The organism is Nocardia sp. NPDC059180, from assembly GCF_042754945.1.
In the GTDB taxonomy this organism is placed as follows: domain Bacteria; phylum Actinomycetota; class Actinomycetes; order Mycobacteriales; family Mycobacteriaceae; genus Nocardia.
This window is the reverse complement of the sequence record NZ_JBHZBU010000002.1, coordinates 586481-644151: the sequence shown is the minus strand read 5'-3', so window position 1 is coordinate 644151 and position 57671 is coordinate 586481. Positions and strand designations below refer to the sequence as shown.

At 67.4% G+C, this 57671-nt stretch carries 52 protein-coding genes (1 of these 52 cut by a window edge); 27 read left to right on the top strand and 25 right to left on the bottom strand.

Annotation, left to right across the window (positions count from 1 at the left end):
* Positions 1–1756, top strand: the 3' portion of a protein-coding gene (locus ACFXNW_RS08970) for a WD40 repeat domain-containing serine/threonine protein kinase (RefSeq protein ID WP_379417067.1). The gene continues 1589 nt to the left of window position 1, outside the view; only the last 1756 of its 3345 coding nucleotides appear in the window; its start codon lies beyond the left edge, outside the window; it ends in the stop codon at positions 1754–1756.
* 23 nt (positions 1757–1779) lie between these two features.
* Here ACFXNW_RS08970 and ACFXNW_RS08965 read toward each other — a convergent pair whose 3' ends face one another.
* A complete protein-coding gene (locus ACFXNW_RS08965) occupies positions 1780–2823 on the bottom strand; it encodes a LuxR C-terminal-related transcriptional regulator (RefSeq protein ID WP_379417358.1) in 1044 nt (347 codons plus the stop codon).
* 110 nt (positions 2824–2933) lie between these two features.
* Between ACFXNW_RS08965 and ACFXNW_RS08960 the strand changes: the two genes are divergently transcribed.
* A complete protein-coding gene (locus ACFXNW_RS08960; RefSeq protein ID WP_379417066.1) occupies positions 2934–3362 on the top strand; it encodes an ester cyclase in 429 nt (142 codons plus the stop codon).
* A gap of 74 nt (positions 3363–3436) precedes the next feature.
* Here the strand turns inward: ACFXNW_RS08960 and ACFXNW_RS08955 are convergent, their stop codons facing one another.
* Entirely contained in the window at positions 3437–3787 is a 351-nt protein-coding gene (locus ACFXNW_RS08955) for a DoxX family protein (RefSeq protein ID WP_379417065.1), read from the bottom strand.
* A gap of 102 nt (positions 3788–3889) precedes the next feature.
* Positions 3890–4477, bottom strand: a complete 588-nt coding sequence (locus ACFXNW_RS08950; RefSeq protein WP_379417064.1) for a TetR/AcrR family transcriptional regulator — start codon at positions 4475–4477, stop codon at positions 3890–3892.
* Positions 4478–4547: 70 nt separating this feature from the next.
* Between ACFXNW_RS08950 and ACFXNW_RS08945 the strand changes: the two genes are divergently transcribed.
* Complete coding sequence (locus tag ACFXNW_RS08945) at positions 4548–5441, top strand: NADP-dependent oxidoreductase (protein ID WP_379417063.1); 894 nt, start codon at positions 4548–4550, stop codon at positions 5439–5441.
* A 297-nt stretch (positions 5442–5738) separates the two neighbouring features.
* Here the strand turns inward: ACFXNW_RS08945 and ACFXNW_RS08940 are convergent, their stop codons facing one another.
* The 3 genes from ACFXNW_RS08940 to ACFXNW_RS08930 all read right to left on the bottom strand — a co-directional run bounded on the left by ACFXNW_RS08940 (position 5739) and on the right by ACFXNW_RS08930 (position 9221).
* Entirely contained in the window at positions 5739–6212 is a 474-nt protein-coding gene (locus tag ACFXNW_RS08940; RefSeq protein ID WP_379417062.1) for a hypothetical protein, read from the bottom strand.
* Between the two features lie 134 nt (positions 6213–6346).
* Positions 6347–6889: a dihydrofolate reductase family protein gene (locus ACFXNW_RS08935; RefSeq protein WP_379417061.1), complete on the bottom strand. Its 543-nt coding sequence runs from the start codon at positions 6887–6889 to the stop codon at positions 6347–6349.
* Positions 6890–7013: 124 nt separating this feature from the next.
* Positions 7014–9221, bottom strand: a complete 2208-nt coding sequence (locus tag ACFXNW_RS08930) for a thiamine pyrophosphate-dependent enzyme (protein ID WP_379417060.1) — start codon at positions 9219–9221, stop codon at positions 7014–7016.
* Positions 9222–9537: 316 nt separating this feature from the next.
* Between ACFXNW_RS08930 and ACFXNW_RS08925 the strand changes: the two genes are divergently transcribed.
* Entirely contained in the window at positions 9538–10002 is a 465-nt protein-coding gene (locus ACFXNW_RS08925) for an aminoacyl-tRNA deacylase (protein ID WP_163825137.1), read from the top strand.
* Between the two features lie 113 nt (positions 10003–10115).
* On the opposite strand, the gene ACFXNW_RS08920 is transcribed toward ACFXNW_RS08925, so the two are convergent.
* The 6 genes from ACFXNW_RS08920 to tkt form a co-directional block, all read right to left on the bottom strand.
* Complete coding sequence (locus ACFXNW_RS08920; RefSeq protein ID WP_379417059.1) at positions 10116–10661, bottom strand: hypothetical protein; 546 nt, start codon at positions 10659–10661, stop codon at positions 10116–10118.
* A 151-nt stretch (positions 10662–10812) separates the two neighbouring features.
* Positions 10813–11568 (bottom strand): 6-phosphogluconolactonase, encoded by a 756-nt coding sequence (gene pgl / locus ACFXNW_RS08915; RefSeq protein WP_379417058.1) that lies wholly within the window; start codon positions 11566–11568, stop codon positions 10813–10815.
* The gene (gene opcA, locus ACFXNW_RS08910; RefSeq protein ID WP_379417357.1) at positions 11561–12469 is read right to left on the bottom strand and encodes a glucose-6-phosphate dehydrogenase assembly protein OpcA; all 909 of its coding nucleotides are present in this window, start codon (positions 12467–12469) and stop codon (positions 11561–11563) included. The genes pgl and opcA overlap by 8 nt, the downstream gene beginning before the upstream one ends.
* A complete protein-coding gene (zwf, locus tag ACFXNW_RS08905) occupies positions 12466–14031 on the bottom strand; it encodes a glucose-6-phosphate dehydrogenase (protein ID WP_379417057.1) in 1566 nt (521 codons plus the stop codon). The genes opcA and zwf overlap by 4 nt, the downstream gene beginning before the upstream one ends.
* 5 nt (positions 14032–14036) lie before the next feature.
* On the bottom strand, positions 14037–15167 hold the full coding sequence (gene tal / locus ACFXNW_RS08900; RefSeq protein ID WP_379417056.1) for a transaldolase: 1131 nt from the start codon (positions 15165–15167) through the stop codon (positions 14037–14039).
* Positions 15168–15173: 6 nt separating this feature from the next.
* Positions 15174–17315, bottom strand: coding sequence for a transketolase (gene tkt / locus ACFXNW_RS08895; RefSeq protein ID WP_379417055.1), 2142 nt, complete (start codon positions 17313–17315; stop codon positions 15174–15176).
* A gap of 436 nt (positions 17316–17751) precedes the next feature.
* On the opposite strand from tkt, the gene ACFXNW_RS08890 reads away from it, so the two are divergent.
* Positions 17752–18741, top strand: coding sequence for a heme o synthase (locus ACFXNW_RS08890; protein WP_379417054.1), 990 nt, complete (start codon positions 17752–17754; stop codon positions 18739–18741).
* 16 nt (positions 18742–18757) lie between these two features.
* On the opposite strand, the gene ACFXNW_RS08885 is transcribed toward ACFXNW_RS08890, so the two are convergent.
* The gene (locus ACFXNW_RS08885) at positions 18758–20203 is read right to left on the bottom strand and encodes an FAD-dependent monooxygenase (protein ID WP_379417053.1); all 1446 of its coding nucleotides are present in this window, start codon (positions 20201–20203) and stop codon (positions 18758–18760) included.
* Positions 20204–20305: 102 nt separating this feature from the next.
* Between ACFXNW_RS08885 and ACFXNW_RS08880 the strand changes: the two genes are divergently transcribed.
* Entirely contained in the window at positions 20306–20905 is a 600-nt protein-coding gene (locus ACFXNW_RS08880) for a TetR/AcrR family transcriptional regulator (protein ID WP_379417052.1), read from the top strand.
* A gap of 6 nt (positions 20906–20911) precedes the next feature.
* Here the strand turns inward: ACFXNW_RS08880 and ACFXNW_RS08875 are convergent, their stop codons facing one another.
* Positions 20912–21877, bottom strand: a complete 966-nt coding sequence (locus ACFXNW_RS08875; protein WP_379417051.1) for a quinone oxidoreductase family protein — start codon at positions 21875–21877, stop codon at positions 20912–20914.
* An 82-nt stretch (positions 21878–21959) separates the two neighbouring features.
* Here ACFXNW_RS08875 and ACFXNW_RS08870 point away from each other — a divergent pair, with 82 nt between their 5' ends.
* The 4 genes from ACFXNW_RS08870 to ACFXNW_RS08855 all read left to right on the top strand — a co-directional run bounded on the left by ACFXNW_RS08870 (position 21960) and on the right by ACFXNW_RS08855 (position 24709).
* Entirely contained in the window at positions 21960–22310 is a 351-nt protein-coding gene (locus tag ACFXNW_RS08870) for a hypothetical protein (RefSeq protein ID WP_379417050.1), read from the top strand.
* A 148-nt stretch (positions 22311–22458) separates the two neighbouring features.
* Positions 22459–23694, top strand: coding sequence for a PucR family transcriptional regulator (locus tag ACFXNW_RS08865; protein WP_379417049.1), 1236 nt, complete (start codon positions 22459–22461; stop codon positions 23692–23694).
* Between the two features lie 131 nt (positions 23695–23825).
* Positions 23826–24296 (top strand): MarR family winged helix-turn-helix transcriptional regulator, encoded by a 471-nt coding sequence (locus ACFXNW_RS08860; RefSeq protein ID WP_379417048.1) that lies wholly within the window; start codon positions 23826–23828, stop codon positions 24294–24296.
* Positions 24293–24709 carry an organic hydroperoxide resistance protein gene (locus ACFXNW_RS08855; protein WP_379417047.1) on the top strand — a complete coding sequence of 139 codons (417 nt, stop codon included), beginning with the start codon at positions 24293–24295 and terminating at the stop codon, positions 24707–24709. Before ACFXNW_RS08860 ends, ACFXNW_RS08855 begins: the two co-directional genes overlap by 4 nt.
* Before the next feature lie 7 nt (positions 24710–24716).
* On the opposite strand, the gene ACFXNW_RS08850 is transcribed toward ACFXNW_RS08855, so the two are convergent.
* From ACFXNW_RS08850 to mptB, 4 genes are all read right to left on the bottom strand, one after another.
* A complete protein-coding gene (locus tag ACFXNW_RS08850) occupies positions 24717–25691 on the bottom strand; it encodes a heme A synthase (RefSeq protein WP_379417046.1) in 975 nt (324 codons plus the stop codon).
* A gap of 104 nt (positions 25692–25795) precedes the next feature.
* A complete protein-coding gene (locus ACFXNW_RS08845) occupies positions 25796–26587 on the bottom strand; it encodes an ABC transporter permease (protein WP_379417045.1) in 792 nt (263 codons plus the stop codon).
* Positions 26584–27516, bottom strand: a complete 933-nt coding sequence (locus tag ACFXNW_RS08840; RefSeq protein ID WP_379417044.1) for an ABC transporter ATP-binding protein — start codon at positions 27514–27516, stop codon at positions 26584–26586. Before ACFXNW_RS08840 ends, ACFXNW_RS08845 begins: the two co-directional genes overlap by 4 nt.
* The gene (gene mptB, locus ACFXNW_RS08835; protein ID WP_379417043.1) at positions 27513–29195 is read right to left on the bottom strand and encodes a polyprenol phosphomannose-dependent alpha 1,6 mannosyltransferase MptB; all 1683 of its coding nucleotides are present in this window, start codon (positions 29193–29195) and stop codon (positions 27513–27515) included. Before mptB ends, ACFXNW_RS08840 begins: the two co-directional genes overlap by 4 nt.
* 427 nt (positions 29196–29622) lie before the next feature.
* Between mptB and ACFXNW_RS08830 the strand changes: the two genes are divergently transcribed.
* Genes ACFXNW_RS08830 through ACFXNW_RS08800 form a run of 7 tightly spaced genes read left to right on the top strand, consistent with a single transcriptional unit; the run spans position 29623 to position 36021 of the window.
* Positions 29623–30444 (top strand): helix-turn-helix transcriptional regulator, encoded by an 822-nt coding sequence (locus tag ACFXNW_RS08830; RefSeq protein WP_379417042.1) that lies wholly within the window; start codon positions 29623–29625, stop codon positions 30442–30444.
* Positions 30441–31877 carry a Fe-S cluster assembly protein SufB gene (gene sufB, locus ACFXNW_RS08825; RefSeq protein ID WP_379417041.1) on the top strand — a complete coding sequence of 479 codons (1437 nt, stop codon included), beginning with the start codon at positions 30441–30443 and terminating at the stop codon, positions 31875–31877. Before ACFXNW_RS08830 ends, sufB begins: the two co-directional genes overlap by 4 nt.
* Positions 31877–33088: a Fe-S cluster assembly protein SufD gene (gene sufD / locus ACFXNW_RS08820; RefSeq protein WP_379417040.1), complete on the top strand. Its 1212-nt coding sequence runs from the start codon at positions 31877–31879 to the stop codon at positions 33086–33088. Before sufB ends, sufD begins: the two co-directional genes overlap by 1 nt.
* Before the next feature lie 36 nt (positions 33089–33124).
* Complete coding sequence (gene sufC / locus ACFXNW_RS08815) at positions 33125–33901, top strand: Fe-S cluster assembly ATPase SufC (RefSeq protein ID WP_379417039.1); 777 nt, start codon at positions 33125–33127, stop codon at positions 33899–33901.
* Position 33902: 1 nt separating this feature from the next.
* Positions 33903–35156 carry a cysteine desulfurase gene (locus ACFXNW_RS08810; protein WP_379417038.1) on the top strand — a complete coding sequence of 418 codons (1254 nt, stop codon included), beginning with the start codon at positions 33903–33905 and terminating at the stop codon, positions 35154–35156.
* A gap of 3 nt (positions 35157–35159) precedes the next feature.
* Positions 35160–35657, top strand: a complete 498-nt coding sequence (sufU, locus tag ACFXNW_RS08805; RefSeq protein ID WP_379417037.1) for a Fe-S cluster assembly sulfur transfer protein SufU — start codon at positions 35160–35162, stop codon at positions 35655–35657.
* On the top strand, positions 35650–36021 hold the full coding sequence (locus ACFXNW_RS08800; RefSeq protein ID WP_379417036.1) for a metal-sulfur cluster assembly factor: 372 nt from the start codon (positions 35650–35652) through the stop codon (positions 36019–36021). The genes sufU and ACFXNW_RS08800 overlap by 8 nt, the downstream gene beginning before the upstream one ends.
* Positions 36022–36089: 68 nt before the next feature.
* Here ACFXNW_RS08800 and ACFXNW_RS08795 read toward each other — a convergent pair whose 3' ends face one another.
* Together ACFXNW_RS08795 and ACFXNW_RS08790 are read right to left on the bottom strand one after the other, a co-directional pair.
* Positions 36090–37553, bottom strand: coding sequence for an esterase/lipase family protein (locus tag ACFXNW_RS08795; protein WP_379417035.1), 1464 nt, complete (start codon positions 37551–37553; stop codon positions 36090–36092).
* 6 nt (positions 37554–37559) lie between these two features.
* On the bottom strand, positions 37560–39773 hold the full coding sequence (locus ACFXNW_RS08790; protein WP_379417356.1) for a CHAT domain-containing protein: 2214 nt from the start codon (positions 39771–39773) through the stop codon (positions 37560–37562).
* Positions 39774–40322: 549 nt separating this feature from the next.
* On the opposite strand from ACFXNW_RS08790, the gene ACFXNW_RS08785 reads away from it, so the two are divergent.
* From ACFXNW_RS08785 to ACFXNW_RS08750, 8 genes are all read left to right on the top strand, one after another.
* Entirely contained in the window at positions 40323–41915 is a 1593-nt protein-coding gene (locus tag ACFXNW_RS08785; RefSeq protein ID WP_379417034.1) for an ATP-binding protein, read from the top strand.
* Positions 41915–42349 carry a roadblock/LC7 domain-containing protein gene (locus tag ACFXNW_RS08780; RefSeq protein WP_379417033.1) on the top strand — a complete coding sequence of 145 codons (435 nt, stop codon included), beginning with the start codon at positions 41915–41917 and terminating at the stop codon, positions 42347–42349. Before ACFXNW_RS08785 ends, ACFXNW_RS08780 begins: the two co-directional genes overlap by 1 nt.
* Positions 42346–42693, top strand: a complete 348-nt coding sequence (locus ACFXNW_RS08775) for a DUF742 domain-containing protein (protein ID WP_379417032.1) — start codon at positions 42346–42348, stop codon at positions 42691–42693. The genes ACFXNW_RS08780 and ACFXNW_RS08775 overlap by 4 nt, the downstream gene beginning before the upstream one ends.
* Positions 42668–43273 (top strand): ATP/GTP-binding protein, encoded by a 606-nt coding sequence (locus ACFXNW_RS08770; protein WP_379417031.1) that lies wholly within the window; start codon positions 42668–42670, stop codon positions 43271–43273. Before ACFXNW_RS08775 ends, ACFXNW_RS08770 begins: the two co-directional genes overlap by 26 nt.
* Positions 43270–44538, top strand: coding sequence for a cytochrome P450 (locus tag ACFXNW_RS08765; protein ID WP_379417030.1), 1269 nt, complete (start codon positions 43270–43272; stop codon positions 44536–44538). The genes ACFXNW_RS08770 and ACFXNW_RS08765 overlap by 4 nt, the downstream gene beginning before the upstream one ends.
* Before the next feature lie 10 nt (positions 44539–44548).
* Positions 44549–45781: a cytochrome P450 gene (locus tag ACFXNW_RS08760; RefSeq protein ID WP_379417029.1), complete on the top strand. Its 1233-nt coding sequence runs from the start codon at positions 44549–44551 to the stop codon at positions 45779–45781.
* Positions 45782–45942: 161 nt separating this feature from the next.
* Complete coding sequence (locus ACFXNW_RS08755) at positions 45943–47064, top strand: cytochrome P450 (RefSeq protein WP_379417028.1); 1122 nt, start codon at positions 45943–45945, stop codon at positions 47062–47064.
* 342 nt (positions 47065–47406) lie between these two features.
* Entirely contained in the window at positions 47407–48657 is a 1251-nt protein-coding gene (locus ACFXNW_RS08750; protein ID WP_379417355.1) for a cytochrome P450, read from the top strand.
* A 46-nt stretch (positions 48658–48703) separates the two neighbouring features.
* Here ACFXNW_RS08750 and ACFXNW_RS08745 read toward each other — a convergent pair whose 3' ends face one another.
* Together ACFXNW_RS08745 and ACFXNW_RS08740 are read right to left on the bottom strand one after the other, a co-directional pair.
* Positions 48704–50293 carry an ABC transporter permease gene (locus tag ACFXNW_RS08745; protein WP_379417027.1) on the bottom strand — a complete coding sequence of 530 codons (1590 nt, stop codon included), beginning with the start codon at positions 50291–50293 and terminating at the stop codon, positions 48704–48706.
* Positions 50290–51201: an ATP-binding cassette domain-containing protein gene (locus ACFXNW_RS08740; protein ID WP_379417026.1), complete on the bottom strand. Its 912-nt coding sequence runs from the start codon at positions 51199–51201 to the stop codon at positions 50290–50292. The genes ACFXNW_RS08745 and ACFXNW_RS08740 overlap by 4 nt, the downstream gene beginning before the upstream one ends.
* A gap of 135 nt (positions 51202–51336) precedes the next feature.
* Here ACFXNW_RS08740 and ACFXNW_RS08735 point away from each other — a divergent pair, with 135 nt between their 5' ends.
* Positions 51337–52383, top strand: coding sequence for an alpha/beta fold hydrolase (locus ACFXNW_RS08735; protein ID WP_379417025.1), 1047 nt, complete (start codon positions 51337–51339; stop codon positions 52381–52383).
* Positions 52384–52393: 10 nt separating this feature from the next.
* On the opposite strand, the gene ACFXNW_RS08730 is transcribed toward ACFXNW_RS08735, so the two are convergent.
* Positions 52394–53371, bottom strand: a complete 978-nt coding sequence (locus ACFXNW_RS08730; protein WP_379417024.1) for a helix-turn-helix transcriptional regulator — start codon at positions 53369–53371, stop codon at positions 52394–52396.
* Positions 53372–53431: 60 nt separating this feature from the next.
* On the opposite strand from ACFXNW_RS08730, the gene ACFXNW_RS08725 reads away from it, so the two are divergent.
* On the top strand, positions 53432–55693 hold the full coding sequence (locus ACFXNW_RS08725) for an ATP-binding cassette domain-containing protein (protein ID WP_379417023.1): 2262 nt from the start codon (positions 53432–53434) through the stop codon (positions 55691–55693).
* A gap of 58 nt (positions 55694–55751) precedes the next feature.
* Here ACFXNW_RS08725 and ACFXNW_RS08720 read toward each other — a convergent pair whose 3' ends face one another.
* Positions 55752–56612 carry a universal stress protein gene (locus ACFXNW_RS08720; RefSeq protein ID WP_379417022.1) on the bottom strand — a complete coding sequence of 287 codons (861 nt, stop codon included), beginning with the start codon at positions 56610–56612 and terminating at the stop codon, positions 55752–55754.
* Positions 56613–56622: 10 nt separating this feature from the next.
* Positions 56623–57621: an Acg family FMN-binding oxidoreductase gene (locus ACFXNW_RS08715; RefSeq protein WP_379417021.1), complete on the bottom strand. Its 999-nt coding sequence runs from the start codon at positions 57619–57621 to the stop codon at positions 56623–56625.
* Positions 57622–57671: the final 50 nt, after the last annotated feature.

The window sequence follows — 57671 nt, the reverse complement described above, 5'->3', positions numbered from 1 at the left end:
TCAGGAGAATCTGAGCCAGCCACTGCACTGGCCGAACTCGGTATGCCTCAGCGGTGACGGCCGGGTCGCGTCAGCGGCGTATTGGGACGGAACTGTGCTGATCTGGGACTTTCGCAGCGGCGAACTCCGGCAGACCCTGATCGGATCGCCACAACATGCGACCGCGGCACTCGGTCACGATGGGCGCCTGGCGCTCACCGCGGGACACCGGGATTCCACCGCGCGGCTGTGGGAAGTCGACACCGGCCGCTGTGTCGGCGTACTCGACTGCGCTAAGGGGGGCAACACGACGTGGCTCAGCGCCGATGCGAACACGGCGGTGGTGGCGGGTGAGAAGAAGATCTGGGTCTGGGACGTCGACACGGGACGGATCCGTATCCTGCGCGGGGCGGGCAGGCTGGCCCGCGCGTCCGTGTCCGGCGGATACGTGGTGTCCACCGATGTCGACGATACGGTCCGGCTGTGGGGGCGTGGCAACGGACAATGCCTGCGTACCTTGCGGGGCGACGGAACGCGCCTGCTCGCAGTCCATCTCGACACCGCAGCGGGTGTGCTGCGATCCGCTTGGCAGAACAACCTCATGCGCTGGTGGGCGGTACCCCCGCGATACTGCGCACCTACCCAGCTGAGCAAACCGCGCAAGCACAACGAGCTGAGCCTGCTCGCCGGCACGGTATCCGACCTGATGGAGCGGGCACGGTCGGCCACGGATACGCGTGTTGCCCTGACACTGCTCACCGAGGCGCGGGCGGTACCAGGGTTCGAGCGGGATCCAGGAGTGATCGCGGCCTGGCGAGATCTCGGCGGTTCGATCGCCCGGGTCGGACTCCGCTCCGCCTGGTACACAGGGGCTCTCGAGGCAGGTCGCCTGCAATATGCGTTGGCGGTGAACGGGGATGGGCGGGTCGCGGTGTCCGGCGGGCACGGCGTCCGGGTGTGGGATCTGGACAATCGAACTTGTCTGCGGGAGATCGACACCGGGCACAACCTGGTCCGCTCCGTCGCTGTCAGTGCAGATGGGGCACGCGCGGTCCACAGCGTCGGTGGAGCCATTACCGTCTGGTCGGTCGCTACCGGTGAGCGCATCGCTGTTCTCGACCACCCGCTGACGCTGGGCATGACCACGATCGACCGAGCCCGTCGGACGGTCTTGATTGCCCGGCACGACGCGATCCGGTTGTGGAACCTGGACACCGGCGCATGCGAGTTGGAGCTGCCCGCACATGCGCCGAAGACCCGTGTCGAGGCGCTCGGGCTCGGCTCGGGGCTCGCCGCTTCCGCGGGATCCGATGGTGTGACGCGGATCTGGGATCTGAATACGGGCGAATGCCGGCACACCCTACGCGGCCACACGAATTCGGTGATGTCGGTCTGCCTGAGTCCGGACGACCGCTATGCCCTCACCGCCGGCGGATACACCGACCGCACGATTCGGCTGTGGGACCTGGCGACCGGCGAAAGCCTTCGCGTCTTCGGCGACGAGCCCGACCACGTGCGAGGGATCAATTCGGTCCCCAGCGTCCCGAAGAAGAATGTGCGGTTCAGCCCGGACGGGCGGTTCGCGATCTCCGGCGGCAGCGATACCACCGTACGGATCTGGGACCTCGGCACCGGGAATTGCCTCACGGTACTCGAGGGCCACGGCGGTGCGGTGAACGGCGTCCTGATCAGTGCAGATGCCTCGTTCGCCCTCTCCGCGAGCGGGGACGGGACCATTCGGCGCTGGGAACTCGACTGGGAGCTGGCGGTGCCTTGATGCCGGACGCCTGCCGGGGCTGGTCATCTCTCGTCGGTTCCCGGCGGGCGCAAGAGTTCGCCGATCAGATCGCGCCTGCTGCGTACGCCGACCTTGTCGAAGACGGCTTTGAGGTGGTCTTGGACGGTGTGCCGGGAGATGTGCAACGTGTCGGAGATGGCTTGGGTCGAGGTGCCGCGCAGCACCAATCGTGCCACCTCTGCCTCGCGCGGGCTCAGCCCGTAGGCCGACAGCAGCAGTGGCACGGTGGTGGCGGCCTCGGCGGTTTTGATCACGACACTGATGCGCTGCTCGCCGGGAGGGCCGCGCAGCCGGGACGCATACAAAGTGAGCCACCGTCCATCGAGGGCGTGGATGCGGCTGGTGGGCAGTGTCTGCGGCGGCGCCGTGCCCTGTTCGATCGAGCGCAGCGCCATCGCCACGGCGTAAACAGACGCCGGTAGCGGCAGGTTGCCTTTCTCGACCAGTAACAACAGGTGTGCCGCCTCCGGTGTGACGGCCACCAGGCTGAGGTCTTCGGCGAGCAGGACAACACCCGGCTCACCGGTTCCGCCGCTCGCAGGGGAACCATTCAGCAGTACGGCTCGGCGGAGGGCGTGCGCGAGGTGGGGGCCGATGCTCGCGATCAGCGCGGTCTCGGCATCGGTGAAGCCGAGCGGATGGTCCGCGCGATGCAGACACAGGTAGCCCCAGCAGTGCGACCCGGCGACCAGGGCTGCGCGCAGTTCGTCGCCGAGGCCCAATGGTCGCATGATGTCGCGATACCGGCCGCTGGAGGCGCGGTCGGAGTGCGTCGCGGCGTCGAGCGAGGCGACGTGGGTGGTCGAGGTGGCCAGGGATGCGAACCGGTTCACGTCCGCGCCGCTGAACTCGTTGTCGAGAAACAGCGTTGCTGCCGCTTCCAGTGGCTCCTCGGCGTAGGACCCGGTGAACAGCAAGGTGTCAGGATCGGCGGTGGCGAAGAACGCTGCATCGACTGGCATCAGCCGCCGAACCGAGCGCAGCAGTTGCTGAGGAAGCTCAGGGAGATCCAGTCCGCCATGGCAATGGCGGACCAGGTCATGCACGGCACGGGTCGTGCTCGCTGCCCTGGGCACAGCTCCAGTATCGGCCCGATCGGATCGGATCCCAACTACTTGGGATGGTCGCCGACCCGCACACGTTCGACGATCAGACTATGACCGGCAACCGCACCACGCAGAACAAGCAACTCGTCGAGACGTTCATCCAAGAACTGTTCACCAAGGGTGACCTCGGCGCCGTCGACCGCTATGTCCACCCGAATTTCGTCAACCACGACGCCCCGTTCCCCGGCGCACCGGAAGGCGCCGAGGGTTTGCGGCTCGCCGCCGCGATGATGCGCGAGGCGAGCCCGGACTGGCACAGCCAGATCGACCAGCTCATCGCCGAGGACGACCTCGTCGTCGAACGGTTCACCGCCAGCGGTACCCACCGCGGCGAGCTGATGGGCGCAGCGCCCACCGGCACAACCATCGTGCTCACCGGCATCCAGATATTCCGCATCGACGGCGACCGCATCGTCGAACGGTGGGGTCGGCTCGATGAAGCCGGGCTGTACCGCCAACTCGGATTGGTATCGGGCTGATCCGGGAACATCGGCTGCCCCTTCGGTGGGGCACCACAGCGCGCTGTCGGCGATCTTCTGGTGGGTCGCGGCTGTTAGGCGGATGCCAGCTGCAAGGCAAGCGCCGCCACAGCGAGAAGCTCGACGGCGACGGGGATCGCAACGTGCTGGGCATCGCGAGCATGGATGTGCGCCACGATGGCGAGTGCGAAATAGATGACCACCCCCGCCGCGGCGGCGATGTCGAGTGGGCTCCAGAAGAGCCCGCCGATCAGTCCCGCCGCACCCGCGAGCAGGATGGCCGCGAGGTAGTCCAGGCGCTCTCTCGGCACGCCGACCCGCTCGTACTCTGCAACCACCTCTGGCCTGTGGGACAGCTTCAGCGCAGCGGAGATGATGAGCGCTGCGGCCAGTAGTGATGTGAGGACGATCGATGCGATTCTCATGGCGGCTCCTGGCGGAGCCGTGTGGGTCCAACCCGCACGCGGTGCTCCGCAGTCTGCACTTTCGACATTAGTCGAAGCCGCATATCACGGCATCCTCGTATATCAGCGAGCGCGAGCCAGGCCGGAGACCTCCCAGGCCGCCTCGATCATTCGGAAGATTTCGTCCACCGCGGCCTCCGGGTCGGGCGCCTCGCGGGCCAGTGAAAATGCGTCGATCACGAATCTCGCGATTGTCCGGCAGGCCGTTGTGGTCTGGGAGAGATCGAGGTCGGCGGCGATGGCTGTGGCCAGCGATTCCGCATGGCGCAGCCTCATCGACTTCTCGTACTCGGTCAGGGCGGGTGACTCGTCGATCATGCGCCAGATCGGGGTGGCGCTCTCCGCTGCGCAATGCCGCACCATGGCGTGGATCTCGCGGCGTAGTGCAGGGATGAGCGACTCGTCCGGCGTGCATTCGGTGACCGCCCGAGTGAGGCGTTGTTCGAAGTTGTCGTCCTGGTCGAACACCAGGGCCTCTTTCGAAGCGAAGTGGGAGAAGAGGGTGGTGACGGCCACGTCTGCCTCGGCGGCCACGTCACGGATGCCCACCGCGTCGTACCCGCGTTCCAGGAACAGCCGCAGGGCGCTGTCGGCGATCTTCTGGCGGGTCGCGGCCTTCTTGCGCTCGCGGCGTCCGGGCGGCTCGGTCATCGACTGAGGCTATCAGGTAGAAAACCATAGCTGTTTCAAAAAGCTAACCGTTAGTGTTAACGTCGATCGCATGAAGAAAGTGAGCTTCGCCGAGTTCGGCGGTCCAGATGTACTGCAACTCCTCGACGCCGAGGAGCCCCACGCGGGCCCCGGTCAGGTCCGCGTCGCCGTGCGGGCGGCGGGGGTGAATCCCGTCGACTGGCGGATCCGTGAAGGCCAGTTCCAGCAGGCCGATCCGATCGAGTTGCCTGCCGGGGTCGGGATCGACGCCTCCGGGGTCGTGGATGAGATCGGCGAGGGTGTCGAGGGTGTCGAGGTCGGCGACCACGTATTCGGGGAAGGTTCGAGCACCTATGCCGAGTTCGCTGTGCTGTCGGCCTGGGCCCGCATGCCCGAGGGCTTGAGGTTCGAAGAAGCGGCCGGGTACCCCGCCGTGGTGGAGACCGCGCTGCGCATCATCGGCGAGGTCGGGGTGCAGTCCGGGCAGACGCTGCTGGTCAGCGGTGCGTCCGGGGGAGTCGGCTCGGCGGTACTGCAAATCGCCCGCGAGCGCGGCATCACGGTGATCGGCACGGCTGGGGCCGCGAACCAGGACTACCTGCGCAGCCTGGGTGCACTCGCCACCACCTACGGCGAAGGCTGGGCCGAACGAGTGCGTGAGCTCGGCCATGTCCACGCAGCTCTGGATCTGGCCGGATCAGGCGTGCTCGACGAGCTCGTCGAGTTGACCGGAGATCCGCAGAAGGTCGTCTCCATCGGCGATTTCGGTGCGTTGGAGCGCGGTGTCCGATTCTCGGGCGTGGCCGGGAGCATGCCGGATGCGCTCGCTGAGGCCGTCGACCTCATCTCGCGGGGAAAGCTCCACATCCCGGTCGAGAAGTCGTACACGCTCGCCGACGCCGCGGCGGCGCATATCGACAGCCATGCGGGTCACACGCGTGGGCGACGGGTCGTGATCGTCTGATCCGTTTCTGCGCTGAGCAAACCGCGCGAACGAATCCGTCTGCGCCGTGATTTCCGAGGACGCTCCGTGGGCTCGATCGGCGCGCGGAGCGGCCAGGGCATGCGTTGGGGCGAACGGCTGTCGTGTCGGCTGTGCATGCGGCTGATGCGGCTCAGCTGCGGGTGTGGACGCGGCGGATCCTGACTGCGTCGACGATCGACGAGGTTTTTGCCTGATTCCGGTCGGCTCGTACGCCGGACGGGGCTTGCCTGCTTTGACCCGGCCGCTGGTGGGACCTCGGTTGACCGGCGGTGCCGCTCAGCGGTATTCGACCGCCAGGTCCGCGTAATCGAGCCAATGGGGTGTCGGTTGAACGTCCAAGTATGCGGTGAAACGGTCGAGCAGGTACTGCCAGCGTGGGCCGAGGTTTGCGGCATCGTCGGGGGGAACGTGGCGGCGGACGAGTTCCAGGTTGGTGACCACGCCGACCTGGGTCAGGTGTAGTTCGAGGGCGCCGTCGTCGACTCTGGCGAGCAGCTCGTTCGGGGCCGAGCAGTGGTCGACGTGCACGGTGAGCGGCCCAGGCACCGGGCCCTCGGCGGGTTCGATGATGAGGTCGGTGCCCGTCCCCGAGACCGCACCGAACCAGCGCACGATCTGCCGGGGTTCGGTACATGCCGCCCACACCTCGAGCACCGGATGGCGAAACGAGCGCAGATAGTGCAGAAGTACGAGGTCATCGGGGCAATCGTGTTCCGGCCGCACCTCGCCGAGCATCGACATCGTCGTCATGGGCGTACCTCCCGGAGCGGTTGTCTTGTGCAGAGTATTTCCCATGTGCTGGTCCCGAATCCGGAATCGGCGCAATCGGATGGACAGCGCGATGATCGGGTTCCCGGCGAGAAGCGTGTTGCGACGGATTCAGGTCATGCGGTCTGCGCGGTGTAGGCCAGATTGAGCACGCCGGAACCGAGGGTCTCGGACTTCACCAGCGTCAGCGGCCGAGGCGTGGTGTCCTCGAACAACCGCTGACCGTGACCGACGAGGATCGGGTGGACGAGCAAACGCAGCTCGTCGAGCAGGCCGTTGGCCAGCAGCCAACGTACGGTTGTCGCGCTGCCCGACATCTGGATATCGCCCTCGGTCTGCTCCTTTGCCTCGCGCACGCCGACGGCGATATCTCCGGAGATGATCGTGGTGTTGTTCCACCCGGCCTTCTCCAAGGTGTTCGACACGACGAACTTCGGAATGTTGTTGAAGAATTCGGCGGTCTCGGCGTCCTCGGAGGTCGGCCAGTACTGCGACCATTCCTCATACAGCGTGCGACCCATCAGAAACGCGCCCGCGGCCTGCATACCAGCACCGATCACCGCTCCCATCTCGTCGTCGAAATAGGGAAAGTGCCACTGATCGGGTGCTTCGACGACACCATCGAGCGAGGTGAAGAAATTCGAGACGATCTTGCCCATGTGCTGATCCTTCGCGGTCGGGGACAACGGTGCGCTGGCCGGGCCGACGGGACAGCGTTACATGTAAGGACGCAGCGACACGGCGGAATTCACCGGTTTCCCGCGACCGGCTGTCCGTTGCGGTCTACGGAGCCGAAAAGAGCTCGATCGCGGCGGCCTCGATAGTGGGTTCGCTGAGCAGGACCGCGGCCGCGGCAGGCCCGAGCGGGACGAAGCTGTCCGCGCTGGTGACCCGCGCGAGGCGGCCGGTGAACCCGCCATCGACCAGGGCAGCACACACCGATTCCGAAACACCACCGCTGCGCCGGGTTTCGTCGGCCACCAACACGTTGCCGGTGATGTCGGCGTGGTGGCGCAGGTCGTCGAGGGGGAGTGGGGTGAGCCAACGCAGATCGAGAACGCGGGCGCTGATGCCACGCGCGGCGAGTCGGCGGGCGACGCGCAGGCTCATCGGTACCCCGTTGCCGAAGGTGACGATGGCGAGGTCGGTGCCGTCGCCGTAGATCCTGGACCGGCCGATCGGGACGTGCTCGGCAGTGGTTGCGGGTGCCAGCCAACCATCGTCGTCGGGTTCGTGCAGGTCACGGGTGTGGTAGAGGGCAATCGGCTCGATGATGACGCACACTCGTCCGTCCACCCGCGCGGCGGACACGCAGGTGCGCAACAGGGCGGCGGCGTCGTCGGCACGCGCGGGCACGGCGACCACGAGTCCTGGGATATCGCGCAATGCCGCGAGGGAATTGTCATTGTGGAAATGGCCGCCGAAGCCTTTCTGATAAGCGAGCCCCGCGATCCGCACCACCATCGGATTGCGGTAGCGGCCCTCGGAGAAGAACGACAGGGTGGCGGCCTCACCCCGCAGTTGATCGAGGGCGTTGTGTACGTACGCCAGGTACTGGATCTCGGGAATCGGCACGAATCCCGCCAACCCCGCACCCAGTGCCGTTCCGAGCACACTCTGCTCATCCAGCAGGGTGTCGAATATCCGCCGCGCCCCGAACTCCTTGCGCAATCCCTTCGTGACGCCGTAGACGCCGCCTTTGCGGCTCACGTCCTCCCCGAACACCAGGACGTCGCGATCGCGCGCCAGTAAGTCGCGCAGGGTGTGGTTGATGCTCTGCGCCAGCGTCATTGGAACTTGTTCAGCCGCAACCAGTTCAGTGCCGGCGATGGCAGAGTCTTCGTGCGCGGCGTTCACGCCCCGCAACACATCGGCGCGCACGAGGTCCGGATGCGCCGGAGCGAGCGGCGCCATCACCTCCGCCGCGGACGTGAGCTTCGGAGTGTCCGAGAGTTCCTCCGCCACATCAGCAACATGCTCGGCGATCGCATCGTAGCGAGCGAGGATCTCCTCCAGTGTGCAGACTCCGGTGGTTATCAGCATGCGCGACGTGGCGGCGACCGGGTCGCGGGATAGGTCGGCATCAATCGCAGTGGGATCCCGATAGGCGGTTTCGACATCCGAACCCGCATGGCCGAGAAGGCGGACCGTGCGCAGCCGCAGGAACGCCGGCGTGCGTTGGGCACGAACCCAATTCACGGCTTCGATCGCGGCACCGAAGGCGTCGAGCAGATCACAGCCATCTGCGTCGAAGTAGCGCAACCCGGGCCGTTGGCCGTAGGCGGCAGGGATCCAATCAGGCGGGGTCGGCACGCTGATCCCGATGCCGTTGTCCTCGCATACGAACAGGATCGGCATGCCGACGCCGAGATGGGCGGTGTGGACGGCGGCATTGATCGCGCCGGTCGCGGTGGAGTGGTTGGCGGACGCGTCTCCGAATGTGCAGAGCGCCACCGCATCTTCCGGCCACTCCCGAGGTATTCCGAGCCGAGCGCCCCGATCGAGAGCGAATGCCAGCCCCACCGCCCGCGGCAGATGCGAAGCGATGGTTGACGTCTGCGGAATCACCCCGGCGGCCTTGCTTCCGAACACCTTGTGCCGACCACCGGAAATCGGATCAGCTGCCGCCGCAACAACACCGAGCAACACATCCCGAACCGGATCCAGCCCCGCTATCCGCCGCGCTCGCTGCACGAAGAACGCTCCCGACCGGTAATGCAACAACGCAGGATCACTCACCCGCGTTGCTGCCGCCAGCACCGCGTTCCCCTCATGCCCCGACGACCCGATGCTGTAAAAACCCCGCCCCGCCCGCCCCAACCGCCGCGCCGCCACATCCAACTGCCGACTCGTCACCTGAGACTCGAAGAGCTCGACGCAGAGCGCTCCACTCACCCCGGCAGCCACCAGTTCACCGGGTAGCCGTGCAGATCCCGGCACCGCCGCCGCCACAGCCGCACGGAACCGCCGTTCGAGCTCCTGCTCACTCATCGCGGGACTACGGCGACCGCTCGCGGACCCAGACCATGCCCGCCAGCGTACGGCTGGCAGGCACGCAGTCGGCCACGCCGCGCTGCGGCTCGAGTGCGTATCGGCTTCCACGCCGCTACGAGCCGGGTAGGCCCGCAGCCGGAGTGGTGGCCGCAGGCAGTTTCAGCCTTCGGCACCCGCTCCCGACGAGAGTAAAATTCTCCCTGTTCAAGCCGCCCCACGACGCGGAAGTAGCCTGCTGGACGGCAGGACTGTCCGTTGGCCGGTTCCGTCAGTGGTCGTCGACTCGCCCGCACACCAGTGGAAGGCAACGATCATGGGCATCGCAATGAGCATGCGCGAGTATCTCGACGAGCACCACGTCCACTACGACGTGACCGAGCATGACAAGACCCCCACCTCGGCCAGGACCGCGCAGGTCAGCCATATACGCGGCCGGGAGCTCGCGAAGGGGGTCGTGCTGAAGAAGAACGGGGACTTCATGGTGGCCGTACTTCCGGCCAACCGACTCCTCGACCTGGTCGAGGCCGGGTCGGTCGTCGGTGAATCGGTTCGGCTCGCTTCCGAAGACGAGGCGGCCGCGCTGTTCCCGGACTGCGCGACCGGCGCCATCCCGGTGATGTCCGAGCCGTACCGCGTGCCCTGCGTGGTCGACGACCACCTCGGCAACCGGGACGACATCTACTTCGAAGGCGGCGACCACGGCACCCTCGTCCATATGGCGGGCGCGGAGTTCGATCGGTTGATGTCGCACTTCCCGCACGGCAATCTCACCCTGTAGACCACACCCGCGCAGATGCGGGCGAGGTGAATGCTCAGTGCCGAGAACCGGGCGTGCGAGCACCCGCGCGGCGGGCTGGTGCCGGCGCGGGGTTCGCACGTCCTAGCGCGGAATCAGTCCTCGTCCAGCTCCAGGCGCACGCCGAACTCCTCGATCAGAACACGGGCGTGCTCGTCGGTCGCGAGCACAAAGATGCTTTCTCCCGACTGCTCTTGCTCGACGGCCAGGAAGGTTCTGCCATTGCCAGGGTCGAGTCTGGGCATCTGGTCCCAGATGCCCATGTGGTCCAGGCCGTCCCCATCGTGCCGCATCAACCATTCGAAGACTTCGCCATTGCAGACGAATCGCAGCACATCGAGCTCGTCCGAGTCGGTGATCAAATTGACATCGCCAATGGTCATGGCGCCACCACTGCACCTCGCCGCGTCCTCCAACATGCTGGCGTAGGCGCTTTCCAGATCCTCGACACCTTCGGCGTACACCGAGATCGCCACTCCGAAATCGGTCAGTGCGTAGGACAACTCCTCGTTGTCCAGCTCCTCGTGCTGCCGGTCGACGTCATCGGCGAGAACTTCTTGTGCGGTGTCGGGGGAGATCATGCCGAGCGAGACCAGTCGCTCGGCGAGGTTGGCATAGGTCGGCGCGTGTGTAGCTGTCACACTCGCACTTCTACGGTGGAGATGTAGCGATCGCAAGCAGGGCACTTCCCACGAACGGCCATCCGGCTCTGTGGTACCGACCCGCCGGTGAACCGCACATCGGGTTACGGGGTCGGCCTCCGCGAGCCGTGTCGAAAGCGGGAACCAGCGATCAGCGCAGCGAAGCCGCTGCGGCGCGGTCGAGCAACCAGGTCGTCGACTCCGAACCCGAAGCGCCCGCGGCCGGGACATCGACCGGTTCCGCACCCGCGATGGCAGCCGCCACCGCATCGGCTTTCGCCCCACCACCGACCACCAGCACTACATGGCGGGCGTGGCGGATTGCGGGCAAGGTCAGGGTGACGCGGACCGGGGGCGGTTTGGGGGAGTTGATGACCGCGACGACGAGTTCGTGTTCTTCGCGTACCGCGTCGGTATCGGGGAACAGCGAATTGATGTGCCCTTCGCCGCCCATACCGAGCAGATGCAGGTCGAAGGCTTTGTGCTCGGCCAGGTGCGCGTGCACCGCCGCAGAGTATTCGGCCGCCGCGGCCACCGGGTCGGGGTATTCGCCGTCGGAGGTCGCCACCGGATGCACGCGGTGCGGGTCCACCGGCACATGGTCGAGCAGGGCCTCGCGGGCTTGGAGTTCATTGCGTTCCGGGTCGCCTGCGGGAACGAATCGCTCGTCGCCCCAGAACACGTCCAGTCGTGACCAGTCGATGTCGCCGGGGGTTTCGCGGACCTTTTTCAGCAGGTCGATGCCGGTGCCGCCGCCGGTGAGCACCACCGACGCCGAACCGCGCTCGGCCTGCGCCGCGACGACGATCCCGACGAAGCGTTTGGCCGCCGCGGCGACCAAGGCATCGGCGTCGGGATGCACCTCGACGGTATCGCCGGGGAACTCCGAATCGGTGCTGCTAGTCATAGGTCACCCTTTCGATTCCGGCCAGCGCCTCGGCATAGATGTCGTCGGCGTCGAGCCGGCGCAGCTCTTCGGCGAGGCAGTCCCGAGCTTCCCTGCGCGCCAACGCGATCCGCTGATCCGGTTCCCCGGTGCGGGTGAGTGTGGCGGTGACACCGGTCTGCGGGCGGGTGATACCGATCGACACCGTCGGCCGATGCAGCTCCACCTGCAGTGCGCCCGTGCGTCGATACACCGGGCAGTCCAGACGTCCGGCGAGCCAGCCGGCCAGGATGTCGAGTGCCGGTTCGTCGCGCAGCCCCGACACCGTCACCGATTCGACGGGGTCGAACGGTGGTTCGTCCATCGCGGCCGCCAGCAAGGCTCGCCAATAGGTGATCCGGCTCCACGCCAGATCGGTGTCGCCGGACGCGTAAGAGTCGAGCCGCTTTTTGATGGTGGCCTGCGGGTCGGCGGCGAAGGTGGCATCGGTGATTCGCCGGGTGGCCAGCCTGCCGACCGAGTCCTTGGACGGGAACTCCGGCGCGCCGCGCGGCCACCACGCCACCACAGGTGTGTCCGGCAGCAGGAACGGGATGACGACGCTGCTCTCGTGATTGATGAGCTGGCCCTGCAACCGCAGCACGATCACCTCGGCCGCGCCCGCGTCCCCACCGACGCGGATCTGGGCGTCCAGGCGGGTCTCGGCATCACGGTCGCCGCGTGCCAGCACGACCACCCGGCAGGGATGCTCGCGGCTGGCGTCGTTGGCGGCGTCGATCGCGTCCTCGGCCTCTGAGCTGTCGAGCGTGCACACCACCAGGGTGAGGACCCGGCCCATGGTGATGACGCCATTGCTCTCACGCAGCAGCACCAGCCGTTTGGTGACCTCGCCGGTGGTGGTGTCGGGCATGTCGACGATCACGGGCGCCGCCATTCCCGGCCGGTGCGAGCCAGCATTTCATCGGCGGATTCCGGTCCCCAGGTGCCTGCCTCGTACTGTTCCGGTTTGCCGACCGCCGCCCAATGGTCGAGCACCGGATCGAGGATGCTCCAGGACAATTCGACCTCCGCGTTGACCGGGAACAGGGAAGGAACTCCGAGCAGCACGTCCAGGATCAGTCGTTCGTAGGCCTCGGGGGAGGACTCGGTGAACGCTTCGCCGTAACTGAAATCCATATTGACATCGCGCACCTCCATCCCCGATCCCGGCACCTTGGAGCCGAACCGCATGGTGATGCCCTCATCCGGCTGCACCCGGATGACCAGCGCGTTCTGGCCCAGCTCCTCGGTCATCGTCTGGTCGAAGGGCAGATGCGGCGCCCGCTTGAACACCACGGCGATCTCGGTGACGCGCCGGCCCAGGCGCTTACCGGTGCGCAGATAGAACGGCACACCCGCCCAACGCCGGGTATTGACCTCGAGGGTCAGCGCGGCATAGGTCTCGGTGCGCGAATCCGGATCGAAGCCCTCCTCATCGAGCAGGCCGACGACCTGTTCGCCGCCCTGCCAGCCCGCCGCGTACTGGCCGCGCGCGGTGGTCTCGTCCAGCGGTTCGACCAGTGTGGTCGCGGAGAGGACTTTGATCTTCTCCATCTGCAACTGGTTGGGAGCGAAGCTGATCGGCTCCTCCATCGCGGTGAGCGCGAGCAGTTGCAGCAGATGATTCTGGATGACGTCACGGGCGGCGCCGATGCCGTCGTAGTACCCCGCGCGACCGCCGAGGCCGATGTCCTCGGCCATGGTGATCTGCACATGGTCGACGTAGTTGGCGTTCCAGATCGGATCGAACAACTGGTTGGCGAAGCGCAACGCCAAGATGTTCTGCACCGTCTCCTTGCCGAGATAGTGGTCGATGCGAAACACCGTCTCCTCCGGGAACACCCGGTTGACCAGTGCGTTGAGTTCGCGTGCGCTGGCCAGGTCGTGTCCGAACGGCTTCTCGATCACCACCCGCCGCCACAGCGTACGGCCGTGCACCTGCGCCGGTTTGGCGAGCCCGTGTTCGGAGAGCTGGTCGAGCACCACCGGGAACATGGCAGGCGGAATCGACAGGTAGAAGGCGTGATTGCCGCCGGTGCCGCGTTCGGCGTCCAAACCTGCCAGCGTCGTGGCCAGCTGCGCGAAGGCAGCGTCGTCCTCGAAAGAACCTTGGACGAAACGGATGCCTTCGGCGAGGTGGTCCCACACCTCCTGCCGGAACGGTGTGCGCGAGTGCGCCCGGACCGCCTCCAGCACGATATCGGCGAAATCGGCGTCGCCCATATCGCGGCGGGCGAAACCCACCAGCGCGAAACCCGGGGGCAGCAGCCCCCGGTTCGCCAGGTCGTAGATGGCCGGCATGAGCTTCTTCCGGGACAGATCTCCGGTGACGCCGAAAATCACCATGCTGCACGGTCCCGCGATCCGCGGTACCCGCTTGTCCCGTCCGTCGCGCAGTGGGTTACGCCACCCGGCTGTGGTCGCTGCGTGTCCGGTACCGGCCATCAGGGTCAGTTACCCCCGGCCGCGGACAGTTCCTGTGCGGTGGCCGAAAGCAGTTCCTCCCACGACTTCTCGAATTTGTCGACGCCTTCGCGTTCGAGCACAGCGAACACATCGTCGAGGTCGATGCCGACGGCCGTCAGCTTGTCGAACACCTCCTGCGCCGCGGCAGCGGTACCGGAGACGGCGTCGCCACGGATCTCACCGTGATCGGCCACCGCTTCCAGAGTCTTCTCCGGGAGGGTGTTCACCGTGTTCGGCGCCGCCAGCTCGGTGACGTACATCGTGTCGGAGTAGTCCGGGTTCTTCACCCCGGTCGACGCCCACAACGGCCGCTGACGGTTACCGCCCATGGCCGCGAGGTGGGTGTAGGTCGAGGTGTGCGCCCCGCCGTCGAAGACGTCCTGGTATTCGGCGTAGGCGAGCCGGGCGTTGGCCACACCGGCCTGGCCGCGCAGGGCCAGCGCCTCCGGCGAGCCGATCGCTTCGAGCCGCTTATCGATCTCGGTGTCCACCCGGGACACGAAGAACGAGGCCACCGAATGGATGTAGGCCAGATCGTGGCCCGCGGTGCGTGCCTTGCGGAGGCCGTCGAGGTAGGCGCCCATCACCGAGCGGTACCGGGCGACCGAGAAGATCAGCGTGACATTGACGCTGATGCCCTCCGCGATCACCGCGGTGATCGCGGGCAGGCCCTCTTCGGTGGCCGGGATCTTGATGAACAGGTTGGGCCGGTCGACGATCTTCCACAGCTCGACCGCCTGCGCGGTGGTCTTCTCCGCGTCGAAGGCCAGCCGCGGATCGACCTCGATGGAGACCCGGCCGTCGACCCCGCCGGTCTCCTCGAACACCGTGGCCAGCACATCGCAGGCCGCGCGCACGTCGTCGGTGGTGATGGTGCGGATGGCGGCGTCCGCGTCGGCACCCTGGGCGGCCAGCGCCGCGACCTGGGCATCGTAGGCGTGGCCCTTGCTCAATGCGCCCTGGAAGATGGTCGGGTTGGTGGTCACTCCGACCACGCCGCGGGTCGCGATGAGTTCCGCGAGATTGCCGGAATTGATCCGGTCGCGGGACAGATCGTCGAGCCAGACCGACACTCCGGCCGCACCGAGGGCGGCGACGTTCTCGTTCTGTGCCATGAGCACTTATCCCTTCACGTTGCTGAGCGTGCGCTGGGCGGCGGCCACGACGGCCTCGGTCGTGAAGCCGAACTCGCGGAACAGGGTCTTGTAATCGGCGGAAGCGCCGAAGTGCTCGATGGAGACGATCTCGCCCGCATCACCGGCGAACCGGTGCCACGGCATCGCGATACCGGCCTCGACTGTCACCCTTGCGGCGACCGACGGCGGCAGCACCTCGTCGCGGTAGGCCTTGTCCTGCGCGTCGAACCACTCCACGCACGGCATCGAGACCACGCGGGTGCCGATACCCTGCTCCTCCAGCGTAGTGCGCGCCTCGACGGCGAGCTGGAGTTCCGAACCGGTGGCGATCAAGATCACCTGCGGGGTTCCGGTCGAAGCCTCGGCCAGGATGTAGCCGCCCTTCGACACGCCCTCGTAGCTGGTGCCCTCCTGGACCGGCAGGTTCTGCCGGGTCAGCGCCAGCGCCGACGGGCCGTCCTGATGCGGGAGCTCCGACACCGAGAAGTGCGAGCTGTGCTCGCTGCTGTCGCGCTCGAGGATGGTGCGCCAGGCGTAGGTGGTCTCGTTGGCGTCGCCGGGGCGGACCACGTTCAGGCCGGGGATGGCGCGCAGCGCGGCCAGATGCTCGATCGGCTGGTGGGTGGGGCCGTCTTCACCGAGACCGATGGAGTCGTGGGTCCAGACATAGGTGACCGGGATCCGCATCAGCGCGGCCAAGCGCACCGCCGGACGCATGTAGTCGCTGAACACCAGGAAGGTGCCACCGTAGGGGCGGGTCGGGCCGTGCAGCGCGATGCCGTTGAGGATCGAGCCCATGGCGTGCTCGCGGACACCGAAGTGCAGCGTGCGGCCGTACGGGCTGGTCTTCCACATGCCGGTGGAGATCGACTCGGGACCGAAGCTCGGCACATCGGGCATGGTGGTGTTGTTGGATTCGGCGAGGTCGGCCGAACCGCCCCACAGCTCCGGCAGCACCGGCGCCAGCGCGGCCAGCACCTTGCCCGAGGCCTTACGGGTGGCCACACCGGCCGGATCCGCCGCGTAGGTGGGCAGATTCGCGGCCCAGCCCGCGGGCAGCTCGCGCTTGGCCAGACGATCGAATAGGGCCTTGTTCTCCGGGTTGGCCTGCGCCCACGCGTCGAAGCCCTGCTGCCAGTCCTGATGCGCCTGCTGTCCGCGGTCGACCGCCTTGCGGGTGTGCGCGATGACGGCGTCGTCGACCTGGAAGCTGCGCTCCGGATCGAAACCGAGGATCTTCTTGGTGGCGGCCACCTCGTCGCCGCCGAGCGCGGCACCGTGCGAGGCGCCGGTGTTCATCTTGGTGGGCGCCGGGTAGCCGATGACGGTGCGCAGCACGATGATCGACGGCTTGCCGGTCTCGGCCTTGGCGGCCTCGATGGCGGCCTCGATCGCGACGACGTCCTCGCCGCCCTCGACGGTCTGCACATGCCAGCCGTAGGCGGCGTAGCGGGCGGCGACGTCCTCGGTGAAGGCGATGGTGGTGTCGTCTTCGATGGAGATCTTGTTGTCGTCGTAGATCACGACCAGGTTGCCCAGCTGCTGGGTGCCCGCAAGCGAGGACGCCTCGGAGGTGACGCCCTCTTCCAGGTCACCGTCGGAGGCGACGACGTAGATGAAATGGTCGAACGGACTGGCGCCGGGCGCGGTGTCCGGATCGAACAGGCCGCGCTCACGACGGGCCGCCATCGCCATACCGACCGCGGAGGCCAGGCCCTGGCCGAGCGGGCCGGTGGTGATCTCGACGCCGTCGGTGTGGCGGAACTCCGGGTGGCCCGGGGTCAGCGAGCCCCACTTGCGCAGGTTCTTCAGATCGTCGAGCTCGAGCCCGAAGCCGGCCAAGTACAGCTGGATGTACTGGGTGAGGCTGGAGTGACCACACGAGAGCACGAAGCGGTCGCGGCCCGCCCAGCTCGGATCGCTGGGATCGTGGTTCATGACGCGCTGGTAGAGCACGTAGGCCAGCGGCGCGAGGCTCATCGCGGTACCGGGGTGACCGTTGCCCGCGTTCTGGACCGCGTCGGCGGCCAGCACCCGGATCGTGTCGACCGCCTTGGTGTCCAGGTCCGTCCAGTCGGCCGGGTGGTTCGGCTGGGTGAGGGCGCGGATGTCGTCTGTCACTGACACGACCGAGGTTCTCCTGACATTGGTTTCGTCGACGATGGCGGGGTGGGCGGTGGCATGACGTACGGCAACGCAGAAAAGCGCGTGCCGGATGTACCTACCACCCTAGATGTGCCCGCGACCGGCCGCGCACGAACCCGGGGGAAATCCGCCGCTCGGCGGCGTGGCGTGCCACGCGCCCGTGGCGGGGCTGCGCATCCGGTGCCGGTCGCAGCGAATGTGTCCCTCGCCACGAAAGGGCGCCGGAGTGCGTGAACCGCCGCTGTTCACGCCGGGTGTGGGCGGTAACCCGCGAGTGAACGGGCGGTCGCCGGGGCAGGGGGCGCGGGTCGGTGCGCTGTGGGCGTGGGTCTACCATCGTCTGTAGTAGTGGCCGCGCCGCAGCTGCGCGCTGCTCGTTCCACAGTCGGATGCGATGCACAGCGTGCGAGGAGAGACAGTGCGGATCGGTCAACAGCCGGGGGTCGGCGGTGCGCACGACTCCTCACCGGCCCTGGCGGATCGGGTCACCGGTGACGGCCCGTTGTCGAAAGCCTTGCGTCGTCCGCTGGCGTATATCGCGCTGACCAAGCCGCGCGTCATCGAACTGCTGCTGGTCGCCACCATCCCGACCATGTTGCTCGCCGATCGCGGCGAGGTAGACATCCGCCTGATCCTGGCCACCCTGTTCGGCGGCTGGATGGGCGCCGCGAGCGCGAACACCCTCAATTGTGTCGCCGACGCCGATATCGACAAGGTGATGAAGCGGACCGCCAAGCGTCCGCTGGCGCGCGACGCGGTGCCGACCTCACACGCGTTCGTCTTCGGTGTCGTGCTCGGTATCGGTTCGTTCGCCTGGCTGTGGTGGCAGGCCAACTTGCTCAGCGGCGTGCTGGTGGTCGTGACGATCCTGTTCTACGTCTTCGTCTACACCCTCGGGCTCAAGCGTCGCACCTCGCAGAACGTGGTGTGGGGCGGTGCCGCCGGATGCATGCCCGCGCTGGTCGGTTGGTCGGCGGTCACCGGCACCATCGGCTGGCCCGCGATCGCGCTGTTCGGCGTCATCTTCTTCTGGACGCCGCCGCACACCTGGGCGCTGGCCATGCGCTACAAGGAGGACTACCGCGCGGCCGGTGTGCCGATGCTGCCGGTGGTGGCCACCGAGCAGACCGTCACCAAACAGATCGTCATCTACACCTGGCTGACCGTGCTGACCACGCTGGCGCTCGTCCCGGCCACCGGCGTGATCTACGCGGCCGTCGCGCTCGTCGCAGGTGCCTGGTTCCTGCTGATGGCCCACCAGCTCTACTCGGGTGTGCGTCGCGGTGAATCGGTGAAGCCGCTGCGACTGTTCCTGCAGTCCAACAACTACCTGGCCGTGGTGTTCTGTGGCCTTGCCATCGATTCGGTGCTCGGCTGGACGACCATCGGCGAGGTCCTCTTCGGCTGAGGCCCCCGGCCCGGGATCATCGGGCCGGAGTCATGTGTTGTCTGGTGCCGATGTAGCCGTCCGGCCGTACCAGGATCTGTGTCCCGTCGACGGCGTCGTAGGCGTTGTATGCATGACCCTCCACGTCGATGACGGCACCTTCACCCGCCGGCTCGCCCGGTCTCACCACCACATACGCCCGCACTCCGGGTTCGGCGGGCAGCTCACCGGCCGCCCCGAAGCGCAGCAGCGTCGCGTGCGGGCCGCGGAACAGATCGAACAGGCGCACGGCGTTCCCGGCGGCGTCCTTCAACGGCGCGTCCGGAGCGCGGTCGCCGACCGCGACGCGCCCGGTGTCGGCCGGATTGCGGTAGGTGAGGTCGAGCTGACGGGTCTGTTCGCCGCGTTCCATCGCGTCCTCGGCGCCCTCGACCAGCTTGTCCAGCAGGTCGGTGCTGATGCCGAGTACCCGAGCGGCCACCGCCCGCCGCTCCGGTTCGTAGGTCTGCAGCGGCCCTGGATCACCGTCGATCGCGGCCGCGAGTTTCCAGCCGAGGTTGTAAGCATCCTGGATGCCGGTGTTCATGCCCTGACCGCCGGTCGGCGGATGCACATGGGCGGCATCGCCGGCCAAGAACACCCTTCCGCTACGGAATCGTTGCGCCAGCCGGATATTGGGGCGCCATACGGTGACCCAGGCGAGCTCGGTCAGGTTGAGATCCTCGCGTGCGGAGTACCGGTGTAGGTACTCCTGCAAGGTCGCGAGGGTGGGCTCGGCGTCTCCGTCGAGTGGTGCGGCGAATTGGAAGTGGCGTCCACCGGGCAAGGGGGACAGGGCGATTCCCGCCATGGGGTTGGCCGCGGCGGCGAACCAATGACCGTAGTCGTGGTCGAGCGCGTCGGCGCGGACATCGCCGAGCAGCATGCGCAGGGAATCGTCGGTCGTCCCTTCGAACGCGATGGCGAGAGCCTTGCGGACGGTGCTGGCGCCGCCGTCTGCGCCGACGAGATAGGCGGCGCGCACGGTCTCGGTGGCACCGTCACGCGCTATGACGGCTGTGACGCCGTCCGCGTCCTGATCGAAGGACTCGAGCGCCGTGCCGAGCTCGACCCGGACCCCGAATTCGGCGAGGCGCTCGCGCAGGATCGCCTCGGTCCTGGATTGCCCGAGCATCCGCAGGTTCGGGTACGGGATCGCGGGCGTCGGCTCGACCGGGTCACTCATCCGGTGCTCGCCTGCGAACTGTCCATCCAGGTAGGCGCGCATGACCGGCGCGGACGCCGCGGCAGCGTCGATGGCGTCGAAGACGCCGAGATCGTCGAAGACCTCGAGGGTGCGGGGCTGGATGCCGTCGCCGCGTGAGCCCGCGAAGAACTCCGCGGCCCGATCGATGAGACGTACCGCGATGCCGCGGCGTGCGAGGTCGATGGCCAGGGTGAGGCCGGTGGGGCCTGCGCCTGCGATGAGTACGGGGTGCTGCATGGGAACTCCTGAGCCGGACAGTGATTTTGTTCTGAATCAACATTCAGTGAATACATATTCAGTATTGGAGTTGATAGGTTGCGATGTCAAGGAGGTGATGTGGTGGCCAGCCGCAAAGAGCGATCGGTGGAGACCGAACAGGCACTCAAGGACGCCGCGCAGCGGGTGTTCGCCGAACGCGGATACCTCAACACCAAGATCACCGACATCACGACCGCCGCCGGGCGCGCCGCCGGATCGTTCTACAACCACTTCGCGAGCAAGGAAGAGCTGCTGCAGGCGCTGCTGGCCGATCTGGCCGTGGCAGGCGATGAACAGGCCGAACAGCCCGGCCACAACCCGGATTTCAGCGATCCGGACGCCGTGCGATTCCATATCGCCGGTTACTGGAATTTCGCCAAGAAGAATGCCGTGGTGCTGCGGGCCATGGGTCAGGCTGCGATCGTCAACGAGGACTTCGCCCGTACGCTGAGCCGTTTCGGCGTCGACCAACGCGCCGATATCGCCGACCACCTGGACGGGCTGGCGGCCAAGGGGTTACAGCTGCCCAGCGGCGTGGACGCCAGCTTGGCGATGGTGTTCTACCTCGCCCAGGGCATTCTCACCGGCGTCGAGGACGGCGCGGTGCGGCTGTCCGACGACGAGGCGATCGAGGGGCTGACCCGCTTCATCTATCGCGGGCTCACCGGACGCGACTACTGACCTTCCTCACGGCAGCAGCACGATCGAGCCGGTGGTCTTGCGGCCCTCCAGGTCGCGGTGCGCCTGCGCGGCATCGGCCAGCGGATAGGTGGCGCCGACCCGGATCGCCAACGCTCCCTCGGCGATGGCTTCGAGCACTTCACCGGCCCGCCACAGCAATTCGGCACGATCGCGGGTGTAGTGCGCGAGCGTGGGCCGGGTGACGAACAGCGAGCCGCCGGAATTGAGCCGTTGCAGATCGAACGACGGCACGGGACCGCTCGCGGCACCGAACAGCGCCAGCATTCCGCGGATCCGCAACGATGCGAGGCTCGCGTCGAAGGTCGCGGCGCCGACACCGTCGTACACCGCGGCCACACCGACGCCGTCGGTCAGCGCGCGCACCCGCTCGGCCAGATCGTCGCCGTAGCGCAGGACCTCCTCGGCGCCCGCCGCGCGCGAGAGCGTCTCCTTCTCGTCCGAGGACACCGTGGTGATCACCCGGACGCCGCGCGCGGCCGCCATCTGGGTCAGCAGCAGGCCCACCCCGCCCGCGCCCGCGTGCACGAGCACGGTCTCCCCGGGCTCGGGCCGGTAGATCGACTCGATCAGGTAGTGCGCTGTCATTCCTTGCAGCAGCGCCGATGCCGCGATGGGTGGGTCGACCTCGTCGGGGACCGCGACGGCGACGGCTTCGTCGACGGCCACCAGCGGCGCATAGCTGCCTGGTGCGTTCGCCCACGCGACCCGATCACCAGGGCGGAAATCGGTGACCTCCGCGCCAACTTCGGCGACCACGCCGGTGCCCTCGGCGCCCGGGATGTAGGGGACCGGCTGCTTGTAGGTGCCGGTGCGGATATAGGTGTCGATGAAGTTGACGCCGATCGCGTCGGTGTCTACGAGCAGCTGACCGGGCCCGATCTGCGGGTCCGCCACCTCGGCGTAGGTCAGGACCTCGGGACCACCGTGCTCGGAAACCTGGATGGCGCGCATGGACTCAGTTCTACACCGCGACCACCCCGATCCGGCCGACCGCGGGGGTGGAGCTTTCCCTACCCGTCGGTAAACTGCGGGCATGAGTGCAGATGTCGCCACCGTGACCGCGCAGGTGCCGAGTTCCATCGTGGATTCGGTGAAGAAGTTCGTCGCCGACCACGGCGGTTCCGCGACCGCCGTCCTGCAGCCGATCGGCCGCATGGGCGTGCGGGTCACCCTCGTCGGCTCCGACGGGATCCTCGGTGACCGCGTCGTCGACGATCTCGCCATCGCGAAGGCGCTGGTCGAGCGGGTGGACGGGCTGAGTGAGGCCGACGAATGGGATCGTGAGCTGACCTCGATCGTCACCCCGCGCACCGGCCATTGGGCCAAGATGGCGGGCTGGGTCGCCAAGCAGACACGCTTCCCCAGGGCGCGCAACGAGCAATAGCAAGACCGCACCGGTTTGTGCGCCGTCACAGGCGCACGACCGGATTGCTGGTTGATTTCACAATCCAGCCGCCAACCCCTACTGGCCGGTAACTATCCGGGATACCGTGATCACTCCGAGATCAACCTCCGGGCCAGAAGGAATCGATATGACGGTCGTCGACTCGACTCGCCCGCGCCTGACAGTTTCCGGTCACCCGGTAACGACCCATCTGCGCGATGTCACCTCGCTCTCGCGCCGGATGGTCGGGCACTTCATCGAAAACGTCGCCCCCTGCGGGACATTGCCTGGCGATGCGCTGCAGGGCGATGTCACCGCCGTGACGCGGGTCTGTTTGGAACTCACGCTCAGCCTGCTCGACGGTCGCGGCCTGCCCGAGCAGATCGAGCAGATCGGTGACGCCGCCGCGGAATGGGCGCGCGAGGGCATCCCCATCGACACGATCAACCACGCCATCCACGAGGGCTTCAAACTCGGACTCGACGCGCTGCTCACCAATGCCTCACCGGCCGACTACGCCGACCTGGTGACCACCGCGCGGCGGCTGCTGGAAATCCTGGACACCATCACCACCACGGTCTCGATGGCCTATGTGCGCGAGTATCGCTCCGTGGTCAGCGAACACCACACGGCGGTGCACACCCTGACCTCGGCACTGCTCGGCGGGCACAGCACCTCGACCATGGCCAGGGAATGCGGTATCGAGATCGTCGACTCCTATGCCGTACTGGCACTGGCGATTCCGCCGCACGCGGACGAGACCTCACCCGAGGTCGACGGCAAGATCGTGGCGCGGCGTAAGCTGCGGCGAATCCAGGCCGAGTTGGCGAGGCGCTGCGGCGATCGCGCGTTATCGCTGCTGAGCGTCGACGGCGGCACGGTGCTGCTGCCGTCGGCCGATTTCGATGACGATGCGCTGGACGAGTTGATCTCCCAGTTGTCGGCGGCCGCACGGGTGTCGATCACCGCCACCGTCGTCCCGGCGGCGCCCGCCGATATCCCGGCCGCCTCCGAACAGGCCCACGATCTACTCGATACCGTGCAGCGGATCTCCGGTCTCGGCGGGTTGCACCGCTTCAACGATCTCGCGCTCGAATTCCAGATCACCCGGCCCGGTCCGGCACGCGAATATCTCAGCGGCATCCTCGATCCGCTGGATGAGCATCCGGAGTTGCTGGAGACGCTGCGTCAGCACATTGCCAACAACTTCAACCGTCAGCGCACGGCCCGGTTGATGCATATGCACACCAACACCCTCGACTATCGCCTCAAGCGAGTACGGATGCTGACCGGTTTCGACCCGACGCAACCGTCCGGGCTCTGGTATCTCACCTCGGCGCTGGTGGCGCGCAGCTATCGCGCCTCGTCTGCGCACTCCGCCTGATCTACCGCCTCGGCCCCCTGGAATTCCAGGGGGCCGAGGCATTTCTGTGCCGGGTGAGTCGAGCGTCACGAACAGATTAGTTGTGCAAAACTAAATTGCTCACTACCGTTCTCGGTGGAGGTGGTGATCAGATGACGGACTCGAATGAGCTCGCACTCGACCGACAGGTGTGCTTCGCGCTGTACTCGGCCTCTCGGGCGGTGACCCGGATGTACCGGCCGCTGCTGGACGAGTTGGGCCTGACCTATCCGCAATACCTGGTGCTGCTGGTGCTGTGGGAACGCGGCGAAGTGACCGTCAAGGACCTGGGCGCGGCTCTCGAACTGGATTCGGGGACGTTGTCGCCGCTGCTCAAACGGCTGGAATCGGCCGGGATGGTGCGGCGCAGGCGCGCGGCGGGCGACGAGCGTTCGGTGCTGGTCGAGACCACTGCCCAGGGGCAGGCACTGCGCGAGCGCGCCAAGTCGGTCCCGCGGCAGATCGGCTGCGCGACCGGTTTGGCCGGCGCCGATCTCGACGGATTCCGTGCGCAACTACGCGCGATCACCGCCTTCATCGACAACCAGCATTTGGCGCTGGACGACACCGAGGAGAACGCATGACCACCCTGTACACCGCCGAAGCCACCGCCACCGGAGCCGGACGCGGCGGCCACGTCCGCTCGACCGATACGGCCCTGGATCTGAGCCTGAGCATTCCGAAGGAACTCGGTGGCGCGGGCGGCGCGGGCACGAATCCCGAGCAGCTGTTCGCGGCGGGTTTTGCGGCGTGCTTCCACAGTGCGTTGCAGGTGGTCGCGCGACGGGAGAAGGTCGCGCTGAACGGCACCTCGGTCACCGGCGCGGTCGGCATCGGTCCCAACGGCGCGGGCTACGGGCTGTCGGTAGCGCTGACGGTCGACCTGCCGGGCGTCGAGCGGGAACAGGGCGAGGCGCTCATGGCCGCGGCTCATCAGGTGTGCCCGTACTCGAACGCCACCCGCGGCAATATCGACGTCCAGCTGACCCTGGCCTGAACACGGGTCAGGCTGCCGACACGGCCGGATCTGCGACCGGCGCGGGCACCGGCTCCCTCGTACGCAGTGAGGCCCACAGTGCGGCGGTGGCCGCCGTCGACGCGGCGGCGCCGCCCACATGAATCGCGACGAGCGCGGCGGGCACATCGGTGAAGTACTGCACGACGCCGACCAGCGACTGAGACGCGACGATGCCGAGCAGTACATACATCCGAGTGCGCACGGGCTTGGCGACGCCGACGGCCAGCAGGCCGAAGGCCAATCCGACGAGCAGTGCGAGGTAACCGACCAGCAGCTGCGAATGCAGATGCACCAGCGTCACGATCTCGACCTCGAGACGTTCGACAGGCCGGTCGATGCTCTTGTCGCCGGCATGCGGGCCCGCCGCTGTGACCAGGGTGCCCGCGACCAGCACGCCCGCAAGAGCGACACCGCTGAGCACGGTCAGCCAGCGCAGCGGGGCGGGGGCGCGGACGGTCTCCACGCCGTCGTCCGGTTCGCTGATCTTGGCGTACATGACCACGGCCAGCCACACCATCAGCATCGACGCCAGCAGATGCACGGCGACCGTCCACCAGAGCAGACCGGTGCGCACGGTGATACCGCCGATGATCGCCTGCACGACCGTGCCCGCGGGCATCAACCACGCGTAGACGAGCACCTCGTGCCTGCGTCGCGCCCTGACCACCGCGAGCACAATGAGCGCGGCGAACAGCGTGACGACGAAGGTCAGCAGCCGGTTACCGAACTCGACGGTCTGATGCAGCACCGGCACCTCGGACACACCCACCGGGGTGAAGCTGCCGGGGAAGCACTGCGGCCAGGTAGGGCAGCCGAGGCCGGACGCGGTGACGCGCACGATCGCGCCTGTCACCGAGATGCCGGCCTGCGAGGCGATGACCCCGGCGGCAATCAGGAGCTGGCCGCGCTGGGACAGCAGCGGCAGGCGGTCGACGAGACGCAGGAACGCGCGATACAGCACGTCACGATGGTAGCGGCACCGATTCGGCGGCCCGCAGGCGGACTACTACAAGTTGTCGTTTGAAGTCGTCGCTGGGGTAGCGAATCGGCGACCGTGCTCCGCGCTCAGTGGAAGCGGAAGAACTTGGTGGCTAGGAAACCGCAGATCAGGCCCCATGCCGCGAGCACGGCGACACCGAACCAGTCGATGCTGTTGCGCAAGGCGTCTTCGAGTGCCACGGCCATCGCACCCGAGGGGATCAGTCGCGCGAGCACGCTCACGGCGGTCGGCAGATCGTCGGAGGCGAACACCACCGTGGCCACGCCGAGCATGACGAACCACAGCACGTTCGCCAGCGCCAGCACCACCTCGGCCTTGAGCGTGCCGCCCAGCAGCAGACCCATCGTGGCGAAGGTGGCCGTGCCCAGCGCGATCACCACAGCGCCGAGCAACAGCCCCGCGGGTTCGGGGCGCCAGCCCAGCGCGGCGCCGATCAGGCCGAGCAGCACTGCCTGCAACACCACCACGATCAACACCGCGGCGCTCTTGCCTGCGACGATGCCCCACTTCGGCAGCGCGGTCGCGCCCAAGCGCTTGAGTGCGCCGTAGCGGCGATCGAAGCCGACCGCGATCGCCTGACCGGTGAATGCGGTGGACATGACCGCCACCATCATCACCGCGGGCACGATCTGGTCGACCCGGTCGGTACCCAGATCCCCGAATGGCAGCAGGCTCAACCCGATCAGCAGCGTGATCGGAATCAGCATGGTGAGCAGCAGCTGTTCGCCGTTGCGCAGCAACAGGATCAGTTCGAGGCGGGTCTGCGCGGCCAGCATGGTGGCGCGCGCGTTCGGGCGCGGCGCGGGGGAGAAGGTGCCCGCGGGGAAGCGGTTGGTGGACAGGTCCGGTTTGGTCATCCGCGCAGATCCCGTCCGGTCAGTTCCAGGAAGACGTCCTCGAGGCGGCGCTGATCGATGCGGATATCGGTGGCGAGCACATTCACCCGAGCGCACCACGCCGTCACCGTGGCCAGTACCTGCGGGTCGATCTCACCCTCGACCAGGTAGGCGCCCGGGCTGGTCTCGCGGGGCGCGAAACCTTCCGGCAGTGCCGATTTCAGCAGTTCCAAATCGAGCTTTGGTGGCGCGGAGAACCGCAATTGGCCCGCCGCGCCGTGTGCGGTGACCTCGGCGGGCGTGCCCGCGGCGACGATCCGGCCGTGGTCGATGATCACCAGCTGATCGGCCAGTTCCTCGGCCTCGTCCATCATGTGCGTGGTGAGCACGACGGTGACGCCGTCGCGGCGCAGCGCATCGATCAACTCCCACACCATGATCCGAGCCTGTGCGTCCAGACCGGCGGTCGGTTCGTCGAGGAAGACGATCTCCGGCCGTCCCACGAGCGCGCAGGCCAGCGACAGCCGCTGCTGCTGACCGCCGGAGAGCCTGCGGTACGGGGTACGACGGTTGTCGTCGAGCCCGAGGGTGCGCAGCAGCCAGGCCGGGTCCAGCGGGTCGGCGGAGTAGGAGGCGACCAGATCGAGCATCTCGCCGGCCCTGGAACCGGGGTAGGCGCCGCCGCCCTGCAGCATCACACCGATGCGCGGGCGCAGCTTGTCGGAATCGGCGAGGGGATCGAGGCCGAGTACCCGCACCGAACCGGCGTCGGGCGTGACGAAACCCTCACACATCTCGACGGTGGTGGTCTTGCCCGCGCCGTTGGGTCCCAACAGTGCGAGTACCTGGGCGCGTTCGACGTCGAATCCGATGCCGTCGACCGCCGTGGTCTCGCCGTAGCGCTTGACGACGCCGTCGACGCGCACGGCGGGTCCGGAGGCTTCGGTCACGATGTCACACCGTAAGCCGTGGCCGGCTGTGACCGAGCCGACACCCCTGTCTGGACGCGCCAGGGCAGCGCGTTGCGCGTCACCACGATGAACAGCACGCACACGATGGTGGTGGCGATGGCGGCGCCGACGATCTGGAAGACCTCCATATCGGCCCCGCGCGGCATCTGCAGCACACTGACCACCGCCGACAACGCGACCGCAGGCACGCGGAACACCGGTCGCGTCGCCCAGGCGGCCAGCGGCACGATCGCCCACAGCAGATACCAGGGCTGCACCACCGGGAACAGCAGCACGATGGCGCCCATCGAGACGCCGAGCGCGCCGACCGGATGCAGTCGGCCGGTGCCCGTCGCGACCAGCATGCGCACGGTGATGAACGCGGCGGTCAGGATAGCGATCGGCCGGGTGATGCTCAGTAGTGCGGTGGTGTGATCACCCAGGCCGAGCAGCACCCCGCCGAATCCGGTGATGATGCCGAGCGCGGTGGGTAGCGACATCCAGCTGCGCACCGCGCTCGCGACGTTCAACGTCTGCGTCCAGCCGAATCCGAGACCGCTGGCCGTGCTGACGAACAACGTCGTGGCCACCGCTATTACGCCGAGTAACGCGGCGGCGGCCAGCAACGGCCGGATCCCGCCGCCCCAGCGTCTGGCCAGCGCCATGCCGACGAATCCGAGCGCGGCCAGTGAGGTGATCTTCACCGACGATGACAGGGTGATGACCACCGCGCCACCGATCAGTAATGCGTACGCGCGTCCGTCGAACGGGTGGATGTCCTCGATGGCCCGAAGAGTGAGTTCGACACCGGCCAGCATCAGCCCGAGCATGAGCGCGTCATTGTGTACTCCGCCGACCAGGTGGAACAGCACCAGCGGATTGGCCGCACCCAGCCACAATGCGCTCACCGGCGCGACACCGCACCGGACCGACAGCCGGGGTAGCGCCCAGACGATCAAGGCCACACCCGCGAGGGCGAGCAGCCGATGCACCCAGACCCCGGCGATGATGTTGTCGCCGGTGATCGTGGCGATGCCGCGGCCCATCCACAGGAACAGCGGTCCGTAAGGGGCGGGGGTGTCACGCCAGATGGTCGGCACATTGTTGGTGAGCACGTTGTCGATGCCGAGCCCGGCCACCGGCCCCTCTTTATAGGGGTCGATGCCGCGGGCGGCGATCTCACTCTGCGCGAGATAGGAGTAGACGTCGTTGCTGAACAGCGGCGGCGCGACGCTGAGCGGGATGATCCACAGCAGCAGCGTGCGGTCCATCTGCGAGCGGGTCAGCCGGCGGATCGGTGAGCCGCCGAGCCCGCCAACCGCGAACCGGCCGAGCAACAGCCAGGCCAGCACCACGATCACCGTGCCGACCATGCACATGGCCAGCGAGCCGGTGTGCGCGCGGGCGAAGATGCCGAGCACGCGCACGCCCGAGGTCGGGTTCTGATGGACCGGCTGGGCGCCGATACCGAGGGCGCTGATGGCCATGAGGACCGTGCCGGTGGCTCCGAGCAGCCGGATCCGGTCCAGTTGCACCGTTTCTTTGCGGTCGAGTCCGGGCACCTCGGATTCATCGCGGTGCAGCACCGCGATGGTGTGATCCGCGGCCGGTGCGTCCAGACCGAGTGCCCGGCGCCCCAGCGTCGATGTCTTGCGCCGCGCGCCCTCCAGTACCGCCACGACAGGAAAGCCTAGCGGGCACTGCCAGGCGTAGTTCGTAGTCAGCCTGCCTGTGGACACAGGGGCAGTCGAGGTAGGCCCGGTCGGCTTTCGCACCCGGATTCCGCATGGCTAATCTCCAGCATTCATCCCGCGCTGCGCGGGTCGGTGCCCAGCCGAAATCCGGGTCCGGCATTCCTCGACGCGACCGCCGCGACGGACTTCTCCGCTCGGCGGCGGCGATGAACCCTGTGGTGGAGGTGGGTTCCAGCGGGGTGCCGAGGGTGATTTGCTTCACCTTTCGGTGCTGATCGGTGTCGTGCGGCCTGGGGTTTCGTCGCGAAACCGGAGGTGAGGCGGGTGCGGGGGCGACCGGCGCCGAACCGCTACGCCCGAGGTCAGGGCACCCTTATTAGATTTCGGGAACGAATTCCGCCACACTGATGTTGTGAAAACCGTGGGTTTGCCGAACACCGATGAAAGGGCTGGTCACCGGGCCGGTACCGCATCGAGTGCTGCGCCCGCGGCGTCCGGCGAAGGCCATACCCGGGCGGCCATCGTCCAGCTGCTGCTGGAGGAAGGGCCGATCACCGCGACCGCGATCGGCGCCAGGCTCGAACTCACTCCCGCCGGCGTGCGCCGCCACCTCGACGCCCTCATCGACTCCGGACAGGCGCGGGCGAGCCGCTCGGCGCCGTGGCAGCAGAAGGGGCGCGGCCGTCCGGCCAAGCAGTATCAACTCACCGCCGCGGGCCGGGGTCGCCTCGGCCACGCCTACGACGATCTGGCCGGAGCCGCGATCCGCCAGCTCGGCGAGATCGGCGGCGACAAGGCCATCACCGAATTCGCCCGCAAACGTGCCAGGACTATCGTGGCCGGGATCGAACCGGTGCAGGAGCACACCCAGGCGGACACCGAGGCCAAGGCCGAGGAGATCGCCGAGGCGTTCACCGACGCCGGGTTCGCCGCGACCACCCGCAAGGTGGGCACCGGCGTGCAGATCTGCCAGCATCACTGCCCGGTCTCGCATGTGGCCGAGGAGTTCCCACAGCTGTGCCAGGCCGAGCTCGAAGCATTCCGGGAGCTGCTCGGCACGCACGTGCAGCGACTGGCCACCATCGCCAACGGCGACTGCGCGTGCACGACGCACGTGCCGCTGATGGTGCTGACACCGGGCGAGGCACACGCCGAACCGAATAAAGCCTCTCCATCAGCCGTTGCACAGCCCGCAACGGTAGGAACGAACGACTCCGGAAGGAGTGCCGAATGACGACGACCACCGACCAGGTGCAACCGCTCACTCAGGAAGAGACCATCGCGTCGCTGGGTAAATACGGTTACGGCTGGGCCGATTCGGACGTGGCCGGTGCCAGTGCGCAACGAGGCCTGTCCGAGGCTGTCGTCCGCGACATCTCGGCCAAGAAGAGCGAGCAGCCCTGGATGCTCGAGCAGCGACTCAAGGCGCTGCGCATCTTCGATCGCAAGCCCATGCCGCACTGGGGCTCCAACCTCGACGGCATCGACTTCGACAACATCAAGTACTTCGTGCGCTCGTCGGAGAAGCAGGCCGAGAGCTGGGAAGACCTGCCCGAAGACATCAAGAACACCTACGACAAGCTCGGTATCCCCGAGGCGGAGAAGCAGCGCCTCGTCTCCGGTGTCGCCGCGCAGTACGAGTCCGAGGTCGTCTACCACTCCATCCGTGAGGACCTGGAGAAGCAGGGCGTCATCTTCCTCGACACCGATACCGCGCTCAAGGAGCACCCGGAGATCTTCGAGCAGTACTTCGGCTCGGTCATCCCCGCCGGTGACAACAAGTTCTCCGCGCTGAACACCGCGGTGTGGTCGGGTGGCTCGTTCATCTACGTGCCGCCGGGCGTGCACGTCGACATTCCGCTGCAGGCCTACTTCCGGATCAACACCGAGAACATGGGCCAGTTCGAGCGGACGCTGATCATCGTCGACGAGGACGCCTACGTGCACTACGTCGAGGGCTGCACCGCGCCGATCTACAAGTCCGACTCGCTGCATTCGGCGGTCGTGGAGATCATTGTCAAGAAGGGCGGCCGCTGCCGCTACACCACGATTCAGAACTGGTCGAACAACGTCTACAACCTGGTCACCAAGCGGGCCAAGGCCGAGGCGGGCGCGACCATGGAGTGGATCGACGGCAATATCGGTTCCAAGGTCACCATGAAGTACCCGGCGGTCTGGATGACCGGCGAGTACGCCAAGGGCGAGGTCCTCTCGGTGGCTTTCGCCGGCGAGGGCCAGCACCAGGACACCGGCGCGAAGATGCTGCACCTGGCCCCGCACACCTCCTCGACCATCGTGTCGAAGTCGGTGGCGCGCGGCGGCGGCCGGGCCTCCTACCGTGGCCTGGTCCAGGTCAACAAGGGTGCGCACGGTTCCAAGTCCACCGTGAAGTGTGACGCGCTGCTGGTCGACACGATCAGCCGCTCCGACACCTACCCCTACGTCGATATCCGCGAGGACGACGTGACCATGGGCCATGAGGCCACGGTGTCCAAGGTGTCGGAGGATCAGCTGTTCTACCTGATGAGCCGCGGCCTCACCGAGGACGAGGCCATGGCGATGGTGGTGCGCGGGTTCGTCGAGCCCATCGCCAAGGAACTGCCGATGGAATACGCATTGGAACTGAACCGGCTCATCGAGCTGCAGATGGAAGGAGCCGTCGGCTGATGGCAACTGGTGTGGTGGGCGCGGTCGAGGGTGAGAACCCGACAACCAAGCCGATTCAGAACCCGGGCGCCGGAGCCGCGATCAACAAGGGCGAGGTCTTCACCTCGTTCGATGTGAACGCCTTCGAGGTGCCCTCGGGCCGTGACGAGGAGTGGCGGTTCACCCCGCTGCGCCGCCTGCGTGGCCTGCACGACGGCACCGCGGTGCGCGACGGCGCCGCCACTGTCGAGGTGAGCTCGGTCGAGGGCGTGAACGTGGAGACTGTAGAGCGCACCGACGCTCGCCTCGGCCACGCCGGTGTGCCCGCCGATCGTGTTGCCGCCCAGGCATACTCGGGCTTCGAATCGGCCACCCTCGTGTCGGTCGGCGCGGAGACCGAGGTCGCCGAACCGGTCGTGGTCACGGTCACCGGCCCCGGCGAGGGCAAGACCGCCTACGGTCACCTGCAGATCCGCCTCGGCAACTTCGCGGTTGCCACCGTGGTCATCGACCAGCGGGGCAGCGGAACCTACGCCGAGAACGTGGAGTTCGTGCTCGGTGACAGCGCCAAGCTGACGGTCGTCGCGGTGCAGGACTGGGCCGACGACGCCGTCAACACGACCGCGCACCACGCGAAGCTCGGCCGCGACGCCACGCTTCGCCACATCGCCGTCACCCTGGGTGGCGAGCTGGTCCGTCTCACCGGCACGGTGAAGTACGACGGTCCCGGTGGCGACGCCGAACTGCTCGGCCTCTACTTCGCCGATGCGGGCCAGCACTTCGAGCAGCGTCTGCTCGTGGACCACTCCCAGCCCAACTGCAAATCGAATGTGCTGTACAAGGGCGCGCTGCAGGGTGATCCGCATTCGCCCAAGGGCGATGCCCGCACGGTATGGGTCGGCGACGTGTTGATCCGCGCGGCCGCCGAGGGCACCGACACCTTCGAGGTGAACCGCAACCTGGTGCTCACCGACGGTGCGCGCGCCGACTCGGTGCCGAACCTGGAGATCGAGACCGGTGAGATCGCCGGCGCCGGCCATGCCAGCGCCACCGGCCGTTTCGATGACGAGCAGCTGTTCTACCTGCGTGCTCGCGGTATCCCGGAGGATGTCGCGCGGCGCCTGGTCGTGCGTGGCTTCTTCCACGAGATCATCCAGAAGATCGCGGTCCACGAGATCCGGGAGCGGCTGGAGTCGGCCATCGAGGCCGAACTCGCCGCGATCGGCGTCTGACCCGAACCACTTACCTCACGAAGGAATTCGAACTCCATGACCACCCTGGAAATCAAGGACCTGCACGCCGAGGTCGCCAACCCCGACGAGACCGGCGAGCCCATCAAGATCCTCAAGGGCGTGAACCTGACCGTGCGCTCGGGCGAGACGCACGCGATCATGGGCCCCAACGGTTCCGGCAAGTCCACCCTGTCCTACGCCATCGCCGGCCACCCCAAGTACACCGTGACCTCCGGCTCGATCACCCTCGACGGTGAAAACGTACTCGAGATGTCGGTCGACGAGCGTGCGCGGGCCGGCCTGTTCCTGGCCATGCAGTACCCGGTCGAGGTGCCCGGGGTCTCGATGTCGAATTTCCTGCGGACCGCCGCCACCGCCGTGCGCGGTGAGGCCCCGAAGCTGCGGCACTGGGTCAAGGAGGTGAAGGAGTCGATGAGCGAGCTCGAGATCGACGCCGCCTTCGCCGACCGCAGCGTCAACGAAGGTTTCTCCGGCGGTGAGAAGAAGCGCCACGAGATCCTGCAGCTGGGCCTGCTCAAGCCGAAGATCGCCATCCTGGACGAGACCGACTCCGGCCTCGACGTCGATGCGCTGCGCATCGTGTCCGAGGGCGTGAACCGCTACAAGGAGCGCGAGAACGGTGGCGTGCTGCTGATCACCCACTACACCCGCATCCTGCGCTACATCCAGCCGGAGTTCGTGCACGTGTTCGTCGGCGGCCGCATCGTCGCCGAGGGCGGTGCCGAACTGGCCGAGGAACTCGACGCCAACGGCTACGTCCGCTTCACTCAGTCCGCCACCGCTGGAGCCTGATATGACCGCTACGGTCCGCACACTCGACGTGGCCCGGGTCCGGGCCGACTTCCCGATCCTGAACCGCACGGTCCGGGACGGGAAACCGTTGGTGTACCTGGACTCCGGCGCCACTTCGCAGCGGCCGCTGGCGGTGCTCGACGCCGAGCGTGAGTTCATCGTCACGGCGAACTCGGCGGTGCATCGCGGCGCGCATCAGCTCTCGGAAGAGGCCACCGACGCCTATGAGGGCGCCCGCGCCGATATCGCCAGGTTCGTCGGCGCCGACGTCGGTGAGATCGTGTTCACCAAGAACGCGACCGAATCGCTGAACCTGGTCACCAATGCCTTCGGCGACGACCGCTTCCCGTACCACGTCGGTCCGGGCGACGAGATCGTCATCACCGAGCTCGAGCATCACGCGAATCTCGTGCCGTGGCAGGAGCTCTCGCGCCGCACCGGCGCGACGCTGAAGTGGTACGGCGTCACCGAGGACGGGCGAATCGACCTCGACTCGCTGGAGCTGACCCCGGCGACCAAGGTCGTCGCGTTCACCCACCAGTCCAACGTCACCGGCGCCGTCGCGCCGGTTGCCGAACTGGTGCGTCGCGCGCGGGCGGTCGGTGCCCTCGTGGTGCTCGATGCCTGCCAGTCGGTGCCGCATATGCCGGTCGACTTCCATGAACTCGAGGTGGATTTCGCCGCGTTCTCCGGGCACAAGATGCTCGGACCGTCCGGTGTCGGCGTGCTGTACGGCAAACGAGCCCTGCTCGAGGAGACCCCGCCCTACATCACCGGCGGGTCGATGATCGAGACCGTCACCATGGAACGCAGCACCTATGCGCCGCCGCCGCAGCGGTTCGAGGCGGGCGTGCCGATGACCTCGCAGGTCATCGGGCTGGCCGCCGCCGTGCGGTACCTGGATGCCATCGGCATGGAAGCCGTCGCCGCACACGAGCACGCGCTGGTCGAGGCCGCGCTGGCCGGACTCGGCGAGATCGACGGGGTGCGCATCATCGGCCCCACCGAGAACGTGGGCCGCGGTGGCGCGGTGGCCTTCGTGGTGGACGGCATCCACGCCCATGACGTCGGCCAGATCCTCGATGATCAGGGCGTCGCGATCCGTGTCGGTCACCACTGCGCCTGGCCGCTGCACCGTCGTTTCGGTATCGCCGCCACCGCGCGCGCTTCGTTCGCGGTCTACAACACCCTCGACGAGGTCGACAAGCTGGTTGCCGCGGTGCGGAAGGCACAGAGCTTCTTCGGGGTTGAATAAGTCATGCGCATGGAGCAGATGTACCAGGAAGTGATCCTGGACCACTACAAGCACCCGCACCACCGCGGGCTGCGGGAGCCGTTCGGTGCCGAGGTGCACCACGTGAACCCGACCTGCGGCGACGAGGTGACCTTGCGCGTCCACCTGGACGGCAACGGTGACGTCGCCGACGTGTCCTACGAGGGGCAGGGCTGTTCGATCAGCCAGGCCGCCACCTCGATCCTCACCGATCAGGTGATCGGGCTGCCGGTGCAGCAGGCGCTGAAGGTGGTCGACTCCTACAGCGAGATGATCTCCAGCCGCGGCACCGTCGAGGGTGACGAGGACGTGATCGGCGACGGTATCGCCCTTGCGGGCGTCGCCAAGTACCCGGCGCGGGTCAAATGCGCGCTACTGGGCTGGATGGCGTTCAAGGACGCGGTGGTCCGCATTTCCTCCGCCGAAGACGCCAAGCGGACAATGGGCAGTGATCCGTCCACGAATGGGGAACGTCATGAGTGAAACACCGACCACCGAAGCCGCGGCGCCTGCCGAACTCTCGGCCGAGGATATCAAGCACCTCGAGGACCTCGAGGAGGCGATGCGTGATGTCGTCGACCCCGAACTGGGCATCAACGTCGTCGACCTCGGATTGGTCTACGGCATACAGGTGGATCAGGACAATGTCGCCACCCTCGACATGACCCTCACCTCGGCCGCATGTCCGCTGACCGACGTCATCGAGGACCAGTCCCGCAATGCTCTGGTCCGCAGCGGTCTGGTCGACGACCTGAAGATCAACTGGGTCTGGATGCCGCCGTGGGGCCCGGACAAGATCACCGACGACGGTCGCGAACAGCTGCGCGCCCTCGGGTTCACCGTCTGATCCGCCCCGCACGACACCTCACGTGACCACCGCGAACCATCCGCGGTGGTCACGTCGTTTCGGGACCATCACTCTGTGCGCAGCCAGCGGACGAGTGATTCGGTCAGCGCGGGGTGGTCGAAGTACCCGAAGTGGTCGACGGCGGACGTGGCGTCGACGGCGAGGTGATCGGTGACCGGCAGGGGATGGGTGCCATCGAGCGCGAGAGCGCCCGCCGTCGGAACGACCAGGTCGTTGTCGGCGCGCCCGAAGACCAGGTCGACGCCGCCGTCTCCCGCGATGCGGAGCAGCGAGGAGCCTGCGGGTGGCTCGTAGTTCGCGCCCGCAGTGAAATAGCGTGCGCTGGTGGGGTGGCGGCCGGTGAGGTCTTCGGTGAGAAACGATGCACTCGGATTCATCGCCATGAGACCGTCGAGGCCCTCGGCGACGCCCGCAGCCACCTGTTTCACCAGCGCCAGCACGATATCGAGGGCGTCGGTGACGCCGTTGTCCGGCACCAGTTGCAGCAGCGAGGTGAACCGGTTGAGCAGTTGCTCGTGTCTGCCGACATCGGCCAGCGCCGTGCCTGCGTTGGGGGTACCGACCAGCACGATCTTGCCCACCGACAGCGTGTCGGTGACGTCGGCCAGATCCGGGCGCTCGGTCAGCACGCGTCCGACCAGCCCGCCGCGGGAATGGCAGACGACGTCGACGTCGAGGCGTGTACCGCGTTCGCGCAGATGGTCGATGAGCCAGCGGATGTTGTCGACCGGCGTGCGCGAGACCGTCGGATGATCGAAGGCGACGACCCGTCCTTCGTAGGCGGCGTGCAGTTCTCGCATCGTCTCCATCGGAAGTTCGCCGAAAGCGCCGTGCGCCGAACTGAAAGTGCCGTGCAGCAGCAACAATGCCCGGCCCGTACCCATCTGGCCCAGCGCGTCGTTGCTCAGCTCGGCCCCGGAGGCGCGGTAGTTGTCCGGACCGACTGCGCGCAAGCGATGCGGATGCCGCCTGTTCTCGACGAATTCGGCGAACCGCGCACCGACCCAGCCCGCGCCTTCGCGCACCAACCGGAACACGAGCACTTTCAAGATCTTGGTGCCGATCGCGCCGGTCAATCCGCGGTGCGCACCGGGGGCCTCGGCCGCGGGCACCACGGTGCGCGGAATCCGATAGGTGAGCAGGCCCGGGGCCGCGTCCGGGAAGTGCCAGGTGACCGCACCGTCCTCGGAGACGTACAACACCACTTGCCGCCAGCCCGCGCCCGGATCCTCGACCTGCATGACGATATCGTCCGGCCCACCGGCCGCCCTGGTCCCGCTCGATTCGGTCCGTTCGCGCGGTTCGAGGATCTCGACGGTGAGATCCTCCTCGATATCGTTGAGCGTCAACGCCGTCAGTAGTGAGTCGGTGGTCTGTTCGGCGGCACGGGTGCCGGTGCTGCTCGCCTCGTGCACGGTCGCCCGCCCGGCCAGGCCGGGAGTACGCAAGGTGATCCGCCGGTGCACCTCGACCGCACGGCCGTCCTCATCGAGCAGGAACTCCTCGGGCATATGCCGCTACCTTTCCGGTGATCTGGTGCGCCGCAGTGTCAGTCGTGGATGGCCGAAAGCGAGAAAGCCGAGATGGGTCGGGGTGATCCGCTCGGGATCGGCCGCCACCCGGTCGCGGGTGTAGTCGGCGCGAGCTCGGCGCAGCAGCTCCGCGACCGGAACCGGCGGGTCGGCGAACGCGCCGTCGTAGAAGCGCGCCGCGAGTTCGGCGGCGACGGTGTCGTCGATGGTCCACAACGGGGCCACGACACCGATCGCGCCGGTGCGCAGCAGCGCCGTCGCGAATCCTGCGTAGCTGCCGAGGATCGACTGGCCCGCTCCGACCGAACAGGCGTTCAGGTAGACGAACGGCGTGCTGCTGGTGTTGCGCAGGCCGCGCACCGCGAGGGCGGTGAGGAACGAGGCGGCGAATCCGTCGCCGCGCGGTTCCAGCAGGACAAGGCCGTCTTCCTGAACCGCCTCGTCGAAGGTGCCGTGCAGCGCGACGTGCAGCAGATCGACCGGCGTTCGGCCCTCCAGACAGCCGATGACCTGCTCCCGCATCGGTGGCAGGGGCGTGAGGGGGCCGTACTTCTCGTCGAACCGCACGGCCTCGGCGACCGCGGCGGGCAGCGGCGGGAAGTTCCTGACCCCCTCGTAGTCGGCGGTCAGCACCGCCTGTGCGGTGATCGGATGCTCGCGACGCGAACTCGGCCGCGGCCCCTCCGGCGCGAAGGGCCAGCGCGACATCGCCAGATGCGCGCCGAGGAATGGGGCCTCGCCCGCATAGCGGGTGTCCAGGGGCGGGTCGAAGACGGCGAGCTCCCACGGGACGAACGCCTCCTCGGTCAGCCAGAGCACGGCTGGGGCGTCGATGCGCTCGCGCACGAGCTCGCGCAGCACCGTGCGGATTCCGCTCGGCAGGGCCGAGAACACCAGATCGCCGTAGCCCTTCAGGTTGTCGAAGATCCCGACCCCACGAAACGCCTCCGCTTTGACCAGTCGGCGGGTGTAGGTGGCGAAATCGCGTGCGGTGTGGTCGATCCGGCTGCGTCGCTCGGCATCGGGGAGCGTGATGTGGCCGCCGAGGGCGTAGGCGTCCCACACGTAGGTGTCGGGTTCGTCGGCCCGGTACACCACGACGACGAGGTCGGGCGGGGTCTCGTCGAGTAGCGACCCGAGATCCAGCAGCTGGCGTGGCGGCGGGGGAGGAGGCGGCTGGGTGGCCAGCCTGCTCGCATTCGCGACGACGACGAGAGTGCGGGCGGCCAGCCCGATGATCCGCCCTTGCCTGCGGATGATCAGCCGGAGGGTGCGTTCGGGCGTCAGTGACGGATCGGTCAGCGCGCGCAGGGTGAGGGTGTGGCGCGGGTACGGATCCGCGAGCGTCACCCGCACACCGATATGCGGATCACCGGCGACGACCAGCGATTTCGGGTCGACCAGCACCTCGATATCGATCTCGAATTCAGGGTCGGAGGAGTACACGTGCATCTGGCCGGACACCATCGTCGCCATATCGAAGGTCTCCGACAGCCCGACGGTGAGCTCGAACGGCTCGTTGGCGATGACGACGTCGGGCGCCTCCAGTCGCGGGTAGCAGGCGTAGGCCCAGATGTCGTCGGTCGGTGCGACCTGTGATGGTGTCAGATCATCGATAGCCTGGGGCAGGTCCGCGTTCGCGTCGGTGTTGGACATCCCCGGAAAGCCGCCGTCGTCCACCGCGGAAACATCGGTTCCCTGATGCGACGGATCTCGTCTGCGAAACCGTAAGCGGAGGCGGCGCCTGCGATGGCTGTGTGCTGCGCCGTCGTCGTCGTCGCCGGGCGGCGGCTGTGTACTCCACTGCTCTTGCTGCGGCGACTGCGGCTGCCCCCACTGCTCCTGCTGGGGCAATGAGTCGTGGTGGGCCTGGCCCGGCGGCTGCGTCTGCGTGGCCTGCGGCGGCGGTACGACCACCGCCCGTGTCAGTGCGTCCCGGAATTCCGGATCTGCGCGCGCCGTCGATTCGAGGACCTGGCGCGCCGCGACCCGAGTAGCTTCGGAGGGCTTGCCGCTCGACCGGGTTTCCCAGATCAGCTGATCAATCGCGGGGTCGGTGCCGAGCCGTGCGGTGACGATGGACGAGACCTTGTCCGACGCGGTATCCAACGCCCAGCCGGTGAACTCGCCCACGCGCAGCCCCACACGGGCCTGCCACCCCACCGCGTGCGCGATCAGCAGGTCGACCACGAGATCCATATCCACGCGGGCCCCTCCTGTCCCTGTCGTATGGCTCGGTCACCGCGCACAGCCGATACGTATTCGGAAAGTCTTCCAGAAACGCGGACCCGTCCGCAGCTTTCGGTGACATCGCTTTACATATGCGGCGTCGGGCCTCTCACCGCGCCGTGAACACACCGACCGCCCGGTCCGGTCCTGTCCCAACCGCCGTTGACGTGCACGAACGGGATCCTCTCCGCCGCAACGGATCGCGTTCTGTGAGCCGGCGTTGCCAGTTCGGCAGAGAGTTTTCGGCAATGCTGCTAGTGTGGGCGAGTCGTCGGGTTCCGAGCTGCCGGGGCAGGGTTGGTCCGTTGGCTCGGCGGTCGATCGAAGTGCTTGTCCGGCGGTTGCTTTCGGGCAGCCTGTCGAGGGTTTTCGATGCTCTGCCGGGTGCCCGACGCACAACCTCATCCGGCCAGAGGTGCAGTCATGGTCGGGCGTCACGAGGAAGGCGAAAAGAAGCGCTGTGGCAGCAGGCTGTGGCATCTTGTGGCGCTCCCTCGAGCCACGTCAACGAGAGAGCTGATGAATCTGAATATCGCCGTGCTGGTTCCGTGGATCTTGGCTCCTGCTCTCGTCCTCGCGGTGGCCTGGTACGCGGTGCGGGCGGTGCGGGAGCAGCGGACCCGGGCCGACGCGCTGGAGCGAGACCTCGGTATCCGCGAGGAGATCCTGGAGCGTTTCGCCACCACAACGCTGCCGTCGCTGACCGAGTCGGTCCGCAGGCATGAGCAGCCCGCGAGTGTCGTCGAAGTCCCGGAGGGGCTGGAGGATTCGCGGTTCGCGCAGGTCATGCGCTGGGTGTCCGAGCGCATTTCCGAGGATTTGCGCGGAATCCAGACCGAGACCAGGGAAAATACGGTCCGCGAGGCCGAAGAGCAGACCCATCGCGCGATCACCACCGCCGAGTCCACCGTGCGCGCCGACGAGGCGGCCAAACGTGAGAAGGCCGAAGGCGCGGCACGTGAGGCCACCAGTGCCGCAGTGCGCTCGTTCGGTACCTCCGTGGTCAGCCTCGGTGCCGATGTGAGCCAGGTGGTCAGCGCCGCCCTGCGCGAGCATCGCGACGACGCGGTCTACGAAACCCTCATCCGCATCGACCACACCGTGCAGCAGATGATCCGTCAGGCGCAGTCCTACGTGATCGTGTGTGGTGGTCTGCCCGGACGCCGCTGGCCCGCGCAGTCGCTCACCGACGTGGTCGGCGGCGCCACCGGCCGCGTCCGCGACTTCCTGCGAGTGCGTTCGGGCCAGCTCGATCGCGTGGTGATCAGCCGTTCGGTGGAGCCGCTGGTGCACACCCTCGCCGCGCTCATCGACAACGCGCTGCGCTACTCGCCGCCCACCTCCTACGTCGACGTCAGCTTCCAGGAAGGCCATCACGGCGTCACCGTGATCGTCGACGACGCCGGTGTGCGCATGAACGCCGAGCAGATGGAAGAGGCCAGGCAGGTGCTCGCGCACGAACGCTCGGTCGACATCCACCAGCTCGGCCCGGCCCCCAAGGTCGGTTTCCCCGGCATCGCGGCGCTGGCCCGCCGTTACGGATTCACCGTCTACATCGATGGCCCCAACGCCTACGGCGGTATGCGCGCCATGGTGTACATCCCCGAGACGCTGCTGGTCAGTCCGCGGGCGCCGCAGGCCGAGGACGCCGCGCCGTCGGGACCGGCGGGTATGTCGTCGATTCCGGCGGTCACGCCGTCGTCGGGTCCCGCCGCCGCCGTACTGCACGGAGAATCGGCTCCGGCCGCCACGCGGGTCCGGGAATCGGCACCGCTGGCCGCTGTTACCAGCATGACCACGGCGAGTGCCGGATCGGCCGCGGGGAGCGGTCCGGCCGAGTCGCTGATCCGAACCACGACGACGGGGGGCAATGCGTTGACCGGGGTGTCCGACTTCTCAGACACCGAGGACCGTCCCACGATGACCGACCTCACCACGGGGGGTCTGCCCAAGCGCCGCCGCCGTGCGGTCGCGGTGGTACCGCCGGTCGGGCAACGCAGCCCGAATGCCGAACCGGGCACGGCCCGGCCCGAGATCGCCGCCGCTTGGCATAGCGGCTCCAAGAGCGGCCGCGCCGCCGCAACCGACGACACCGAAGGGATGACATCCTGATGGGCTCACCGAGAACTGTTGTCAGTGACAGCACCAACAAGCTGGGCTGGTTACTCGAGGACCTCGAGATTCCCGGCGTCCGCTTCGCGGTCCTGCTGTCCGACGACGGGCTGCGGATCGCGCACTCCAGCGGAGTCACCAAAGACGACGCCGAGCGTTTCGCCGCTGCCGCGTCCGGTCTGAGTTCGCTCGGCAAGGCGCTCGGTGAGTTCTGCGGCGGCGCACAGAACGGTGTGCGGCAGAACATGACCGAGTACGACAAGGGGATGATCCTCATCACCGCGGCCGGCGAGGGTGCCCTGCTCGGGGTCTCCACCACCACCGACATCGATGTGGGCCTCATCGCGCACCGGATGAACGAGCTGGCCGGCCGAGTCGGCCACGAACTCGGCAGCCAGCCGCGCGGGAGCGTTGACGGCGGCGAAATGCCATGAGCGGGCCGCGGCGTGATCCCGACCTGGTTCGCGCGTATGTGCGGACCAGGGGACGCTCGCGTCCGACCCGTGAGTTGGACTTGGTCACCCTCGTCATCGCCGTCAAGAGTCCGGGGCCGGGAACGAGTCCCGACGCGCGGCGGGTGGCCGGTGTCTGCGCCCGCGGCGCCCTCTCGATCGCCGAGATTGCCGCCTACCTGGACCTGCCGTTCTCGGTGGTCAAGATCATCGCCGCCGACCTCCTCGACACCGAACACCTCGCCATACCCACCCCGGCCGAATCACTGCCGGAGATAGCTTTGCTCCAGGAGGTTCTCAATGGGCTCCGTGCTCTCCCGGCCTGACCGCACCGTCGACTATGTGCCGGAGACCGTGACCCGATCGGTGAAATTGCTCGTCGCCGGAAGTTTCGGGGTCGGCAAGACCACCTTCGTCAGCAGTATTTCCGAGATCAAGCCGCTACGCACCGAGGAAACCATCACCCAGGCCAGCGTCGGCATCGACGATATGGCCGGTCTGCCGGGTAAATCGCAGACCACCGTGGCGATGGATTTCGGACGTATCACGCTCAACCCCGAACTGGCGCTGTACCTTTTCGGCACCCCGGGCCAGCAGCGGTTCGTGCCACTGTGGGAAGAGTTGGCCCGAGGTGCGCTCGGCGCGCTGGTTCTGGTCGACACCCGCCGTATCGAGAAGTCCGACGAGGTGCTGTCGGTGCTCGAGGAACGCGGTGTGCCGTACGCGGTGGGCGTCAACGAGTTCGAAGGCGCCGACCGGTTTCCGCTCTCGGAGGTCCGCGACGCGCTCGACCTCACCCCGGACACCCCACTGACCGCACTGGACGCGCGTGACCGAGGCACCTGCCTGCGCTCGTTGATCATGCTCGTCGAATTCCTGTTCCATCGACTGGAGTCTCGTCTTTGACAACCCATCAGCCCGTCACAACACCACAACCTCCCTTCAGCGGCTGCCCGGTCGCGCACGGATCGCCGGTCGATTCCGAGGGCCCGCGCATCTCGCTGTATACCGAGGAGTTCTCCGACGATCCGCATCACGCCTACCGTGAGATGCGTCGACGATTCGGCTCGCTGGTCCCGATCGATCTGGCGCCCGACGTGCCTGCGACTCTGGTGATCGGTTACCAGGACGCGGTGCGGATCCTCAACGACCCCGACCACTTCCCGGCCGACCCGCGCACCTGGCAGACGAGCATTCCGCCGGACTCGCCGGTCAAGCCGATGATGGAGTGGTATCCGAACGCGCTGCGCAACAGCGGCACCGCCCACGCTCGCTACCGGGCCGCCTACGTCGCGGGTATCGACAAGATCGATCTGAACGCCCTCAACAGCACCGTCGAGAAGATCGCGATGCCGTTGATCAACACCTTCTGCGAAGAAGGTTCGGCCGATCTGGTCACCCAGTACGCGTTCCCGCTGGTGTTCGAGGTGCTGAACCAGCTGGTCGGCTGCTCACCGGAATTGGGGCAGCGGATCGCCGCGGGCATGGCCGCCCTGTTCGACACAGTCAATGCCGAGTGGGGGATGACCTACCTCAGCGAGGCGCTGATGGAGCTCATCCAGCTCAAGCGGTCCCAGCCCGGTGACGACGTCACCTCGGTGCTGGTGGCGCATCCGTCGAATCTGGACGACGAGGAACTGCTGTCCAACCTGATCAGTTTCTACGGCGCGGGCCTGGAACCGCAGCAGAACCTGATCCTCAACACCCTGCTGCTGATGCTCACCGACGACCGTTTCGGCGGCGACATGCTCGGCGGCAGCCTCTCGACTCGTGACGCGCTCGACGAGGTGTTGTTCAACGACCCGCCGATGGCGAACTTCTGCACCACCTATCCGCGCCAGCCCATCCTGATCGACAACGCGTGGCTACCCGCGCACCAGCCGGTGCTGATCAGTCTGGCCGGGTGCAACACCGATCCCGCGATCCGTGGCGGTGACCGTACCGGTAACCGCTCGCATCTGGCGTGGAGCATCGGGCCGCATGCCTGCCCCGCGCAGTCGGTGGCGCTTGTGGTGGTACAGGAAGCCATCGACCAGCTACTGGATGCGCTACCCGAAATGCGGTTGGCGCAGTCGATGGATGAATTGTCTTGGCGGCCTGGGCCTTTCCACCGCGCGCTGACGACCTTGCCGGTAACCTTCCCAGAGTCCCCTCCGTTGAACATTGCGTAAGGATCCTGTGGTGGAGCGCGAAACGATCGTCCTGGACATGGCGGGAGCAGACACCCACGGCGAGGCCGCACGGCTTCGGGAGCGTGGGCCTGCGGCGCTGGTGGAGTTGCCCAACGGTGTGCCCGCGTGGTCGGTGACCGACGCCGCAGCGCTCAAGAGCCTGCTGGCCGATCCCCGGGTGTCGAAGGATCCCCGGCAGCACTGGACGGCGTTCATCAACGGTGAGATCACCCACGAGTGGCCGCTGTTCCCGTGGATCGCGGTGGACAACATGTTCACCGCCTATGGCAAGGACCATCGTCGGCTGCGCCGTTTGGTGGCGCGGGCGTTCACCGCGCGCCGCACCGCGGCGCTGCGTCCACGGATCGAGCAGGTCACCGCCGAACTGCTGGACGCGCTGGCGGCGATGCCCGCCGGTGCGGTGGTGGATCTGCGAGCGCACTACGCCTACCCGGTGCCGATCCAGATCCTCACCGAACTGCTCGGGCTGCCGGAAACGCTGGGGGCGGGCCTTCGTGTCTGTGTCGACCGGTATTTCGACACCACGATCGGCCAGGAGGAGGCGGCGGCCAACTACGTCGAGATGTACGGGCTGGTCACCGAACTGGTCACCTACCGGCGCGCCAACCCTGGCGATGACATCACCAGTGCCCTGATCGCCGCGCGGGACGAGGAAGACGGTTCGCAGCTCACCGAGAAAGAACTCGTCGACACGCTGATGCTGGTGATCAACGCCGGCCACGAGACGACGGTCAACCTGCTCGATCAGGCCATCGTCGCGCTGCTGACCCATCCCGAGCAACGCGAGGCCGTGGTGTCGGGACGGCTGCCCTGGACCGAGGTGGTCGAGGAGACCCTGCGTTTCGAAGCGCCCGTCGCGCATCTGCCGCTGCGGTTCGCCGTGGACGACATCGAACTCGACGGCGGCGTGCACATCGCGAAGGGTGAGGCGATCATCGCCTCCTACGCGGCGGCCAGCCGTGATCCCAAGGTGCACGGTGACACCGCTGACGTCTTCGATCTCGACCGCGAGAACAAGGAGCATGTCGCGTTCGGCTACGGCGCACACCACTGTGTGGGTTCGCCGCTGGCTCGGATGGAAGGTGAACTCGCCCTGCCCGCACTGTTCGCCCGGTTCCCCGAGCTGCGGCTCGCGGTCGATCCGGCCGAGCTGCGGCCGGTGGTCAGCTTCGTATCCAACGGGCATCAGCAATTACCGGTGTACCTGAGCGCAGAACGGTGATGGCAAACCTCTAGATGACTCTCCACTGGGCAACGCAGCCCTCGAACGCGTCTACCGGTTCGTGCCCGGTTCCGCACGTATCACCACACGAGACGGACGGGCCGCGAATTTCGTTGTATTCGGCGGAATTCGCGGCCGACCCGCATCGCGTCTATCGCGAGATGCGCGAGCGTTACGGGGCTCTGGTCCCCGTCGAGCTGTCGCCGGGCATCCACGCGACGCTGGTGATCGGGTACCACACGGCGGTCCGGATCCTCAATGATCCCGAGCATTTCCCGGCCGATCCCCGCTTGTGGCAGAAGAACATTCCGCTCGACTGTCCGATACTGCCCATGCTGGAGTTCCGGACCACGGCACTGCGCACCACCGGCGCCGAACACACCCGGTATCGTTCGGCCAACACCGCGGCCTTGAGCGGCGTCGATATGCATGGACTGCACGCGACGGTCGAGAAGATCGCGATATCGCTGATCAACTCGTTCTGCGAGGACGGCAATGTCGACCTCATCGGCCAATACGCCTTCCCGCTCACCTTCGCCGTGCTCAATGAGATCCTCGGCTGCCCACCCGATATCGGGCAACGGGTCGCCACCGGGATGGCGGCGATCTTCGAAGGTATCGACGCCGAGAGCGGCAACGCGATGCTGCAGGCCGCGCTCGCGGAGCTGACCGCGCGCAAGCGGCGGACGCCGGGCGATGACGTGACCACCCGCCTGCTCCAGCACGACACCCGCCTCTCGGACGAGGAAATGGTGCAGCAGCTCGTCGTGCTCTACGGGGCGGGAATCGAACCGCTGCAGAATCTGACCGTCAACACCTTGCGGCTGATGCTCACCGACGACCGGTTCGCGGGCAGCGTCCTCGACGGCAGCCTGTCCACCCGCGACGCGCTCGACGAGGTGCTGTTCACCGACCCGCCGATGGCGAATTTCTGTAGTACCTATCCCCGACAGCCCACGATGGTCGACGGTGTCTGGCTGCCCGCCCACCAGCCGGTGGTGATCAGCATGACCGGATGCAACAACGACCCGGCGATCAACAACGGGCAGTACGCCGACAACCGCTCGCACCTGGCGTTCAGTGCCGGACCGCACACCTGCCCGGCGCAGTCGGTGGCCTATCTGGTTGCTCGCGACGCCATCGATCAACTGTTGGATGCGCTGCCCGAACTGGCCTTGGCTGTGCCCGCCGAACAGCTCACCTGGCGGCCGGGCCCGTTCCATCGATCGCTATCGGCACTGCCCGCCGTGTTCCCGAAATCCCCACCGCTGCAAGCGGACTAAACACCCGGTTCGCCCCGTTTGCGTGCCCGGCTCGTGTTCTGCCCGGTACAGTCGGGCAGCAAACAGCAGCACGGGCACCGGGAGTTGCCCGCCTAACGGGGGCGGAGGGTTATCCGATCGCCTGCTCTCTGTGCGATGGAGAGCGGCGTGGCGAGTCCGCGGTGCCGGTTCGGTCCTGATCGGCCGGTGACCGCCGATCTCGCAGATCGTTATTCGTGGGTTCGGTAGTTCGGTGCAACGGCGCGCCCGAACCGGCCCACCTGGCAGACGATGACGCATCAGTGGCCCGGTGCTGTCCGGTCGCGTCCGCCGAGGTCAGACCTGGAGTTCGTTATCTTGACCATGCACCATCTCGCCGAATCCGGCCGATCCTGTCCCGTCGCGCATGCCATGCCGATGGATACCGAGGGTCCACGTATTTCACTCTATGCGGCCGAATTCGCCGCCGATCCACACCGCGCCTACCGGGAGATGCGTGCACGCTACGGCGCGCTCGTCCCGGTAGATCTGGCGCCCGGTGTGCCCGCCACGCTCGTCATCGGCTATCGCACCGCGGTGCGAATCCTCAACGACCCGGACCATTTTCCGGCCGATCCGCGAGTCTGGCAGAAGGATATTCCGCTCGACTGCCCGGTGCTGCCGCTGCTGGAATGGCGCCCACAGGCGTTGCGCAGCACCGGCGCCGAGCACGCCCGCTACCGGCAGGCCTACACCGCCGCCATCAATGGCGTCGACCTGCACACCCTGCACAGCACGGTCGAGAGGATCGCCATCCCGTTGATCAACTCGTTCTGCGAATCCGGGAGCGCGGAGCTGATCAGTCAGTACGCCTTCCCGCTCACCTTCGCGGTGCTCAACGAGATCCTCGGCTTTCCCACCGAACTCGGGCAGCGGGTGGCCACCGGGATGCAGGCCATCTTCGACGGCATCGACGCCGAGCGGGGCAATGCGATGATCACCGAGGCGGTGCTGGAGCTGGTCACCACCAAGCGCGCCGCGCCTGCCGACGATATCGCCTCCCGGCTGCTGCACCATTCGGCGGCGTTGACCGAGGAGGAGATGATCCATCAGCTGGTCACGCTCTACGGTGCGGGGATCGAGCCGCAGCAGAACCTGATCGTCAACACCGTGCTGCTGATGCTCACCGACGACCGGTTCGCGGGCAGTGTCCTGGGCGGCAGTTTGTCCACCCGTGATGCGCTCGACGAGGTGCTGTTCACCGACCCGCCGATGGCGAATTTCTGCGTGAGCTATCCACGTCAGCCGATCCTCATCGACGGGGTGTGGCTGCCTGCCCATCAGCCCGTCGTCATCAGCATGTCCGGGTGCAACAATGATCCCGAGGTCGGTATCGGCCGCTATGTCGACAACAGATCGCACTTGTCCTGGAGCGCGGGACCGCATGCGTGCCCGGCGAAATCGGTGGCGTATCTGGTGGTTCAGGATGCCATCGACCAGCTGCTGGATGTGCTGCCGGAGATGCGTCTGGCCATCGCTCCGAACCAGCTGAGCTGGCGGCCCGGGCCGTTCCACCGGGCGCTGGCCGCGATGCCGGTCGTCTTTCCGCCGTCACCGCCGTTGACCGCACGGTGAACCTTCGGGCCGCTTCCCAGCCGTTCCGGGAAGCGGCCCGAAACCTTCAGTTGGTTTCCACGTCTCGGTGGCGGAACCCGAACGCGCCTGCCGCGCACAGCACCACCGCGATGAGCGCCGTGACCAACACCGGTGCCGGTGCGAAATCCACGGCCGGAACCAGCGGAATATTGTCGAACGGCGAGATGCTCATCAGCCAATCCGGGAACTTCAAGGTCGACCCGAACATCAGCACCACGAAGCAGAAGGCTAGGGCGATCCACGCGCCCGAGGTGGCCAGCGGCAGAAAACCAAAGAGCACCAACGTAATACCGCCGAGCACCCACACCGCGGGCAGATAGGTGAGTGACGCGCCGAGCAGAGGGAGCAGCTGGGACATGTCACCGGCGATGATCCCGTACATCAGTCCCATGCCGAACCCGCCGAGGGCAAGCACCACCGCCGAGCCGGCCAGCATGATGACGGCGTGCCCGGCCAACCACCGCAGCCGCGGCAGACCGGTGGACAGCAGCGGTTCGGTGCGCCCGGCCGCCTCCTCCGCGCGCAGCCGCAGCCCCGAGGAGATCGTGTACGCGGAGCCGATCAGCGCCAGCAATCCGGCCGACATGGCGTAGAAGGCATCCACCAGACTGCCCACATCCTGGCCGAGCACCTCGCCGAGATCGACGTCGCCGAGCAGATCTCCCACATCGTTGCCGATCGAGCCGAAGGCCAGGCCCGCCAGCAGCATGCCGATCGACCAGCCGATCAGCGAACCGCGCTGGAGGTGCCACGCCAGCCCGAACGCACTCTGCAACGATTCTCCTGCGCGCGGCGGTCCGGGGCGCGGAGGTACCACGCCCGCACCGAAGTCGCGGTGATCGAGCACTCGCCGCGCCGCCACCGTCACTGCGACGGCGACCGCGAGCGACAGCAGTACCGGCCACCAGATCTCGCCGTCGTAGGGCCGCATCGCCTGACCCCAGCCCAGCGGCGACAGCCACGACAGCACACCGTTGCCCACATCGCCGACCGCGCGCAACACATACGACACCGCGATCGCCGCGCCGGTGATGCCGTAGACGGCGCGGGTGCTCTCGGTGAGCTGGGCGGCCAATAGCGCGATCGCCATGAACACCAGGCCCGCGCAGGTGGCGCCGACTCCGAGTGCGATCGATCCGGCCGCGGGCAGTCCGTAGGAGATCAGGCTCAGCGCGACGGCGAGTCCGTAGACCAGGTTGGCCAGCACGGTGACGATGGTCGCTGCGGTGAAGGTGGCGTGCCTGCCGACGACGCCGGAGCGGATGAGTTCGTCGCGGCCGGTCTCCTCATTGGCGCGGGTGTGGCGGCCCACCAGGAACATACTCATCAGCCCGGCCACGATCATGCCGAAAGCGCTTGCCTGGAAGGCGACCTGGCCGCCGATGGTGTCGAGCACCCGCGGCGGGCCTGCCATGGCCACCATTGCCGCGTTGCCTTCCATGCTCGCGGCGACCCGGTCGAGGTCTGCCTGGCTCGGATAGGCGACATCGACGCCGACGGCCTGCGAGTAGTAGACGAGGGCGCCGCCGATGAGCCACAGGGGCAGCGCGATCCGTTCGCGGCGCAGGAAGAAGCGGGTGAGGGTGCCGACGCCGGTCAGCGTGGTCGTCGTCATGATTCCTGCACCCCCGAGGCCGCGAGCTCGTCACCGTAGTGTCGAAGGAACAGCTCCTCGAGTGTGGGCGGCTGGCTGGTCAGGGTGCGGATGCCGAATCCGGTGAGGTGGCTGATGGCGGGGTCCAGATCGACGGTGTCGACCTGGAATCTGGCGCGGTTGCCTTCGACCACGAGGTCGTGCACGCCGGCGAGTTCGTCGAGCCCGGTCGGCGGGCGGGTGGTCTCGCAGGCGATGGAGGTCCTGGTCAGGTGGCGCAGGTCGGCGAGGCTGCCGGTTTCGATCGCCTTGCCGTGGCGGATGATCGTCACCCGATCGCACAGCGCCTCGACCTGGGCGAGGATATGACTGGACAGCAGGACCGTACGGCCCTCGTTCTTGATCTCGTCTACACATTCCTGGAAGACCGCTTCCATGAGCGGATCGAGCCCGGAGGTCGGTTCGTCCAGCATCAGCAGCTCCACGTCCGACGACAGCGCCGCCACCAGTGCCACCTTCTGCCGATTGCCCTTGGAGTAGGTGCGGCCCTTCTTCGTCGGGTCCAGGTCGAAACGCTCGAGCAGCTCGGCGCGGCGCTTCTCGTCGAGGCCGCCGCGCAGCTTGCCCAGCAGATCGATGACCTCGCCGCCGCTGAGATTCGGCCACAGGTTCACATCGCCGGGGACGTAGGCAAGGCGGCGGTGTAATTCGGCGGTCTGCTCCCACGGGTCACCGCCCAGCAGCATGGCCGAGCCGCTGTCGGCGCGCAGCAAACCGAGCAGAACCCGGATCGTGGTCGATTTTCCTGCCCCATTAGGGCCTAGGAAGCCATGTACCTCGCCGGTGGCGACCTGTAGGTCGAGCCCGTCCAGCGCGCGGGTCCGGCCGAAGGTTTTGACCAGGTTCGAAACATCGATTGCCGCAGACATGCATCAACGGTAGGGGCTCGAGGTCAGCACAGGCGCGATTTCGGGGGCGGTGCGCGGCCCGGCTGAGAGCCACGGTTAACTTACCGTATAGTAAGTTAACGCGTTCCCGAGGTTGAAAGGCGTTGAGGGGCACACATGGTTTCGCTTGTGGGGGATCTACCGCGCGCTGCGCGCAACGTCTGGGCGCTGTCGTTCGGCGACGGTATCGAGCCGTACGCGCCGACACCGTCGACGGTCGTCTACGACGAACCGCACCGATGCCTGCGCCGGTTCGACCGCGCCGAGCCGTCCACGCAGCGGCCGGTGCTACTGGTGCCGCCGCTCGCGGTCACCCCGGCCTGCTTCGATCTGCGCCCCGGGCAGAGCTTGGTGCAATTCCTGCTGGAGACCGGCAGGCAGCCCTACCTCATCGACTATGGCGAGATGACCTACGCCGACCGGGATCTCGGCCTGGAGGAGTGGACCCACGACATCGTGCCCACTGCCATTCGCCGGATCAGCGACGCACACGACGGCGCGGAGGTCGACGTCGTCGGCTGGTCGCTTGGCGGAATCCTGGCGGTGCTGGCCGGTGCGGGACATGCGGACCTGCCGATGGCATCGATCACCGCGATCGGACCGCCGTTCGATCAGCGCAAGACCATGACTGTAGCCCCGCTACGCATGCTCGGCGCTGTGACCGGCGGCCGCGAAGTCGATCTCGCCACCAGGGTATTCGGCGGTATTCCGAGCCAGATCGTCCGGATCGGATTCCGGGTCCAGGCCTTTCAGCGTGAACTCACCCGCCCGCTGTTCGTCGCCCGCAATATCCTCGACGAGGACGCGCTGGCCCGGATGGAGGCCATCGACCGGTTCATGTCGATGATGCCCGGCTATCCGGGCCGGCTCTACCGGCAGATCCATCGCTCGATGATCCTGCGCAACGAGCTCATGACCGGCAGCTTCCGGCTGCGTCCGGATCTGGTCGTCGAGACCGCGAAACTCACCTGCCCGGTGCTGATCATCGGCAGCCGCACCGACTTGGTCGTGCCGGCTGCCGCCGCCCGCGCCGGGCTCGAGGTGCTCACCGGCGCATCCGAAGTTCGATTCGAGGAGGTTCCCGGCGGGCACCTCGGCATTCTGGCCGGGCCGACCGCGCGCGAGACCACCTGGCGGGTCATCGACGAGTTCCTGGCACGCTGACCGACGCCGCTCATGTCGGTCCGGCCGCGTGCTGTAACCGCTCGCCCAGTTCACGGCATCGTTCGCGGAATTCGGCCGGTTCCTCGATGACGAAATCGGCTCCGGTGAGGGCGAGTTGGAGCACCAGCCATTCGAACGAGTCCACCCGGGTGATCACCCGGGACCGGTCCGCCGATAGTGCCTCGATGTCGCAGTTCTGGAACTTCAAGGCGTCGCGGATCGTCGCGGCGGGCGCGTCGACGGTGGCGATCGCGCGGTAGCGGCGTGCGGTGAGACCGGCGCGCAGATAGGCGATACCGGACTCGGCGGGCAATGGTCGCGGGGTGAACCGGGCGCCGGTGGCCACGGCTCCGGTGATCCGATCGATGCGGAAAGTGCGCCAGTCGGCGCGATCGAGGTCCCAGGCGAGCAGATACCAGCGCAGATGCAGGTTGACCTGGCGATACGGCTCGACCCGCCGAGCAGAATTCGCGCCGGTCTTGTCGGCGTAATCGAATCGGACGCGTTCGTGCCCGGCCGCCGCGGCGCCCAGCAGCGACAGCAGCTCGGTATCGACCGACGGCGCGGCGAGCGGAGCCGCCTCGAGTGAGCTGCGCACGGCCTCGGCGCGCAGCCGCAACCGGGTGGGCAGGAACTGGTCGATCTTGCCGAAGGCCCTGTCGGCGGCCGCGCCGATATCGGAGCGTGCGGTGCCGTGCGGGTCGTCAGGGGTGGTGGCGCCGAGCAGGGCCAGCGCTATGAGCGTGGCCACCGCTTCGTCGTCGTCGAGGACCAATGGCGGCAGGGTGCGACCGGCTGCCAGCTGGTAGTAGCCCGTGGGGCCGGGCTGGGTCGCGACCGGGTATCCGTAGGCGCGTAGCCGGTCGATATCGCGGCGCAGGGTGCGCGGGCTGACCTCCAGCCGCGAGGACAGGTCGCGGCCGGTGAAACGACGGCCGGTCTGCAGGGTGGCCAGCAATTCGAGCATCCGGCCGGTGGTGTCGGGCATACCTCCATTCTCCGCGCATTGCGGTCAAGATCTGGCCGCATCTGGTCATACGGTCGAGTGGTGACTTCCAACGACATCGGTCCGACGCGCTCGATCCGCATCCGGGCGGCGCGCACCCACAATCTGCGTGGCATCGATATCGACGTCCCGCGCGGCAGGCTGGTGGTCTTCGCTGGAGTCTCCGGCTCCGGCAAATCCTCGCTGGTGTTCGACACCATCGCCGCCGAGGCCGGTTATCAACTCAACGAGACCTATCCGCCGTTCGTGCGCAACCGCCTGCCGCGCTGGAGCAGGCCGCAGGTGGATTCGATCGACGGGTTGTCGCCGGTGGTGGTGATCGACCAGAAGCGGCTCGGCGGCAATGCCCGGTCCACCGTCGGCACCATCACCGACGTCTACACCTATCTGCGCTTGCTGTTCTCACGGGTGAGCGAACCGTTTGTGGGGGAGTCGAATCACTTCTCGTTCAACGATCCGGCCGGTATGTGCCCGACGTGCGCGGGCCTGGGGGAGACCCTCGCGACCGATGTGGATCGTGTGCTCGATCTGGACAAATCGCTGGAGCAAGGCGCGATCCTGCTGCCCGGCTTCGGTCATGGCCAGTACTGGTATCGGCAATACGCGGACATCGGATCCTTCGATCCGGCGACGCCGCTGCGGGAGTGGGCCCCTGAGGAACGGACGGCGCTGCTGTACGGCGGCACCGCGGCGGCCCGGCTCGGTACCCGGCCGCCGAAGGACTATGAGGGGGTCGTCGAGCGGTTCGAGCGGATCTACCTGCACACCTCGGACGAGATGTCGGAACGCAAACAGGCGGTGGTGCACCGATTCACCCACGCCGAGTCCTGCCGGGACTGCGGTGGCGACCGGTTGAACAAGGCGGCCCGGACCGCGCGGGTGCTCGGGCACACCATCGTCGAGCTCGGCTACACAGAGGTGGGGGAGCTGGCCGATATCGTCACCGGGGTCCGGGAGCCGAGCGTGGCGCCCGTGGTGGCGGCACTGCGTGAGCGGCTCGTCGCGCTGACGACCATCGGGCTCGGTTACCTGACTCTGTCGCGGCCGACGCTCACGCTCTCCGGCGGCGAATCGCAGCGCATCAAAACGGTGCGTCATCTGGGGAGCAGTCTCACCGAAATGCTCTATGTCTTCGACGAACCGACCATCGGCTTGCACCCGCACGATGTGCGGTCGATGACCGCACTGCTGAAACAGCTGCGGGACAAGGGCAATGCGGTGCTGGTGGTCGAACACGATCCCGACGTCATGCAGATCGCCGACCAGATCGTCGAGATCGGGCCGGGTGCGGGAACCGACGGCGGGCGGGTGGTCTTCCAGGGCGATTTCGCCGAGCTACTGCACGCCGACACCCCGACCGGACGTGGGCTGCGCGGGCATCGCGCACCGCGCCCGCCGCGCACCGCCACCGGGAAGATCCGGATCGAGAACGCCACCCGCAACAACCTCACCGGTCTCGACGTCGATATCCCGACCGGCGTCCTCACCGTGCTGACCGGAGTCGCCGGTTCCGGAAAATCGAGCCTTGCCGCCGAACTGGCGGCCCAGCATCCGGCCACGGTCGTCGACCAGCGTCCAGTGAGCACCAATCGGCGTTCGACCCCCATTACCTACACCGGCATAGCGCCGGCGATCCGAAAACTGTTCGCCCGTAACAATGCGGTCCCCGCCGCGCTGTTCAGCGCCAACTCCGCGGGTGCCTGCCCGGTGTGTAAGGGGCTGGGCGTGATCTACACCGACCTGGCGTTCATGGACGGTCAGGAAATCGTATGCGAAACCTGCGGTGGGCGCCGCTTCACCGACGAGGTGCTCGGCTACCGGGTCGACGGCCTCTCGATCGCCGATATCGACGATCTCACCGTCGACGAGGCAATGCGCAGGCTCACCACGCCGTCGATTACCGCCGCGCTCGGCCATATCGCCGATGTCGGTCTCGGCTATCTGCGCCTGGGTCAATCGCTGACGACACTGTCCGGCGGCGAATGCCAGCGCCTGAAGATCGCCAGGGAACTCGCCGCCCGAGCCGAACACACCCTCTACATCCTCGACGAGCCGACCACCGGACTGCATCTGTCCGATATCGACACCCTGCTCGGTGTGCTGGATTCCCTTGTCGGCAAGGGCGACACCGTCGTCGTCATCGAACACAACCTGGAGGTCATCCGGCGTGCCGATCGGGTGATCGACCTCGGCCCTGGCCCTGGCCGTCATGGTGGACGACTCATCTACGAAGGAACACCCGAGCAGCTCGCTGCCTGCAAAGAATCGGCCACCGGGCACGCGCTGCGCGAGATGATGCGCTGATGTCAGTGTCGCGTCTCGACCGACCTGAGGTTCGCCCGGCGAGACAGCGGCGCCGGCCTCAAGACTGGGAGCGGGCGATGATCACCGGGCACTCGGTCGCGTGCAGCACGGCCTGGCTGACCGATCCGAGCGTCATGCCGACGAAGCCACCGTGGCCGTGGCTACCAACGACCAGGAGCTGGGCGCCGGCGGCGGTGGCGAGCAACAATCGCGCGGGACGATCTTCCGCGACGATCAGTCGCACCGAGACGCCGGGGTACCGGGAACGCAACGGCGCCAGAGTTTCCGACAATTTCGCTCGCGCCTCGGCCTCGAGTTCGGCGCGCGAGAGGTAGCGGTAGAACTCCGTCCATGCCGACACCGCAACCAGTTCGGTGTCGCGCCGCGCGGCTTGGTCGAAGGCGATATCGATGGCGCGGACACTGGTGGGCGAGCAGTCGGTGCCGACCACCACGGGGCCGTCGGTGCGTTCGGCCGATTCGGGGATGATCGCGACCGGACAGTGGGCGTGGCGCGCCAGCGATGTGCTCACCGATCCGAGCAGGCCCCGCCGCAGCGCGCCGAGCCCGCGGGTACCGACGACGAGCAACCTGGCCGACGTCGAGCGATCACGCAGCAGCGGCACCGGCGCTGCCTCCCGCACGCAGGTCTCGATGTCGATCTCGCCGATCGGAGCCGCTGCTGCGGCAGCGATCTCGGCGGCTTCGGCGAGTATCTCCTCCCCGGCCTTGCGGTAGGTTTCGGCGTCGATCGGTGCGTAACCGAGGGTCGGGCCCACATCGATCGGTACCCCGATCGCGTACACGATGTGCAGCGGGCAGCCGTGGCGGGCGGCGTCGGCGGCGGCCCAGCGCACCGCGCCGAACGCCGAAGGCGAGCCGTCGGCGCCGACGACGACCGGTGCGCTGGGGGTGGTCATGGCGCGGCCCTCAGCGTGCGGACCGGTCGACGGAGAAGAACTCGGCGACCGGCCGCCGCGGCGTCGGCGGCTGCTCCGGGCCTTCTGGTGCGGTGCCGACGCGCACCACCACCTGCGGCACACCGGGCCGGGGGATCAGCCCGGCGATGATGCGCCTGCTCGACGGCAATTCGGTGATATGGGTCAGCGGACAGGTCGCCAGCCCGGCCGCGGTGAATTCGAGCAGGGCCGCCGAGAGCGCTTCACCGGTGCGCAGCCAGTGCAGCGGTGCGTCGTCGGGGGAGCTGAGCACCGCCAGCTCGGCGCGATCGTCGAGGTCGCCGCGGCGCAGTGAGCGCGGTCCGGCAGGGAATTCCCGCCCGACGCCGACCTGGGACAGCTCCGCGTTCGAGGCCAGTGCGGAGGCCGGTATCCCTTCCAGATTGGCGGTATTACCCGCCCACCAGTGCAGCTCGTTCTGGTAGTGCGGATCGTGGCGGCGCAGTGCCGAGGACTGCTCCGAGGCGGCGGCCAGGCGCGGCCGCTCCGAGCCGTCGAGCTGATCGAACTCGACCTCGTAGGCCGAGATCAGCGTGCGCACCTCGGCGCTGCGCTCGTCCCAGTGCGGAGGTTCGAGCATCGGCAGCCGGTCGGTGTGGCGTCGATCGATCGCGCGGGCGAGTGCGAGCACGCGATCAGGAGGATCGGGCCGTGGCTTGAAATCGAGGACTGCCAGATGATCGCGGCGGGCAGGATCGGGCAGCCGGGTGATGTCGGTATGCCAGCCGCGGGCCGCGAACGCGGTGCTCACGTGATGCAGCATCGCCCCGCAGCTGATCACCAGCTGCCTGCCCTGTGGATCGGCCGAATGCAACCGGCGCTCCCCGTCGGCGTACAGATGCAGCCGGGCTCCGTCGAACACCCAACGCCAGGGCTGGGTGTTGTGCACCGACGGCGCCCGGCAGGCCAGCCGCAGCGCGGCCAGAACCGTCGGATGCTCGGGAATCCGAACTTCGTCGATGTTGGTCATATTTGTGAGTGTGCCCCTCCCGCAGGCTGCTGACCAGGGTCGTCGGGCGC

Bases quoted from the DNA above. Each gene is read 5' to 3' on its own strand.
- ACFXNW_RS08960 (WP_379417066.1), top strand. From the start codon at position 2,934: ATGACCGGCAACCGCACCACGCAGAACAAGCAACTCGTCGAGACGTTC.
- ACFXNW_RS08955 (WP_379417065.1), bottom strand. From the start codon at position 3,787: ATGAGAATCGCATCGATCGTCCTCACATCACTACTGGCCGCAGCGCTC.
- ACFXNW_RS08950 (WP_379417064.1), bottom strand. From the start codon at position 4,477: ATGACCGAGCCGCCCGGACGCCGCGAGCGCAAGAAGGCCGCGACCCGC.
- ACFXNW_RS08945 (WP_379417063.1), top strand. From the start codon at position 4,548: ATGAAGAAAGTGAGCTTCGCCGAGTTCGGCGGTCCAGATGTACTGCAA.
- ACFXNW_RS08940 (WP_379417062.1), bottom strand. From the start codon at position 6,212: ATGACGACGATGTCGATGCTCGGCGAGGTGCGGCCGGAACACGATTGC.
- ACFXNW_RS08935 (WP_379417061.1), bottom strand. From the start codon at position 6,889: ATGGGCAAGATCGTCTCGAATTTCTTCACCTCGCTCGATGGTGTCGTC.
- ACFXNW_RS08930 (WP_379417060.1), bottom strand. From the start codon at position 9,221: ATGAGTGAGCAGGAGCTCGAACGGCGGTTCCGTGCGGCTGTGGCGGCG.
- ACFXNW_RS08925 (WP_163825137.1), top strand. From the start codon at position 9,538: ATGGGCATCGCAATGAGCATGCGCGAGTATCTCGACGAGCACCACGTC.
- pgl (WP_379417058.1), bottom strand. From the start codon at position 11,568: ATGACTAGCAGCACCGATTCGGAGTTCCCCGGCGATACCGTCGAGGTG.
- zwf (WP_379417057.1), bottom strand. From the start codon at position 14,031: ATGGCCGGTACCGGACACGCAGCGACCACAGCCGGGTGGCGTAACCCA.
- tal (WP_379417056.1), bottom strand. From the start codon at position 15,167: ATGGCACAGAACGAGAACGTCGCCGCCCTCGGTGCGGCCGGAGTGTCG.
- ACFXNW_RS08885 (WP_379417053.1), bottom strand. From the start codon at position 20,203: ATGCAGCACCCCGTACTCATCGCAGGCGCAGGCCCCACCGGCCTCACC.
- ACFXNW_RS08875 (WP_379417051.1), bottom strand. From the start codon at position 21,877: ATGCGCGCCATCCAGGTTTCCGAGCACGGTGGTCCCGAGGTCCTGACC.
- ACFXNW_RS08870 (WP_379417050.1), top strand. From the start codon at position 21,960: ATGAGTGCAGATGTCGCCACCGTGACCGCGCAGGTGCCGAGTTCCATC.
- ACFXNW_RS08865 (WP_379417049.1), top strand. From the start codon at position 22,459: ATGACGGTCGTCGACTCGACTCGCCCGCGCCTGACAGTTTCCGGTCAC.
- ACFXNW_RS08860 (WP_379417048.1), top strand. From the start codon at position 23,826: ATGACGGACTCGAATGAGCTCGCACTCGACCGACAGGTGTGCTTCGCG.
- ACFXNW_RS08855 (WP_379417047.1), top strand. From the start codon at position 24,293: ATGACCACCCTGTACACCGCCGAAGCCACCGCCACCGGAGCCGGACGC.
- ACFXNW_RS08845 (WP_379417045.1), bottom strand. From the start codon at position 26,587: ATGACCAAACCGGACCTGTCCACCAACCGCTTCCCCGCGGGCACCTTC.
- sufB (WP_379417041.1), top strand. From the start codon at position 30,441: ATGACGACGACCACCGACCAGGTGCAACCGCTCACTCAGGAAGAGACC.
- sufD (WP_379417040.1), top strand. From the start codon at position 31,877: ATGGCAACTGGTGTGGTGGGCGCGGTCGAGGGTGAGAACCCGACAACC.
- sufC (WP_379417039.1), top strand. From the start codon at position 33,125: ATGACCACCCTGGAAATCAAGGACCTGCACGCCGAGGTCGCCAACCCC.
- ACFXNW_RS08810 (WP_379417038.1), top strand. From the start codon at position 33,903: ATGACCGCTACGGTCCGCACACTCGACGTGGCCCGGGTCCGGGCCGAC.
- sufU (WP_379417037.1), top strand. From the start codon at position 35,160: ATGCGCATGGAGCAGATGTACCAGGAAGTGATCCTGGACCACTACAAG.
- ACFXNW_RS08800 (WP_379417036.1), top strand. From the start codon at position 35,650: ATGAGTGAAACACCGACCACCGAAGCCGCGGCGCCTGCCGAACTCTCG.
- ACFXNW_RS08795 (WP_379417035.1), bottom strand. From the start codon at position 37,553: ATGCCCGAGGAGTTCCTGCTCGATGAGGACGGCCGTGCGGTCGAGGTG.
- ACFXNW_RS08790 (WP_379417356.1), bottom strand. From the start codon at position 39,773: ATGGATCTCGTGGTCGACCTGCTGATCGCGCACGCGGTGGGGTGGCAG.
- ACFXNW_RS08785 (WP_379417034.1), top strand. From the start codon at position 40,323: ATGAATCTGAATATCGCCGTGCTGGTTCCGTGGATCTTGGCTCCTGCT.
- ACFXNW_RS08780 (WP_379417033.1), top strand. From the start codon at position 41,915: ATGGGCTCACCGAGAACTGTTGTCAGTGACAGCACCAACAAGCTGGGC.
- ACFXNW_RS08775 (WP_379417032.1), top strand. From the start codon at position 42,346: ATGAGCGGGCCGCGGCGTGATCCCGACCTGGTTCGCGCGTATGTGCGG.
- ACFXNW_RS08770 (WP_379417031.1), top strand. From the start codon at position 42,668: ATGGGCTCCGTGCTCTCCCGGCCTGACCGCACCGTCGACTATGTGCCG.
- ACFXNW_RS08755 (WP_379417028.1), top strand. From the start codon at position 45,943: ATGCGCGAGCGTTACGGGGCTCTGGTCCCCGTCGAGCTGTCGCCGGGC.
- ACFXNW_RS08750 (WP_379417355.1), top strand. From the start codon at position 47,407: ATGCACCATCTCGCCGAATCCGGCCGATCCTGTCCCGTCGCGCATGCC.
- ACFXNW_RS08745 (WP_379417027.1), bottom strand. From the start codon at position 50,293: ATGACGACGACCACGCTGACCGGCGTCGGCACCCTCACCCGCTTCTTC.
- ACFXNW_RS08740 (WP_379417026.1), bottom strand. From the start codon at position 51,201: ATGTCTGCGGCAATCGATGTTTCGAACCTGGTCAAAACCTTCGGCCGG.
- ACFXNW_RS08735 (WP_379417025.1), top strand. From the start codon at position 51,337: ATGGTTTCGCTTGTGGGGGATCTACCGCGCGCTGCGCGCAACGTCTGG.
- ACFXNW_RS08730 (WP_379417024.1), bottom strand. From the start codon at position 53,371: ATGCCCGACACCACCGGCCGGATGCTCGAATTGCTGGCCACCCTGCAG.
- ACFXNW_RS08720 (WP_379417022.1), bottom strand. From the start codon at position 56,612: ATGACCACCCCCAGCGCACCGGTCGTCGTCGGCGCCGACGGCTCGCCT.
- ACFXNW_RS08715 (WP_379417021.1), bottom strand. From the start codon at position 57,621: ATGACCAACATCGACGAAGTTCGGATTCCCGAGCATCCGACGGTTCTG.